At 65.8% G+C, this 51,348-nt stretch carries 51 protein-coding genes; 29 read left to right on the forward strand and 22 right to left on the reverse strand.

Going from position 1 to position 51,348, the window contains the following annotated elements; translation table 11 throughout:
- Nucleotides 1-42: 42 nt before the first annotated feature.
- The 4 genes from ACYPYD_RS08535 to accD all read right to left on the reverse strand — a co-directional run bounded on the left by ACYPYD_RS08535 (nucleotide 43) and on the right by accD (nucleotide 3,823).
- Entirely contained in the window at nucleotides 43-990 is a 948-nt protein-coding gene (locus ACYPYD_RS08535; RefSeq protein WP_211149935.1) for an acetyl-CoA carboxylase carboxyltransferase subunit alpha, read from the reverse strand.
- 148 nt (nucleotides 991-1,138) lie between these two features.
- A complete protein-coding gene (gene accC, locus ACYPYD_RS08540; protein ID WP_036522501.1) occupies nucleotides 1,139-2,491 on the reverse strand; it encodes an acetyl-CoA carboxylase biotin carboxylase subunit in 1,353 nt (450 codons plus the stop codon).
- Nucleotides 2,492-2,504: 13 nt separating this feature from the next.
- Entirely contained in the window at nucleotides 2,505-2,978 is a 474-nt protein-coding gene (gene accB, locus ACYPYD_RS08545) for an acetyl-CoA carboxylase biotin carboxyl carrier protein (RefSeq protein ID WP_459662812.1), read from the reverse strand.
- A complete protein-coding gene (gene accD / locus ACYPYD_RS08550; RefSeq protein WP_008832222.1) occupies nucleotides 2,975-3,823 on the reverse strand; it encodes an acetyl-CoA carboxylase, carboxyltransferase subunit beta in 849 nt (282 codons plus the stop codon). The genes accB and accD overlap by 4 nt, the downstream gene beginning before the upstream one ends.
- Nucleotides 3,824-4,289: 466 nt before the next feature.
- Between accD and fdhD the strand changes: the two genes are divergently transcribed.
- The 4 genes from fdhD (at nucleotide 4,290) to ACYPYD_RS08570 (ending at nucleotide 7,514) form a co-directional block, all read left to right on the forward strand.
- Nucleotides 4,290-5,111 (forward strand): formate dehydrogenase accessory sulfurtransferase FdhD, encoded by an 822-nt coding sequence (gene fdhD, locus ACYPYD_RS08555; RefSeq protein ID WP_459662813.1) that lies wholly within the window; start codon nucleotides 4,290-4,292, stop codon nucleotides 5,109-5,111.
- Nucleotides 5,112-5,186: 75 nt separating this feature from the next.
- Entirely contained in the window at nucleotides 5,187-6,395 is a 1,209-nt protein-coding gene (locus ACYPYD_RS08560) for a toxic anion resistance protein (RefSeq protein WP_459662814.1), read from the forward strand.
- 6 nt (nucleotides 6,396-6,401) lie between these two features.
- On the forward strand, nucleotides 6,402-7,112 hold the full coding sequence (locus ACYPYD_RS08565; RefSeq protein WP_008832219.1) for a hypothetical protein: 711 nt from the start codon (nucleotides 6,402-6,404) through the stop codon (nucleotides 7,110-7,112).
- Between the two features lie 48 nt (nucleotides 7,113-7,160).
- Nucleotides 7,161-7,514 (forward strand): EthD domain-containing protein, encoded by a 354-nt coding sequence (locus tag ACYPYD_RS08570; RefSeq protein WP_008832218.1) that lies wholly within the window; start codon nucleotides 7,161-7,163, stop codon nucleotides 7,512-7,514.
- Between the two features lie 177 nt (nucleotides 7,515-7,691).
- On the opposite strand, the gene ACYPYD_RS08575 is transcribed toward ACYPYD_RS08570, so the two are convergent.
- Together ACYPYD_RS08575 and ACYPYD_RS08580 are read right to left on the reverse strand one after the other, a co-directional pair.
- Nucleotides 7,692-8,501 carry an SDR family NAD(P)-dependent oxidoreductase gene (locus ACYPYD_RS08575; protein WP_459662815.1) on the reverse strand — a complete coding sequence of 270 codons (810 nt, stop codon included), beginning with the start codon at nucleotides 8,499-8,501 and terminating at the stop codon, nucleotides 7,692-7,694.
- 120 nt (nucleotides 8,502-8,621) lie between these two features.
- On the reverse strand, nucleotides 8,622-9,092 hold the full coding sequence (locus ACYPYD_RS08580) for an Lrp/AsnC family transcriptional regulator (protein WP_008829557.1): 471 nt from the start codon (nucleotides 9,090-9,092) through the stop codon (nucleotides 8,622-8,624).
- A 99-nt stretch (nucleotides 9,093-9,191) separates the two neighbouring features.
- Between ACYPYD_RS08580 and putA the strand changes: the two genes are divergently transcribed.
- Together putA and ACYPYD_RS08590 are read left to right on the forward strand one after the other, a co-directional pair.
- The gene (gene putA / locus ACYPYD_RS08585) at nucleotides 9,192-12,803 is read left to right on the forward strand and encodes a trifunctional transcriptional regulator/proline dehydrogenase/L-glutamate gamma-semialdehyde dehydrogenase (RefSeq protein ID WP_459662816.1); all 3,612 of its coding nucleotides are present in this window, start codon (nucleotides 9,192-9,194) and stop codon (nucleotides 12,801-12,803) included.
- A 177-nt stretch (nucleotides 12,804-12,980) separates the two neighbouring features.
- Complete coding sequence (locus tag ACYPYD_RS08590; protein ID WP_036522510.1) at nucleotides 12,981-13,517, forward strand: dihydrofolate reductase family protein; 537 nt, start codon at nucleotides 12,981-12,983, stop codon at nucleotides 13,515-13,517.
- Nucleotides 13,518-13,520: 3 nt separating this feature from the next.
- Here ACYPYD_RS08590 and ACYPYD_RS08595 read toward each other — a convergent pair whose 3' ends face one another.
- The gene (locus ACYPYD_RS08595) at nucleotides 13,521-14,723 is read right to left on the reverse strand and encodes an MFS transporter (protein WP_459662817.1); all 1,203 of its coding nucleotides are present in this window, start codon (nucleotides 14,721-14,723) and stop codon (nucleotides 13,521-13,523) included.
- A 177-nt stretch (nucleotides 14,724-14,900) separates the two neighbouring features.
- On the opposite strand from ACYPYD_RS08595, the gene ACYPYD_RS08600 reads away from it, so the two are divergent.
- Nucleotides 14,901-15,242, forward strand: a complete 342-nt coding sequence (locus tag ACYPYD_RS08600; RefSeq protein ID WP_271181771.1) for a hypothetical protein — start codon at nucleotides 14,901-14,903, stop codon at nucleotides 15,240-15,242.
- Nucleotides 15,243-15,413: 171 nt separating this feature from the next.
- On the opposite strand, the gene ACYPYD_RS08605 is transcribed toward ACYPYD_RS08600, so the two are convergent.
- From ACYPYD_RS08605 to cobA, 5 genes are read right to left on the reverse strand one after another with little or no spacing between them, the layout of a single operon-like run.
- The gene (locus tag ACYPYD_RS08605) at nucleotides 15,414-16,232 is read right to left on the reverse strand and encodes a phosphoadenylyl-sulfate reductase (protein WP_459662818.1); all 819 of its coding nucleotides are present in this window, start codon (nucleotides 16,230-16,232) and stop codon (nucleotides 15,414-15,416) included.
- Between the two features lie 28 nt (nucleotides 16,233-16,260).
- Nucleotides 16,261-16,695, reverse strand: a complete 435-nt coding sequence (locus ACYPYD_RS08610; RefSeq protein WP_008829551.1) for a DUF934 domain-containing protein — start codon at nucleotides 16,693-16,695, stop codon at nucleotides 16,261-16,263.
- Nucleotides 16,688-18,322, reverse strand: coding sequence for a nitrite/sulfite reductase (locus ACYPYD_RS08615; protein ID WP_459662819.1), 1,635 nt, complete (start codon nucleotides 18,320-18,322; stop codon nucleotides 16,688-16,690). The genes ACYPYD_RS08610 and ACYPYD_RS08615 overlap by 8 nt, the downstream gene beginning before the upstream one ends.
- The gene (locus ACYPYD_RS08620) at nucleotides 18,322-18,618 is read right to left on the reverse strand and encodes a DUF2849 domain-containing protein (RefSeq protein ID WP_008829549.1); all 297 of its coding nucleotides are present in this window, start codon (nucleotides 18,616-18,618) and stop codon (nucleotides 18,322-18,324) included. Before ACYPYD_RS08620 ends, ACYPYD_RS08615 begins: the two co-directional genes overlap by 1 nt.
- Nucleotides 18,615-19,403 carry a uroporphyrinogen-III C-methyltransferase gene (gene cobA, locus ACYPYD_RS08625; protein ID WP_459662820.1) on the reverse strand — a complete coding sequence of 263 codons (789 nt, stop codon included), beginning with the start codon at nucleotides 19,401-19,403 and terminating at the stop codon, nucleotides 18,615-18,617. Before cobA ends, ACYPYD_RS08620 begins: the two co-directional genes overlap by 4 nt.
- 207 nt (nucleotides 19,404-19,610) lie before the next feature.
- Between cobA and ACYPYD_RS08630 the strand changes: the two genes are divergently transcribed.
- Both ACYPYD_RS08630 and ACYPYD_RS08635 read left to right on the forward strand, forming a co-directional pair.
- Entirely contained in the window at nucleotides 19,611-20,288 is a 678-nt protein-coding gene (locus ACYPYD_RS08630; protein ID WP_008829547.1) for a helix-turn-helix domain-containing protein, read from the forward strand.
- Nucleotides 20,289-20,611: 323 nt separating this feature from the next.
- Nucleotides 20,612-21,520, forward strand: coding sequence for a GGDEF domain-containing protein (locus ACYPYD_RS08635; RefSeq protein WP_231958113.1), 909 nt, complete (start codon nucleotides 20,612-20,614; stop codon nucleotides 21,518-21,520).
- Nucleotides 21,521-21,586: 66 nt separating this feature from the next.
- On the opposite strand, the gene ACYPYD_RS08640 is transcribed toward ACYPYD_RS08635, so the two are convergent.
- A complete protein-coding gene (locus tag ACYPYD_RS08640; RefSeq protein WP_459662821.1) occupies nucleotides 21,587-22,708 on the reverse strand; it encodes an acyl-CoA dehydrogenase family protein in 1,122 nt (373 codons plus the stop codon).
- 166 nt (nucleotides 22,709-22,874) lie between these two features.
- Here ACYPYD_RS08640 and ACYPYD_RS08645 point away from each other — a divergent pair, with 166 nt between their 5' ends.
- On the forward strand, nucleotides 22,875-23,648 hold the full coding sequence (locus ACYPYD_RS08645) for a helix-turn-helix transcriptional regulator (protein WP_008829544.1): 774 nt from the start codon (nucleotides 22,875-22,877) through the stop codon (nucleotides 23,646-23,648).
- A 305-nt stretch (nucleotides 23,649-23,953) separates the two neighbouring features.
- On the opposite strand, the gene ACYPYD_RS08650 is transcribed toward ACYPYD_RS08645, so the two are convergent.
- A complete protein-coding gene (locus ACYPYD_RS08650) occupies nucleotides 23,954-25,582 on the reverse strand; it encodes a GMC family oxidoreductase (protein WP_036522517.1) in 1,629 nt (542 codons plus the stop codon).
- Nucleotides 25,583-25,766: 184 nt separating this feature from the next.
- Here ACYPYD_RS08650 and ACYPYD_RS08655 point away from each other — a divergent pair, with 184 nt between their 5' ends.
- The 12 genes from ACYPYD_RS08655 (at nucleotide 25,767) to ACYPYD_RS08710 (ending at nucleotide 37,841) form a co-directional block, all read left to right on the forward strand.
- Nucleotides 25,767-26,162 (forward strand): Zn-ribbon domain-containing OB-fold protein, encoded by a 396-nt coding sequence (locus tag ACYPYD_RS08655; protein ID WP_459662833.1) that lies wholly within the window; start codon nucleotides 25,767-25,769, stop codon nucleotides 26,160-26,162.
- A complete protein-coding gene (locus ACYPYD_RS08660) occupies nucleotides 26,159-27,322 on the forward strand; it encodes a thiolase family protein (RefSeq protein ID WP_459662822.1) in 1,164 nt (387 codons plus the stop codon). The genes ACYPYD_RS08655 and ACYPYD_RS08660 overlap by 4 nt, the downstream gene beginning before the upstream one ends.
- Entirely contained in the window at nucleotides 27,322-28,530 is a 1,209-nt protein-coding gene (locus tag ACYPYD_RS08665) for an acyl-CoA dehydrogenase family protein (protein WP_459662823.1), read from the forward strand. Before ACYPYD_RS08660 ends, ACYPYD_RS08665 begins: the two co-directional genes overlap by 1 nt.
- 163 nt (nucleotides 28,531-28,693) lie before the next feature.
- On the forward strand, nucleotides 28,694-29,683 hold the full coding sequence (locus tag ACYPYD_RS08670; protein ID WP_069707440.1) for a thiamine pyrophosphate-dependent dehydrogenase E1 component subunit alpha: 990 nt from the start codon (nucleotides 28,694-28,696) through the stop codon (nucleotides 29,681-29,683).
- A gap of 17 nt (nucleotides 29,684-29,700) precedes the next feature.
- Nucleotides 29,701-30,714, forward strand: a complete 1,014-nt coding sequence (locus tag ACYPYD_RS08675; RefSeq protein WP_008829538.1) for an alpha-ketoacid dehydrogenase subunit beta — start codon at nucleotides 29,701-29,703, stop codon at nucleotides 30,712-30,714.
- A 13-nt stretch (nucleotides 30,715-30,727) separates the two neighbouring features.
- The gene (locus ACYPYD_RS08680; protein WP_459662824.1) at nucleotides 30,728-32,185 is read left to right on the forward strand and encodes a 2-oxo acid dehydrogenase subunit E2; all 1,458 of its coding nucleotides are present in this window, start codon (nucleotides 30,728-30,730) and stop codon (nucleotides 32,183-32,185) included.
- A 120-nt stretch (nucleotides 32,186-32,305) separates the two neighbouring features.
- Nucleotides 32,306-32,866, forward strand: coding sequence for a VOC family protein (locus tag ACYPYD_RS08685; RefSeq protein WP_008829536.1), 561 nt, complete (start codon nucleotides 32,306-32,308; stop codon nucleotides 32,864-32,866).
- Nucleotides 32,866-34,080 (forward strand): acyl-CoA dehydrogenase family protein, encoded by a 1,215-nt coding sequence (locus ACYPYD_RS08690; protein WP_459662825.1) that lies wholly within the window; start codon nucleotides 32,866-32,868, stop codon nucleotides 34,078-34,080. Before ACYPYD_RS08685 ends, ACYPYD_RS08690 begins: the two co-directional genes overlap by 1 nt.
- Nucleotides 34,077-35,138, forward strand: a complete 1,062-nt coding sequence (locus ACYPYD_RS08695; RefSeq protein ID WP_459662826.1) for a phosphotransferase — start codon at nucleotides 34,077-34,079, stop codon at nucleotides 35,136-35,138. Before ACYPYD_RS08690 ends, ACYPYD_RS08695 begins: the two co-directional genes overlap by 4 nt.
- A gap of 315 nt (nucleotides 35,139-35,453) precedes the next feature.
- Nucleotides 35,454-35,798 carry a DNA-directed RNA polymerase subunit omega gene (rpoZ, locus tag ACYPYD_RS08700; protein ID WP_008829533.1) on the forward strand — a complete coding sequence of 115 codons (345 nt, stop codon included), beginning with the start codon at nucleotides 35,454-35,456 and terminating at the stop codon, nucleotides 35,796-35,798.
- Nucleotides 35,799-35,895: 97 nt separating this feature from the next.
- On the forward strand, nucleotides 35,896-36,708 hold the full coding sequence (locus tag ACYPYD_RS08705) for a ParA family protein (RefSeq protein WP_248005806.1): 813 nt from the start codon (nucleotides 35,896-35,898) through the stop codon (nucleotides 36,706-36,708).
- A 71-nt stretch (nucleotides 36,709-36,779) separates the two neighbouring features.
- The gene (locus ACYPYD_RS08710) at nucleotides 36,780-37,841 is read left to right on the forward strand and encodes a DUF3667 domain-containing protein (RefSeq protein WP_459662827.1); all 1,062 of its coding nucleotides are present in this window, start codon (nucleotides 36,780-36,782) and stop codon (nucleotides 37,839-37,841) included.
- 18 nt (nucleotides 37,842-37,859) lie between these two features.
- Here the strand turns inward: ACYPYD_RS08710 and ACYPYD_RS08715 are convergent, their stop codons facing one another.
- The 6 genes from ACYPYD_RS08715 to ACYPYD_RS08740 form a co-directional block, all read right to left on the reverse strand.
- Nucleotides 37,860-38,081 carry a hypothetical protein gene (locus ACYPYD_RS08715; protein WP_231958117.1) on the reverse strand — a complete coding sequence of 74 codons (222 nt, stop codon included), beginning with the start codon at nucleotides 38,079-38,081 and terminating at the stop codon, nucleotides 37,860-37,862.
- A 156-nt stretch (nucleotides 38,082-38,237) separates the two neighbouring features.
- Nucleotides 38,238-40,166 (reverse strand): ATP-dependent zinc metalloprotease FtsH, encoded by a 1,929-nt coding sequence (ftsH, locus tag ACYPYD_RS08720; protein ID WP_008829529.1) that lies wholly within the window; start codon nucleotides 40,164-40,166, stop codon nucleotides 38,238-38,240.
- Between the two features lie 122 nt (nucleotides 40,167-40,288).
- Entirely contained in the window at nucleotides 40,289-41,335 is a 1,047-nt protein-coding gene (locus ACYPYD_RS08725) for a sensor histidine kinase (RefSeq protein WP_008829528.1), read from the reverse strand.
- Between the two features lie 147 nt (nucleotides 41,336-41,482).
- Nucleotides 41,483-42,016, reverse strand: coding sequence for a hydantoinase/oxoprolinase family protein (locus ACYPYD_RS08730; RefSeq protein ID WP_459662828.1), 534 nt, complete (start codon nucleotides 42,014-42,016; stop codon nucleotides 41,483-41,485).
- 86 nt (nucleotides 42,017-42,102) lie between these two features.
- Nucleotides 42,103-42,348 (reverse strand): hydantoinase B/oxoprolinase family protein, encoded by a 246-nt coding sequence (locus ACYPYD_RS08735; RefSeq protein ID WP_231958118.1) that lies wholly within the window; start codon nucleotides 42,346-42,348, stop codon nucleotides 42,103-42,105.
- Nucleotides 42,349-42,490: 142 nt separating this feature from the next.
- Entirely contained in the window at nucleotides 42,491-42,631 is a 141-nt protein-coding gene (locus ACYPYD_RS08740; protein WP_236727264.1) for a hypothetical protein, read from the reverse strand.
- Nucleotides 42,632-42,879: 248 nt separating this feature from the next.
- Between ACYPYD_RS08740 and ACYPYD_RS08745 the strand changes: the two genes are divergently transcribed.
- From ACYPYD_RS08745 to ACYPYD_RS08755, 3 genes are all read left to right on the forward strand, one after another.
- Entirely contained in the window at nucleotides 42,880-44,061 is a 1,182-nt protein-coding gene (locus ACYPYD_RS08745) for an aminotransferase (RefSeq protein ID WP_459662829.1), read from the forward strand.
- Nucleotides 44,043-44,564 carry a GNAT family N-acetyltransferase gene (locus ACYPYD_RS08750; protein ID WP_459662830.1) on the forward strand — a complete coding sequence of 174 codons (522 nt, stop codon included), beginning with the start codon at nucleotides 44,043-44,045 and terminating at the stop codon, nucleotides 44,562-44,564. The genes ACYPYD_RS08745 and ACYPYD_RS08750 overlap by 19 nt, the downstream gene beginning before the upstream one ends.
- A gap of 99 nt (nucleotides 44,565-44,663) precedes the next feature.
- Nucleotides 44,664-46,169: an NCS1 family nucleobase:cation symporter-1 gene (locus ACYPYD_RS08755; RefSeq protein WP_459662831.1), complete on the forward strand. Its 1,506-nt coding sequence runs from the start codon at nucleotides 44,664-44,666 to the stop codon at nucleotides 46,167-46,169.
- A 4-nt stretch (nucleotides 46,170-46,173) separates the two neighbouring features.
- Here the strand turns inward: ACYPYD_RS08755 and ACYPYD_RS08760 are convergent, their stop codons facing one another.
- Both ACYPYD_RS08760 and ACYPYD_RS08765 read right to left on the reverse strand, forming a co-directional pair.
- Complete coding sequence (locus tag ACYPYD_RS08760) at nucleotides 46,174-46,914, reverse strand: SDR family NAD(P)-dependent oxidoreductase (protein ID WP_459662832.1); 741 nt, start codon at nucleotides 46,912-46,914, stop codon at nucleotides 46,174-46,176.
- Nucleotides 46,915-47,063: 149 nt separating this feature from the next.
- The gene (locus ACYPYD_RS08765) at nucleotides 47,064-48,578 is read right to left on the reverse strand and encodes a replicative DNA helicase (protein ID WP_008832094.1); all 1,515 of its coding nucleotides are present in this window, start codon (nucleotides 48,576-48,578) and stop codon (nucleotides 47,064-47,066) included.
- Nucleotides 48,579-48,823: 245 nt separating this feature from the next.
- Between ACYPYD_RS08765 and ACYPYD_RS08770 the strand changes: the two genes are divergently transcribed.
- From ACYPYD_RS08770 to ACYPYD_RS08785, 4 genes are all read left to right on the forward strand, one after another.
- Nucleotides 48,824-49,306: a UPF0262 family protein gene (locus ACYPYD_RS08770; RefSeq protein ID WP_008829108.1), complete on the forward strand. Its 483-nt coding sequence runs from the start codon at nucleotides 48,824-48,826 to the stop codon at nucleotides 49,304-49,306.
- A 7-nt stretch (nucleotides 49,307-49,313) separates the two neighbouring features.
- Nucleotides 49,314-50,030 carry a glycoside hydrolase family 25 protein gene (locus tag ACYPYD_RS08775; RefSeq protein ID WP_069707451.1) on the forward strand — a complete coding sequence of 239 codons (717 nt, stop codon included), beginning with the start codon at nucleotides 49,314-49,316 and terminating at the stop codon, nucleotides 50,028-50,030.
- Between the two features lie 8 nt (nucleotides 50,031-50,038).
- Nucleotides 50,039-50,470, forward strand: coding sequence for a cytidine deaminase (locus ACYPYD_RS08780; protein ID WP_069709103.1), 432 nt, complete (start codon nucleotides 50,039-50,041; stop codon nucleotides 50,468-50,470).
- Between the two features lie 137 nt (nucleotides 50,471-50,607).
- A complete protein-coding gene (locus ACYPYD_RS08785; protein WP_069707452.1) occupies nucleotides 50,608-51,219 on the forward strand; it encodes an RBBP9/YdeN family alpha/beta hydrolase in 612 nt (203 codons plus the stop codon).
- The last annotated feature ends 129 nt before the right edge of the window (nucleotides 51,220-51,348 follow it).

The following is a 51,348-nucleotide window of genomic DNA, read 5'->3' on the forward strand; positions in this document are numbered from 1 at the left end:
TCACGGCCAGCGGTCCCGGATCAAGTCCGGGACGACGGATGATCAGAGCGAACCGATCGCCAGGAAGCGGTCTTCGCGCTGGCGGACCAGTTCAGCGCTCGAACGGCGGCTCAGCGCATCGAGTTCGCGGCCCACGGCATCGGCCAGAGCGCGCGCGGTGGCGGCAGGGTCGCGGTGCGCGCCGCCGGTGGGTTCGGGGACGATGCCGTCGATGACTTTGAGACCCAGCAGGTCCTGCGCCGTCACCTTCATCGCGGTGGCCGCGTCGGCGGCCTTGTCGGGCGTGCGCCACAGGATCGAGGATGCGCCCTCGGGCGAGATCACCGAGTAGACCGAGTGCTCCAGCATCAGCACGGTGTTGGCGGCGGCGATCGCCACCGCGCCGCCCGAGCCGCCTTCGCCCACGATCACCGCCACCATCGGCACGCCGAGGGCAAGACAGGCTTCGGTCGAGCGGGCGATGGCTTCGGCCTGGCCGCGTTCTTCGGCCTCGACGCCGGGGAAGGCACCTGCGGTATCGACCAGCGTGACGACCGGCAGGCCGAACTTGCTGGCCATCTCCATCAGGCGGATCGCCTTGCGGTAGCCTTCGGGCTTGGCCATGCCGAAATTGTGCTTGATGCGGGTGGTCGTGTCGTGGCCCTTTTCGTGGCCGATGACCATGACCTTGCGGCCGTCCAGCGTGGCGAGGCCGCCGATGATCGCTGCGTCCTCACCGTAGAGGCGGTCACCGCCCAGCGCGACGAAATCGGTGAAGATCAGGCGCAGGTAATCGACGAAGTGCGGGCGCTGCGGGTGGCGCGCCACCTGCGTCTTCTGCCAGGGGGTTAGCTTGGCGTAGGTCGCCTCCAGCATGCCGGAGCTTTTCTTGGCGAGCTTGTCGATCTCGCTCTCGATGTCGAGGTCGCTGCCGTCGGCGGTGGCGCGCAGTTCGGCGATGCGCGCTTCCAGCTCGGCGATCGGCTTTTCAAAATCGAGGAACGAAATCATGTCAGTCTCTCAAATACGCTCGGCTTGGTCTTGAAGCCGGCCATTACCCTACATTCGTCATTGCGAGGGGCGATAGCCCCGCGGCAATCCAGAGCCGCCTAAGCTGCCCTGGATTGCTTCGCTTCGCTCGCAATGACGAGCGAAGGGTTCAGTCGGCGGCGCGCTTCGCCAGCCAGTCTTCCAGCCACTTGATCGTGTAGTCGCCCGAGTTGAACTCGGGGTCCTCAAGCAGGGCCTGATGCAAGGGGATCGAGGTCTTCACACCGTCGATCACCATCTCGCCCAGCGCGCGCTTCAGGCGCATGATCGCGCCGTTGCGGCTGCGGCCCGAGACGATCAGCTTGCCGATCATCGAATCGTAATACGGCGGGATGCGATACCCGGCATAAAGCCCGGAATCGACGCGCACGTTCATGCCGCCTGCCGCGTGGTAGCCCGTGACCTGACCCGGCGAGGGGGTGAAGTTCCACGGGTCTTCCGCGTTGATGCGGCATTCGATGGCGTGGCCCTTGAACTCGATCTCGTCCTGCTTGAACGACAGCGGCTGGCCGTCGGCGATGCGGATCTGTTCGCGCACCAGATCGACGCCGGTGATGGCCTCGGTCACCGGATGCTCCACCTGCAGGCGGGTGTTCATCTCGATGAAGTAGAACTCACCGTTTTCCCAGAGGAACTCGATCGTGCCCGCGCCGCGATAGGCCATGTCGGCCATCGCCTTCGAGACGATGCCGCCCATGCGGTCGCGCTCTTCCGGCGTGATGACGGGCGAGGGCGCTTCTTCCAGCACCTTCTGGTGGCGGCGCTGCAGCGAGCAGTCGCGCTCGCCGAGGTGCACCGCTTCGCCGTTGCCGTCGCCGAACACCTGGAATTCGATATGGCGGGGGTTGCCGAGGTACTTTTCCATGTAGACCGTGGCGTCGCCGAAGGCCGCCTTGGCCTCCGAACGGGCCTGGCCCATCTGGCTCTCAAGCTCGTCGGCCGAGTTCACGACCTTCATGCCGCGACCACCGCCGCCCGAAGCGGCCTTGATGATGACCGGGTAGCCGATCGTCTCGGCCAGCGCGCGCGCCTCGTCGAAGTCCTCGATCGCGCCGTCCGAACCGGGGACCAGCGGCAGGCCGAGGGCACCGGCGGTGCGCTTGGCCTCGACCTTGTCGCCCATGGTGCGGATGTGCTCGGGCTTGGGGCCGACCCACTTCAGGCCGTGCGCCTCGACGATTTCGGCGAAGCGGGCGTTCTCGGAGAGGAAGCCGTAGCCGGGATGCACCGCGTCGGCCTGCGTGATCTCGGCGGCCGAGATGATGGCGGCGACGTTGAGGTAGCTGTCCTTGGCGGCGGGCGGACCGATGCAGACCGCGTGGTCTGCCAGGCGCACGTGCATCGCGTCGGCGTCGGCGGTGGAGTGCACCGCGACGGTCTCGATGCCCATCTCGTGCGCGGCACGGTGGATGCGCAGCGCGATTTCGCCGCGGTTGGCAATCAGGAGGCGCTTGATGGCCATGTCAGTCCCGCTCTCAGCCGATCACGACGAGCGGCTGGTCGTATTCGACCGGCTGCTGGTTGTCGACGAGGATCGCAGTGACGGTGCCCGCCTTGGGCGCGACGATCTGGTTCATGACCTTCATGGCCTCGACGATGAGGAGCACGTCGCCCTGCTTCACGGTCTTGCCGACCGAGATGAAGTCGGGCGCGCCCGGCTCTGCGGCAAGGTAGACGGTGCCGACCATCGGCGACTTCACGGCATCGACCGGCGCGGCGGCAGCGACGGGCGCGGCCTCTGCGGCGGCGGCAACCGGCGCGGCGGCAGCGGCAGGCGCCGGAGCATAGCCCATCGGCTGGCCCATATGCGGGAGAGCGGCGGCCATCTGCTGGACCATCTGGCGCGAGACGCGGATCTTGCGATCGCCGTCCTCGACCTCGATCTCGGTCAGGCCGGTGTCGGCCAGCAGCTCTGCGAGCTCGCGTACCAGGGCGCTATCGATATTCACGCGACTTCCTTTCGTGCAAGATAACCGAGCAGCGTTGCCAGTGTGTCTTTCAGGTCCTTGCGGTGGACCACCATGTCGACCATGCCGTGGGCATGGAGGTACTCGGCGCGCTGGAAGCCGTCGGGGAGTTTTTCTCGGATCGTGTCCTGGATCACGCGCTGGCCGGCAAAGCCGATGAGCGCGCCGGGTTCGGCGATCTGCACATCGCCGAGCATGGCGTAGCTGGCGGTGACGCCGCCGGTGGTGGGATCGGTCAGGACGACGATATAGGGCAGGCCCGCTGCGGCAAGGCGGCGGGTGGCCACGGTGGTCTTGGGCATCTGCATGAGGGACAGGATGCCCTCCTGCATGCGCGCGCCGCCCGCAGCGGTGACGATGACGTAGGCGCAGTTCTCGGCGATCGCCTTCTCGGCACCGGCGACGAAGGCTTCGCCCACGGCCATGCCCATCGAGCCGCCCATGAATTTGAAGTCCTGCACGCCCAGCACGGCCTTGGCGCCGTTGACGGCACCGAAGGCGTTGGTCAGCGCATCGGGGTAGGGGTTGGCGGCGCGGGCGGCCTTGAGGCGGTCGGGATACTTCTTGGTATCGCGGAAATTCAGAGGGTTCTCGGGAACCTTGGGGGTCGGCAGGACGGTATAGCCGGTGTCCAGCAGCAGGTCGAAGCGGGCCTTGGCGCCGATGCGGCCATGGTGCTCGCACTTCGGGCAGACCGAAAGATTGGCCTCAAATTCCTTGATGAAGAGCATTTCGCCGCAGCTGGCGCACTTCATCCAGAGTTCGTCGGGCGTATCGCGCTTGGCGAGGCTCGATATGGAATTTCGGACTTTGTCGAGCCAACTCATTCGATTTCGTACCAATCCTGCGGAAAAAGGGCCTTCGAGACTGGCCTTCTTCCCCCCTGTGTTTCGGCGCGTCTCGTGCGCGTACGGCGGCGACCCGGGAAACGCGCCGGAGCCGTACGAGGCGCGCCCATTAGAGGAATCCGCGTGATGGTCGCAAGCCAATTCGCCCCAGCCTGTGGGCAACTGCGTGGCGCAGGCATCGCCGGGGCGTAACGGAGCGGCGATATGATGGGCTCGATTGGATACGAAAACCGGGAGTAATCGGCGCTGACTGCACGCATTCTATGCAATCGTATTCATACGCTTTCCCTAAGGGGAAAGGGCGGGTTTTCGTCGTCCCGGACTTGATCCGGGACCGGCGGCGGTCTTTAGAAGCGACATTGTGTGATGCGCCTCGCCGCCACGTGGGTCGTTCACGGCCAGCGGTCCCGGATCAAGTCCGGGATGACGAAGGGAATGCCTCCTCATGCACACTCCTGGCTCCACCTCCAGCGCCGTGCGCCGCAGCACTTATGGCAACGCGCCGGGTGACGCCTTCGACTTATCCATTCCCGTCGAGGCGCCCGTGGCGATCGAAACCAACGGTATTGCCTATGCGGTGATGATGGCGACCCCGCTGGCGCTGGAGGATTTCGTCACCGGCTTCCTGATGGCCGAGGGGCTGGCGCTGGCTGGCGAGGTCGGGGAAGTCGCCGTTCATGCGACCGACGATGCCGAATGGGGCAGCGGTTATGTCGCGCGGGTGAACCTGCCGCCCGAGCGGCTTGGGCCCATCCTCGAACGCGCGCGGCGGCGGGTGGGCGACAGTTCCTGCGGTATATGCGGGATCGAGGGGGTGGAAGCCGCACTGCGCCCGCTGCCGCCGCTGGCCCGGACTTCCGAAGCGAGCCCGCAGGCGATCCGGCGCGGTCTCGACGCCATGCGCGAGGGTCAGGTGCTGGGCAAGCGGACCCGCGCCACGCACGCCGCCGCGTTTTGCAGCGAGGCGGGCGAAGTGCTGGCGCTGCGCGAGGATGTCGGGCGGCACAATGCGCTGGACAAACTGGTGGGCGCGCTCGCCCGTGCCGCGATCGATCCGGCGCACGGATTCATCGTCATGACCTCGCGCTGTTCCTACGAACTGGTCGAGAAGACCGTGCGGGCCGGGTGTCCGCTGCTGGTGACGATCTCGGCGCCTACCGACCTCGCGGTACGCCGGGCGCAGGCGGCGGGGCTGCGGCTCGCGGTGGTGGCGCGCGAGGATTCCATGCTCATGGTCGATCCCGGTAAGCGGTTCGTCGAAGGCTGAACCCCGGTTATCCTTGCAGACAGGCCTGAGCGCACATAGGTTCGCGGACAACCGGGTTTTTCACGAGGACTACACATGGCTACGGCCACTGAAACAGCTGGCGAACTCAAGCTCACTCCCCCCGATCCGGTGCCGACCGTCGCGCCTGAGCGTGCGGCGGGTCTCGTCGCCATCGGGGACGAGGCGAAGTCCAAGCTGCAGGTGCGCGTTGACGAGTTCGTCGACGACCTCGTCTCGCAGGACGCCGCCTCGCCCGATTTCGGGCGCAAGGTGGACCAGATCACCAACATGGGGCGCAAGGAAATTTCCGACGCCTCCAGCCATTCCAACCGCTTCCTCGATCGCCCGGTGCGGGCGATGGACAAGGATGCGGGCGTGGGTGCCGATCTTGCCGAACTGCGCCGCACGGTCGAGGACCTCGACCCCAGCCGCAAGGGCAAGCTGCTGGAGCCGCGCAAGATCTTCGGGGTGATCCCCTTCGGCAACAAGCTGAAGAACTACTTCGACGGCTACCAGAGCGCGCAGGGTCATATCAGCGCCATCCTCGCTCGCCTGCAGGGCGGCAAGGACGAACTGCTGATGGATAACGCCGCCATCGACGTCGAGCGCCAGAACCTGTGGGCCGCCATGGGCAAGCTCGAACAGATGATCTACATGGCGCGCACGCTGGACCAGGCGCTGGAGGACAAGGCCAACGACCTCGACCACACCGACCCCGCCAAGGCGAAGGCGGTGCGCGAATCGGCGCTGTTCTACGTGCGCCAGCGTACGCAGGACCTGATGACGCAGATGGCCGTCTCGGTGCAGGGCTATCTGGCGCTGGATCTGGTGAAGAAGAACAACGTCGAACTGGTGAAGGGCGTGGACCGCGCTTCGACCACCACGGTCGGCGCGCTGCGCACGGCGGTGACGGTGGCGCAGGCGATGGCGAACCAGAAGCTGGTGCTCGACCAGATCACCGCGCTCAACACGACGACCGCGAACATCATCGACGGCACCGGCCAGATGCTCAAGGACAACACCGCGCGCATCCACGAGCAGGCGGCGAACTCGACGATTCCCCTGGAGACGCTGAGCCGCGCCTTCCAGAACATCTACGACACGATGGATTCGATCGACACCTTCAAGCTGAAGGCGCTCGATTCGATGAAGCAGACGGTGACCTCGCTGGAGGGCGAGATCAGCAAGTCGAAGGCCTACATCGCCCGCGCGCAAGGACAGTCCGAAGGTCTGGCGGCGGGCGACGACGGCGCCGCGAAGACTTTGCTGGAGGCTCTGGACTAACCGACGATGGCTCAGCTTCCAGCCAAGACCTCGCAGCGCGTATCGCAGGACATCGTGCGCGCCGCGCGGCGCCAGCGGGCCGCGCGCATCTACAACGCGCGCAAGGAGCAGTGGCGCTTTCGCATGCGCCGGTTGCGCCGGGCATTCCTGGCAATGGCGGGCATCTACATCGCCGGGCTGGTCGCGGCCCTGGTGCTGGGCGGGGTGTCGTTCACCGCCGGGCTGCTGACGTTCCTGCTGGGAGTGGCGGTCTTCGTGGTGCTGTCGATCTTCCCGGCCACCCCGCGCACCCATGTCGAGGATTTGAACGCCGCCAGCCTGCCGGAACTGGCGGGTTCCACCGAGCTATGGTTGGAAGGCAAGCGCAAGGCGCTGCCGAACGCCGCCGTCGATGCGGTGGACATGATCGGCGTGCGCCTCGAACAGCTGGCCCCGCAGCTGGCAATGCTCGACGAACGCGGTCCGGCGGCGCGCGAGGTTCGCAAGCTGCTGACCGAGCACTTGCCTGAGATGGTCAACAGCTACACCCGCATCCCCGCGCAGCTACGTGGGAAGACCGGCTCTGGCGGCACCTCTCCGTCCGAGCAGCTGGTCGACGGCTTATGCGTGATCGCCGACCAGATCGAGGCGATGAGCGAGGATTTGTCCCGCAATGACGTCGACGCGCTGGCCACGCGCGGACGGTTCCTCGAAGTGAAGTACCTCGATAAGGAGTGATCGTGGGGGCGGCGCGCGTCCGATAAAGGGCCGTGCTATGGGACCCGGATGCACAAGATCCTGCTGTTCATGAAGCGTCGGCCGGACATTTCGGTCGAGGCATTCCGCGATTATTACGAGACGCGCCATGCGCCGCTGGCCGCGAAATATTCGCGCGGGGTGACACGCTATATCCGCCGTTACGTCGATCCGCAGCCGCATCCGGAAACCGGCGCGTTCATCGATGGCCCGGACGTGATCACCGAACTGTGGTTCGCGGATGAGGCCATCTACCGCGCGACGCTGGCCTACATCACCACCAGCCTGATGCCGGACGATATCGTCGAGGACGAGAAGAACCTGTTCGACCGCGCCTCCTTCCGCATCGCCACGGTCGTGGAGCGGGAGACGGATTTCGGGTGAAGGGCTAGGCCCACCCCGTTGCGACTAGGCAGCAAGCTGCCAAGTCTCACTCCCCTCCCGCTCGCGGGAGGGGCTGGGGGTGGGCTCTACCACCGCAACCCTTCCTCCTTCGGTTTCCACGTCCCGTCGGTCCTTGAGGTACGCGACGGTCATGGCAATGTCGCTCCGAGCCTCCCGTCACTGCGCGTTGCCCCTGGTATTGAGCAGGCCGATGATCCCCCCATCCACGCGAATGTCCACGCCGCTGACGTAGGACGCGGCGGGCGAGCACAGGAATTCCGCGACAGAGGCGATTTCGTCGCCCTGACCCATGCGCTGCTGCGGGACCATGCCGATCATGGCGCGGAGCTGTTCGTTCGCCTCCGCCTCGGCATTGCCCATGGGGGTCGCGATGAAGCCGGGTGCGATCGAGGCGATGCGCAGGCCCTTCGCGCCGAAGGCGGGGGCGTCGCGCTCGACGATGCCGATCACCGCGCGCTTGGAGATCGCATAGGCCATGCCCGGATGGTCCATGTAACCGGCGATGCCGCTGCCCTCGCCGGTGGTCACGAACGCGCGGATCGCGTCCAGCAGCGCCGGATCGCCCAGCATGTAGGCGGAGACCGAGGAGATCAGCACCGCGCAGCCCCCCGCCTCGAAGTGCGGCAGCAGCCCCGCAACCAGTCGCTCGGTGGCGTCGTAGTTGACCGCGAAGATGCGCGGCCCGTCGCTCATCGTCGGCGAGAGCCCGGCGGTGTGGACCAGCGCCGAGATCGGGGCGCCGCCCAGCGCGGCGACGATCCGCGCGGGAAAGTCCCCGGCGGCGATGTCGGCGGCGAGAATGTCCACTTTCCCGGCGGCGGGGCGCAGTTCCTCGGCCAGCGCCTCCAGCCTCACAGGGTCGAGGTCGCACAGCAGGAGCGGGCGGCCCTGCGCGGCGAAGCGCTGCGCCGCGGGACGGCCCATGCCGCCTGCGGCTCCGGTGATGACGACGGTTCCGGTGGTCATGCTCTCTCCTCGGCGGGGTCTGTTTGCGCAAGGTGCTAGCCCGGCGGCCGGGCGCGCGACAGGGCGGCGTTGCAGGTCATCGCCAAGGCGTTCCATCCGGCGTTCACACCGCCATAACGATCAGCTGCTGGCATCCTTCACCGTCTCCATCGCCACGAACGTGGACGTGCTGGCGACGTGCGGCAGGCTGGAGATCTTTTCCCCCAGCACCACCCGGTAGCGGCGGATGTCGGCCGTGCGCACCTTGAGCAGGTAGTCGAAGCTGCTGGCGATCATGTGGCATTCCTCCACTTCGGGAATGCGGCGCACGGCGCGGTTGAACTCGGTCAGCGCGCTTTCGCGGGTGTCGGACAGCTTCACTTCGGCGAAGGCGACGTGATCAAGCCCGAGGCTGGCGGGATCGACCACCGCGCGAAACCCCCGGATCACGCCGCTTTCCGTCAGCCGCCGCAAGCGTACCTGGCACGGAGTTTTCGACATGCCGACCGCCTTGGCAAGGTCGGTCACGGTGATCCGGCCATCGGAGCGCAGGACCGCGATGATCTTGCGGTCCAGTTCGTCCAGTTCGACCGGTTGAGCGCTCTTTGCCATGCGATATGCCTTCGATGTGGATTCAAAAAAGTCGAACCGGATATTTCCGTGCCGTTGAAAAGGCAGAACGACAAGCGCGAATCGGTTAGCATCGCTTGCATGACCACGCCCGCCCTCTCGCCTTTTGGCCAGTTCGCTCCTGCTGTCCGCCCGATGACCCCGCTGCGCCGCGCCATCGCCGATGCGCGCCGTCGGGATGAGGCCGAGTGCCTTGCCCCGCTGCTGGGCGCCGCGACGCTGGATGCGGACCTGAAGGCCAAGGTGCGCGAGACGGCCACCGCGCTCGTCACCACGCTGCGGGCCAATCACAAGGGCACCGGGGTCGAGGGACTGGTGCAGGAATATGCGCTCTCCAGCCAGGAGGGCGTGGCGCTGATGTGCCTTGCCGAAGCGCTGCTGCGCATTCCCGACCACGCCACCCGCGACGCTCTGATCCGCGACAAGATCGCCGACGGCGACTGGAGCGGGCACCTCGGCGGCGGCAAGTCGCTGTTCGTCAACGCGGCCACATGGGGACTGGTGGTGACCGGCAAGCTGGTCGGCTCGGTGGACGACAAGGGCCTCGGCGCGGCGCTGACCCGCCTCGTCGCGCGCGCGGGCGAGCCGGTGATCCGGCGCGGCGTGGACCTTGCCATGCGCATGATGGGCGAGCAGTTCGTCACCGGCGAAACGATCGACGAAGCGGTCAAGCGCGCGAAGGAACTGGAAGCGAAGGGCTTCCGCTACAGCTACGACATGCTGGGCGAGGCGGCCACGACCGCCGCCGATGCACGTCGCTACTATGCCGACTACGAGAACGCGATCCACGCCATCGGCAAGGCGTCTGCGGGCAAGGGCATCTACGAGGGCCCCGGCATCTCGATCAAGCTCTCGGCGCTGCATCCGCGCTATGCCCGCGCGCAGGCGGCACGCGTGATGGGCGAACTGCTGCCCGACGTGAAGGCGCTGGCGCTGATGGCCAAGAGCTACGACATCGGCTTCAACATCGATGCCGAGGAAGCCGACCGCCTCGAACTCTCGCTCGACCTGCTGGAAAGCCTTGCGCTCGATCCGGAACTGGCGGGCTGGGACGGCCTCGGCTTCGTGATCCAGGCTTATGGCAAGCGCTGCCCCTTCGTGATCGACTGGATCGTCGATCTTGCCCGCCGCGCCGGTCGCCGGATCATGGTGCGGCTGGTCAAGGGCGCCTACTGGGACGCCGAGATTAAGCGCGCGCAAGTGGACGGCCTTGCCGACTTCCCGGTCTATACCCGCAAGGTCCATACCGACGTGTCCTACGTCGCCTGTGCCCGCAAGCTGCTCGCCGCGCCCGACGCGGTGTTCCCGCAGTTTGCAACGCACAACGCGCAGTCGCTGGCGACGATCTATCGGCTCGCAGGCCCGGACTTCGCTGTCGGCCAGTACGAATTCCAGTGCCTCCACGGCATGGGCGAGCCGCTCTATTCGCAGGTCGTCGGGGCCGACAAGCTGGACCGCCCCTGTCGCATCTACGCGCCGGTCGGCACGCATGAGACGCTGCTCGCCTACCTTGTGCGGCGCCTGCTGGAGAACGGCGCGAACTCCTCGTTCGTCAACCGCATCGCCGATCCTGCGGTGCCGGTGGAATCGATGGTCGCGGATCCGGTGGAAGTGGTGCGCGCCATGTCTCGCCCCGGTGCGCGCCATGATCTGATTGCCGCGCCTTGCGGCCTCTATCCGGACCGCCGCAACTCCGACGGCATCGACCTGACCGATGAGATCGCCCTCGAAGCTCTGGCGACGGCGCTGGCAGCTTCGGCAACGGCGCAATGGACCGCAGCACCGGAAGGCGCGAAGGGAGAGGGCCGTCCGGTCCGCAACCCGGCCGACCATCGCGACGTGGTCGGCACCGTGATCGAACTCGCAGCCAGCGAGGCGGCCGCTGCGGTCGCCCGCGCTGCCGCCTCGAACTGGAGCATGGTCCCGGTCGATCAGCGCGCCGCCATGCTCGAACGCGCGGCAGATGCGATGCAGGATCGCATGCCCGTGCTCATGGGGCTGGCCATGCGCGAGGCGGGAAAATCCGCACCCAATGCGATTGCCGAAGTGCGCGAGGCGATCGACTTCCTGCGGTACTACGCCAAAGCGGCCAGGGATACCTTAGGTGCCGTTAAGGCACCTTTGGGTGCCGCCGTGTGCATCTCGCCGTGGAACTTTCCGCTGGCCATTTTCACCGGCCAGATCGCGGCGGCGCTGGTCGCGGGCAACCCGGTCCTCGCCAAGCCGGCCGAGGAAACCCCGCTGATCGCCGCGGAATCCGTACGCATCCTCCACGAAGCGGGCGTCCCCGCCGACGCGCTGCAGTTCATGCCGGGCGGCGGAGATCTCGGCGCCGCGCTGGTCGCCGCACCCGGGACGGTGGCGGTGATGTTCACCGGCTCCACCGAAGTCGCGCGCCTGATCCAGCGCCAGTTGGCGAGCCGACTTTCGCCGGAAAACCGCCCAATTCCGCTGATTGCCGAGACCGGCGGCCAGAACGCGATGATCGTCGACAGCTCCGCGCTGGCCGAGCAGGTGGTGGCCGACGTCATCGCCTCGGCCTTCGACAGCGCGGGCCAGCGCTGCTCCGCACTGCGGGTGCTGTGTCTGCAGGAAGACGTTGCCGACCGGACACTGACGATGCTGCGGGGCGCGCTGGCCGAACTGAAGGTGGGCAACCCGGACCGCCTCGCCATCGACATCGGCCCGGTCATCACCGCCGAGGCCCAGGCCAACATCGAACATCACGTGGAAAAGATGCGCGCCAAGGGCTGCCGCGTCGAACAGGTTGCATTGGGTAAGGGCGCGGAAAACGGCACTTTCGTGGCCCCCACGATCATCGAGATCACCGGGATCGACCAGCTTGAGCGCGAGGTTTTCGGCCCGGTCCTGCACGTCGTGCGCTTCCGTCGCGACGACCTCGGCAAGCTGCTCGAAAGCATCAACGCGACCGGCTACGGCCTGACCTTCGGCCTCCATACTCGCCTCGACGAGACGGTGGCGCGCGTGACCGGCGCGATCCGCGCGGGCAACCTCTACGTCAACCGCAACACCATCGGCGCCATCGTCGGCGTGCAGCCCTTCGGCGGGTGCGGTCTCTCCGGCACCGGGCCGAAGGCGGGCGGGCCGCTCTACCTGGGCAGGCTCACCCAGCAGGCTCCGCAGGTCCTGACGCCACCCGAAGAAGCGCCCATGTTGCTGACGGTCTTTGCAGACTGGCTGGACAAGCATGGCGAGCCCTCTGCCGCCGGTCGCGCGCGTGACCTCGGCCGCTCTTCGGCGCTGGGCTTCGAGGCCGTGCTTCCCGGCCCGGTCGGCGAGCGCAACCTCTATGCCCTCCACCCGCGCGGCCGCATTCTCCTGCGACCGGCCACCCGTGAAGGTCTGCTGGGCCAGATGGCGGCGGTTCTGGCGACAGGCAACACTGCGACGGTGGAAGGCATGGACTTGCCTGAAGGTCTGCCCGCGAAGATCGCCGCGCGCTTCCATGCCAATCCGGGCGAGTTCTTCGCTGCGTGCCTCGTCGAAGGGGACGTTCAGGCGGTGCGCGGGGCGTGCGACTCGGCGGCGAAACTGCCGGGGCCGATCGTGCCGGTCCACGTCTGGACCGGGCATGACACTGGACCAAACGGGGCGTGGCTGCTGGAGGAAGTATCCACTTCCATCAACACCACGGCTGCCGGAGGCAACGCCAGCCTCATGATGATTGGCTGATTCGGTCGGCAAACTATTGTGAAAACACGTAATGCCCCGCCGCATTTCGGCGGTGGGGCTCGTGCTGTCGTAAACGGGCAACAATCCGCCGGAATCCGCGAAACCTGTACCAAAGACTGAGATTAGTCTCGTGCGACCACACCGCGTTGGATTACAATGCAGGCGGGAGTAGGACATATGGGCAGACTGATCGTCGATGCCGCCTCGAGCCTTGATGGCTTCTGGGCTGATGCTCGCGGACGGAGCGTGTTTTGCACCTCCGAACTGCATGGTTCTGGCTTGTCCGGCAAACTGGACAAAGTCTGCGGCGCGGTGGTCATGAGCCGCCGGTCCTTCGAACTGTCCGAGGATACCGGATGGATCGCGGATGCCTATTCAGGAAAAACCCCAGTCTTCGTCGTGACCGATGCGCCTCTGGCAATTCCGCTGCTCGGGGAGTTCCACTTCGTCCCCACTTATGCCGAGGCTTTCGTCGCCGCGCAGGATGCAGCCGGGGACAGCGCGGTTCTTGTCGTTGGAGAGGCCGGTGCGGTCAATGCCGCTCTACGTTCCGGCCATGCAGATGAAATCTGGCTGCGGATGATGTCGCGCACGCTGGGTAACGGCGCCGCGCTGTTCGAGGACGACATCCCGGTCGAAAACTACTTCGTGTCCGAACTCGATACCACGGCGGATGCCGTCCACATGCATCTCGAGCGCAAGCTGGAGGCCTGACCTTTAAGCGGGGCAGGGCTGCAGCGTCTCGCGCTTGTGCAGCGAGATGGTGACCAGGAATACCGCAAGACCGCCCAGCGCCAGACAGGCGCCGATCCAGCCGGTCGAGGTCAGCCCAAGACCGGCCGAGATGGCCATGCCGCCCAGCCACGGGCCAATGGCGTTAGCCGTATTGAAAGCGCTGTGGTGCGCGGCGGCCGCTAGCGCCTGCGCATCGCCCGCCACGTCCATCAGGCGCGTCTGCAGGATCGTGCCGAGCCCGCCGCTGAAGCCGATCAGCAGCACTACGATGCACAGGGTCCAGATATTGCCCGCCATCAGCGAGAACAGTGCAAGCGACACAGCGCTGAACAGCAGGGCGCAGATGGCAGCCTTGGTCTGCGCCCGGTCGGCGACCCAGGCCCAGAACAGGTTGCCCACCGTCATGCCGACGCCGAAGATCGCCAGTACGGCGGGGACGAGCTTTTCCGAAACGTGCGTGACCTCGATCATGGTCGAGGCAACATACGTGTAGACGCAAAACAGACCGCCGAAGCCGATCGCGCCGGTGAGCAGGGTCAGCAGCACTTGCGGACGGCGAAGCGCGCCGAGTTCGCGCAAGGGGCTCGCGCTCTCGTCGGCGGGCTGGTGCGGGGCGTAGAGTGCGACGAGCGCCATCGTCAGGATCGCGAGGCCGGAAACGACCGCGAAGCCGCTGCGCCAGCCGATCGCCTGCCCCAGCCAGTTGGCTGCAGGCACGCCGATGATGGTCGCCACCGTCAGGCCGGACATGACCATGGCCACCGATTGCGCGCGCTTGTTCGCGGGCACCATCGACGCGGCGACGAGGGCGGCAATGCCAAAGTACGCGCCATGCGGAAGGCCGCTGACGAAACGGCACAGCAGCAGCAAGTCATACGTCTTGGCCATGGCGGAGATGCCATTGCCGATGGCGAACAGCGCCATCAGGCCGATCAGCAGGCGGCGGCGCTCGATCTTGGCGGCGAGCACGGCGATGACCGGTGCGCCGACGACTACGCCCAGCGCATAAGCACTGATCGCGTGACCGGCCTGTGGCTCGGTCAGGCCGAGATCGCGGGCGAAAAAGGGTACGAGGCTCATCGCCGCGAACTCGGTGGTGCCGATGGCGAATGCACCCATCGCAAGCGCAAGGATGACGAGCGCGGGGTGGGTCGCGCGGGTGGAGGCGGAAGGGGGCTGAGTCATGTTGCGTTGCAACATAGAAACAAAGGCGCGGTCAGGCTAGCTACCTGGCGGTGCAAATTCCGCAACATCGCGGTGAATAAGCTGCATCGCAGGTTGCAGGGGCCGCATTCGGACGTTTGCCGGGACCGCTCCGGCACTGTAGTGGCCTTCGCGATTTCAGGCAATTCAGGTAGAGCCATGGCCCGCAAATACTCCAAGCACGGACCCTACGAAGACCTGCATCGGGAGGAGGAGGAAGCTCCGGCCGAGGCCGTGCCGTGCTGGCTTTGCGGCCGCCCCACGGGCGAGACCATCGTGTGGCATCACCCGGTGCCCAAGAGCCGGGGCGGGCGCGACGTCGTGCCGATGCATCCGATCTGCCAGCAGACGGTGATCGCGAACTTCACGAACTCCGAACTCCAACGTTTCGGTACGGACGTGGACGCGCTGTTGATTTACCCGAATATCCGCAAGTTCGTGGATTGGGTGGCCAAGAAGGATCCCGATTTCAACGCGGCGATTACGAAGAAGCAGCGGTGAGACGGCTGGTGGGGCGTTGCCCACCCCGCTGCGACTAAGGCCTTCGGCCCAAGTCTCGCTGCCCCTCCCGCAAGCGGGAGGGGAAAGGCGCGTCAGCCCTCCCGTGTGCGGGAGGGCTGGGAGGCTTGAACTAGCCGGCCGGGGTGGGCTTCGACGCCAACCCCGGCCGCCTCAGAACACCGGATCGAAGCCCGGGGGCAGTTCGCTGGCCGGGCCGCTCTTGTCCTCGCTGCCGGGGACGTGGATGCCGCATTCGGTCTTGTCCCATCCCTTCCAGCGACCCGAGCGCGGGTCTTCGCCCGGCGCGACCTTGCTGGTGCAGGGCATGCAGCCGATCGAGGGATAGCCTTCGGCCACCAGCGGGTGCGCGGGCAGTTCATGCTCGGCGATGTAGGCGGCCAGACGCTCGGCCGACCAGTCGATCAGCGGGTTGATCTTCAGGCGCCCTTGCGCATCGGTCGTGTCGATCTCGAAGCGCGGCAGGTGCGAGCGGGTCGAGTTCTGGAACGACTTGCGGCCGGTGAACGAGGCGTCGTAATGCGCCAGCGCCTTGGCCAGCGGCTTGACCTTGCGGATCTCGCAGCAGCCGTCGGGGTCGAACGACCAGCGCAGGCCGTTCTCGTCCTTCTTCGCCAGCTCGGCCTCGTCAGGCGTCAGGTTGATGAGGTTCGTCAGGCCGAGGCGCGCGATCAGGGTATCGCGGTAGGCCAGCGTTTCCGGGAAATGCTTGCCCGTCTCCAGGAACAGCACCGGCACGCTGGGGTCCACGCTCGCGACGAGGTGGAGCAGCACTGCGCTTTCCGCGCCGAAGCTGGAAACGATCGCCACGTCGCCCGCCATTCGCTCTTTGAGCAGCGTTTCGAGCATCTCGCTCGTGTCGCTGCCGCGGAACAGGCGGTTGAGACGCACCGCGTCAGCCTCGGTGAACCGGGCGGACGTATCGATGCGGTCCCTGATACGGTCTTCGTTTTCAGCTTCGGTACGGAACATAGGGATATCCCTTCTGGCCCTTCGGGGCTTACGCCGGGTGGCGCTTGGCCCAGATGGCCTGCCTGCCGTCGATCGCGGTGGCCTGGTATACGTTGTCCCACCGCTCGAAGGCGTTCTTCGCATCGGTGGTATTGAGCGCCTTGTCGGGCGCGAAGGCATCGAAGCCGCAGCGGCGCATGTGGTGCAGCATGTCGATCACAAGATCGCCCACGCCGCGCAGCTCGCCGGCATAACCGGCTTCACGCAGGATGCGGGCGGCGGAGTAGCCGCGCCCGTCGGTCCACGCCGGGAAGTTGACTTCCACCAGCGCGATCCGGTCGAGGTAGGGCAGCAGCGCGCGGGCGTCCTCGCCCGGCTCGATGCGCACGGCGGTGGCGTTCGACTGTTCGGAGAACGCATCCACGGTGACGGCAGGGTCGTTGACGGCTTCGTCGTCACGGAAGCGGAACTGGACGTCAACCATAGATGGCCTCCTTGAACGGGTCCATGCCGATACGGCGATAGGTGTCGAGGAAGCGCTCCTCGCCCTGCTTGTTGGCGAGATAGACTTCGGTGGCCTTTTCGATCGCGTCGACCACGCCGTCCTCGGTGAAGCCGGGGCCGATGATCTTGGCGAGCGAGGTGTCCGCGCCCTCGCTGCCGCCGAACAGGAGCTGGTAGTTTTCCAGACCCTTCTTGTCGACGCCGAGGATGCCGATGTGGCCCGCGTGGTGGTGGCCACAGGCATTGATGCAGCCGGAAATCTTGAGCTTCAGCTCCCCGATCTCGGCCTGCTTCTGCGCCGAACCGAAGCGTTCGGAGATCTTCTGTGCGACCGGGATCGAGCGGGCGTTGGCGAGGCTGCAATAGTCGAGGCCGGGGCAGGCGATGATGTCGCCCACGGTGTCGAGGTTGGCAGTGGCGAGGCCCGCTTCGTCGAGCGCCTGCCAGACAGCGTAGAGGTCCGCCTTCTTCACGTGCGGAAGCACGATGTTCTGGGCGTGGGTGACGCGCAGTTCATCGAACGAATACTCGGTGCCCAGCTTCGCCATCAGGCGGATCTGGTCGGCCGAGGCATCGCCGGGGATACCGCCGACAGGCTTGAGGCTGATCGTCGCGATGACGTAGCCCGGAACCTTGTGCGCGGTGGTGTTGCGCTCCACCCAGAGGCGGAAGTCGGGATCGGAGAGGTCCAGATCGTTGGACAGGCCGGTCTCGAAGGCGGGGTCGACGAAGTGTGCCTTGATCCGCTCCAGTTCGGCGAGCGGCGGCTCGATCGGCTGGGTCAGCAGGTGCGCGAACTCCTCCTCGACCTGGCGGACATATTCGTCGCGGCCCAGTTCGTGGACGAGGATCTTGATGCGCGCCTTGTACTTGTTGTCGCGGCGACCGTAGCGGTTGTAGACGCGCAGGCACGCTTCGGAGAAAGTGATGAGCTGGTCCAGCGGCACGAATTCGCGGATCAGCGGCGCGATCATCGGAGTGCGGCCCATGCCGCCACCGGCATAGAACTGCGCGCCGATCTCTCCGGCGTCATTACGCACCATCTTGATGCCGATGTCGTGCAGGCGCATCGCCGCGCGGTCGGTCTCGGAGGCGATCACGCAGATCTTGAACTTGCGCGGCAGTACCAGGAATTCCGGGTGGAAGCTGGACCACTGGCGCAGCAGTTCCGCATAAGGACGCGGATCGATGATCTCGTCGGCGGCGGCACCGGCGAACTGGTCCGAGCTGATGTTGCGGATGCAGTTGCCGCTGGTCTGGATCGCGTGCATTTCCACCTTCGCCAGCTCGGCGAGGATGTCGGGCGTCTCTTCCAGCTTGATCCAGTTGTACTGGATGTTCTGGCGGGTGGTGAAGTGGCCGTAGCCGCGGTCGTACTTGTCCGCGATGTCACCCAGAAGGTGCATCTGAGCGCCGCTCAGCGTACCGTAGGGCACCGCGACGCGCAGCATGTAGGCGTGGAGCTGAAGGTACAGGCCGTTCTGCAGGCGCAGCGGCTTGAACTGGTCCTCGGTCAGTTCCCCAGAGACGCGGCGGCGCACCTGGTCGCGGAATTCCTCGACCCGCACATCGACCATCTGCTGGTCGAATTCGTCGTACTTGTACATCAGATCACCCAGTTCAAAGCGGCGGGGTCGGACGGCTTCAGCGTCAGGTCGAGGCGTACGGTCGGCCCAAAGGCGCGGATGCGCTCCTTGATGTGCGCGGGGCGCACGCCTTCATCGGTCTTCTCGCCATCGACGACATAGGCCGCGAAGACGTTCTGCACGCCTTCTTCCCGTGCGATGATCGCAGCCCCGTTGTCGCCGACATCGGCGCTGTCGTTCACGTCGAGCGACCAGCCGAAGCCGGTCCACCACACGACGGCGCCGCTTTTCAGGTCGTTGCCCGTCAGGATCTTCACTGCATTGCCTCCAGCGCCAGGGCGCGAATGGTGTTGTCCGCCGAGTCATGGTCGGCGGCGACCGAGCCGATAACGATAAGCGCGGGGCTTTGCACCTTCTGACTTTCGACAAGATGCGCAAGACCTGCCAGCGGAGAGCGCAGGACACGCATATCGGAGCGGGTGGCCTTCTCGATAATTGCCACGGGCACGTCGGGCGCGAGGCCATCGGCGATCAGCTTTTCGGAGATCTGCGCGGCCGTGGCGATGCCCATGAAGATCACCAGCGTGCGGCCCTTGCCGGCAAGGCCGGACCAGTCCTGCTCGGACAGGCCCTTGCACTGGCCCGCCACGAAGCTGACGATCGAGGCATGGTCGCGGTGGGTCAGCGGGATCTGCGCCGCCGCCGAAGCGCCCAGCGCCGAGGAGATGCCGGGCACGACCTCGACCGGGACGCCCGCCGCGTGGCAGGCCTCGGCCTCTTCGCCGCCGCGTCCGAACACGAAGGGATCGCCGCCTTTGAGGCGCACGACGTCGTTCCCCGCCAGCGCCTCGCGCACCAGCAGGGCGTTGATATCCTCCTGCTTCATGGTGTGACGCGAGCGGGCCTTGGCGACCGAGACCAGCTTTGCTGTGGGCCGCGCCATCGCCAGGATCGCGGGATCGACGAGACCGTCGTGGACCACCAGCGATGCGCTCATCAGCAGGCGCGCGGCACGCAGGGTCAGCAGGTCCGGATCGCCGGGGCCTGCACCCACAAGGTACACCTTGCCCACGCGGGGCATCTTGGAGGGATTCGCGGTCATGGTATGGCGCAAATGGGCGCGATGATCGCCGGATGCCAGCCATAATGGCTTTGAGGGGGCTAAGGGGAGCTTTACGCTGGCCGGATTGCCGCGTTTCCAAGGGAGTTCACAGAAAATTACGCATGACTTCGGTGCTTCATTAGTCCCGGCTCTAACCGAATCTTAACCTAACTTGTGGACGTTCGCCTCACACATGGAGGTGGACTGATGCCCATTGCGGCCCATTTTGAAGCGCCTGAAGCAAGCGGCCGCCCTCGTGCGGAGCGTCGCCGCCTCTTGCTGGAGACGCAAGGGGCGCTGGAGTCCGGCGAGCACACGCAGGTCGTGCTCCACAACTTCTCGGAAACCGGTGTCCTGCTGGAAAGCAAGCTCGACCTCGAGATCGGCGAGATCATCGAACTCGACCTGCCCGAGGCGTCTCACGCCCGTGCGCGTGTCATCTGGGCGAGCGGCAAGCTCTACGGCTGCGCCTTCGATTCGCCGATCCCCAGCGCCACCTTGCGCGCGGCGCAGCTTCGCAGCGCCGTGCAGACCGAACTTGGGCTCGGGGCCGCGCCGGCGCCGATAGGGCCGGGGGCGATCGGGGGTGAAAGCCTTGGCGAGCGGTTGCATCGCCTGCGCAAGCTGCGCGGGCTGACGCAAGGCGAACTTGCCAACCGCCTCGGTGTCAGCAAGCCAACTGTGTGGGCTTGGGAGCAGGGCCGCGCCCGTCCGATCGAGGAGCGGCTGGACGCCATCGCCGAGGCGCTCGGCGTCGAGGCGGCGGAACTGCGGCCGAGTCGAACGGTGCCCGGGTTGACCGATCTCATCTCCCGTTGCCGGGAGCAGATCGCAGCGGCCGTGGAAACGACGCCCGACAAGGTACGTATCATGATCGAGCTTTGACGCGGCCATCGTCTCGTCTGAAAAATCGATCCGCAGCGACATGTGCAATATTGGTGCATTGATGCAACCAATTCGCGATCATGGAACTTTGTATTCTCTGTTGCTGTTTTAGATGGTAAACGTTGATTTAATAAATACTCAGAATTAATTGAGTTAGTTAACAAAACTAAATTGTATTGATGGTTAATAAAATATCTATGGTTAATGATGTTAATTTTATCTGCGTAGTGTTTTACTCAAATCTCCATGGTCGGATTCGAAGCGGTCTCACGGGCCGCTGAGGGACAGGCCAAGGCAGGCACCGGGACGCAGTCGGCATGGGCATGAACTTCACATTCCAAGAAAGCTCGGTCCTCTACGGGATGCTTGCCGAGAGTTCGACTGACGTGATCCTCAAGACCGATCCCAAGGGCTTCATCGTCCATGCGACGTCCGGCATCGCCGAACTGGGGCACCGCGATCCCGCGCGCATCGATGGGGGAGGGCTGGTCGGCCCTCATCTCCTCGACCTTGTCGCGCCGGAGGCGAAGCAGCAGATTTCCAAGGCCCATGCCCGCGCGATGGCAGGCGAGGATTTGGACTGGATAGAGTTTCCCGCGCTGACTCGTGACGATCGCAAGCGCTGGTTCGAACTTCGCCTTCGCGCACTGCTGCGTCACGATGGCGCGCCGTACGGCGTGCTTGGCGTCATGCGCAACGTCGATGAACTGCGCTCACTCAGCGAACGGCTGTTCACGGCGACTTATACCGATCCACTGACCGGTCTCACCAACCGCACGGCGTTCATCTCGATGCTGGAACACATGCTCGATGCCCGTATGGAGGGTTGCCTTGCGCTGTTCAGCATCGATTTCTTCCGCACGATCAACATGCAGTACGGCCAGAGCGTGGGTGACGAGGTCCTGACCGTCTTCGCCGATCTGCTGCGCGAACTGCTGCGGACCGAGGACATCATTTCCCGGATCGGTTCGGAGCGCTTCGCCGTGATCCTGCCGCGCGTCACGGCGGCCGAGGCGGAAGGCATCTGCCGCCGCGTGGTGACAACGCTGGCCGAACTCAAGCAGGCGATCGGCGACGGCAGCTTCGCGATGACTGCCAGCGCCAGCGTCGCCCGCGTCGGAACCAGCCTCGATTCTACGCTCGAACGGGCCGAGATGGCGCTGTTCGTCGCCAGGGCGAAGGGCCGCAACCGGCTGGAAATGGAAAAGCCCGTCCGCCTCGCAGTGGGATGAAGGCATGAACAAAGAAGGGGCGACGCCGTTGTCGGTGCCGCCCCTTTCGTCAGGTTGTGGTTACGGTCAGTTCAGCAGCCCGGCATAGCGGTCGAGCGCGGCCAGCGGCCCTTCCGGCCAGCGCGACAGCACCAGCAGGCGCTTGTGCCCGCCGCCGATGGCTAGTTCGTCGGTCACGCCCATGCCGCCGTGGAACTGGATCATCTCGTGCCCCAGTGTCACCGAGGCGTCGGCGATGTACGCCCGCGCGCCGTGAACGGCATTCGCGAACTCGTCACTGCCCCAGGATACGAGTGCGAGGTTGAGGAGTGCGCGGCTCTGTTCGATCGCGGCATACTGGGCGACCATGCGGTGCTGGATCGCCTGGAAAGAGCCCAGTGCGGCGCCGAACTGGTCGCGCGTGCGCAGGTAGTCGATGGTTTCCGCGAAGATTCGCTCCATGATCCCAAGTGCTTCGGCGCTGCGGGCGAGGGCGGCGAGGTCGCTGGTGGCGGCGATGGCGGCAAGCCCGTCGTCGCTCAGCTTGTGGTCGGAGGGCACGATGACGTCGCTCAGTTCCAGCGACGAAGCCACGCTGCCGTCCGCCATGTGCCAGTCGTGGGCGGAGACGCCGGGGCTTTCCGCAGGCACCAGGAACAGCGAGATTCCCGATGCATCGCCCGGTTCGCTCGAAATCCGGGCCGAGACGATATAACCGTCGGCCCCGCCTCCGGCGACGCAGTAGGGCTTGGCGCCCGTCAGCTTCCACCCGTCGCCCTCGGCGACCGCCGTGGTTTCCACCCAACTCAGGCCATCGCGCGCGCGCGCTTCGGCATGGCCCAGCGCGAGGCGCCTGCTGCCGCTCAGCAATCCGTCGAGCCATTCGCCCTGAAGCGATTGCGGGGCGGTCGCGGCGAATAGGCGTCCCGCCATTACCACCGATTCGGCGAGGGGTTCGACCACCAGGCCGCGCCCAAGCGCCTCGAAGACCGTCGCAATGCCCGTGGCGTCCAGGCCAAGCCCACCCATTTCCTCGGGGAAGGGCGCCGCGATCAGCCCGAGTTCGCCGAGCAGTTCCCAATTGGTGTTGGAAAAACCGTTAGGCTGGGCCAGGAAGGCGCGGCGGCTGTCATGATCGTAATGGTCGGTAACGAAGCGCTCGGTCAGGGCCTTGAGCATTTCCTCGTCTTCGCTGAGGTCGAAATTCACAGTCCACTCCCGCAGGGATGTTCCCGCTTGAGCTGCGGTTCTATCATCAGGTGGGCTCCGGTTACCGCTGGGCAAAAGGCTAGTCATAAAAACGCGGTAATTCCACGCTTCAAGCGATTGTGCCCCCGGATTCAGCGGGCTAAGAATGAGCCTCGAGAGGACATCAATGCAACTTCTGTCACAGGAAAACATCGACGCCGTCCGCGTGACGTCGCCGGAAGGCATCCGCCCCGCCGCCGAGGCCCTGCATCGCATCGCCATGGAATGCGGCATGCGGGCCGCGCCCGCGCACGACATTGCCGACAAGCGTACGCCGGTCGATGCCGATGGCAACCTGCTCGCCACCGAAGTCTTCGGTTGGGAGGACGGTGACCGCGTCTGGTGGCGCAATTCGCGCATTGCCCTCGACAGCCCGCTGACCACCGCGTGCCGGTTCGAAAGCCAGCCGTTCTGGGCCAATGCGGAAGGTTTCCGCACGCTGGAGCGCAACGCCTACCTGTCCTCCATCGACATCGCCAATTTCGAAACCCGCTCGCTGACCCGCGCGGCGATCGGCGTGCCGGTCCACCTGCCGTTCGGCCAGATAGGGGCCGTAAGCTTCAACCCGCTCGATCGCGACAAGACCGATCTTTCGGAAGACTTCGCGCGCTATTCGGACGCGCTGGGTCTTTATGCGCGCACGTTCATCGCGACGTATGTGCAGGTCATGGGCTCGACGCAGGCGCTGCCGCCCGAATCCCGCCTCTCCAAGCGCGAGGTCGAGTGCCTGCGCTGGGCGGCGATCGGCAAGACGGATCTGGAAATCAGCATGATCATGTCGCGCAGCCGTGCGACGGTACGCTTCCACATCCATAACGCGGCGACCAAGCTGAACGCGGTCAACCGTAGCCAGACTGTCTTCAAGGCGGCTCAGCTAGGCTATATCTCGCTCCAGAACTGACGTAAATTTTGAAATAACAGTGGCTTGCAAGTGCCGGCGAAGCATCGCCGGCACGCTTTGCGTTACCCTCTTTCCCAAGCCGATTTTCTTGTTACACTCTGCTTACAACATAAAGAGAGGGATGCCGATGGAACGCAAGATGCATACTGCATTGCTGTTCAAGCTACTGGTCATTTTTGCCGCCTTCGCGGCGCTTTTCGCGCCCTTGCGCTCCTGGATACTGAATTCGGTAGGCTTCTAGGCCGCAAGGGATCGGGCGACGCATCGCTTTGTGCGATGGTCGCCGCCTTTGACCTTCCGACGGGTCAGCGATCCTCCAGCATCAACTTCGCCCCGCGCAGGCCGACAGCCATGGCGGGGGCGTTCGTATTGCCGGTGACGTGCCATGGCATCACCGAGCAATCCGCTACCCGCACGCCCTGAACGCCGTTCACCCTGAGGCGGGGGTCGACGACGGCTTCGGCATCGCCGCCCATCCGGCACGAGCGGATCGCATGGAGGCCGCAGCTAGACAGGCGGCGGAACATGGCGAGGATGTCCTCGTCGCTCTCAACCTGTGCGCCGGGGACAAGTTCTTCACCGACCATATTCGCCAGAGGCCCGGCGTGGGCGTAGTTCCGCATGGCCCGGACGAGGGCGATCGCGGACTGGCGATCATGCTCGGTTGTCAGGAAGTTGTGCAGGATTTCAGGTGCATCGCCGGAGCCAGGGCCGGTTGCACGCACGCTGCTCTCGCTCGTGAGGCGCAGGAGCTGGCCGTAGATGGTGACGCCGGGCTTGGGGTCGATCTTGTCGAGCGGCACGGGGTCCTTGTCGTCGCCGACCTTGAAGGTGTAACCGCCGAGATAGAACTGCGCATCGGTGCGCCCATCCGGATGAGCAACATTGCAGAAAGCGCCGACCTCGAAAGGCCCAGTCGCGAGCACGCCGTCGCCGCGCAGCAGGTAACGCAGCATGGCGAAGGCCGCGCCGATGCCGAAGAAGCTCTTGTTGGTGCCCTTGCCATGGTCTAGCCGGAAGGGGATCGAGAGCGAGAGGTGCTCGATCATCTTCTCGCCGACATCGGGTGAGTGTGCCACCAGCGGAATGCCCGCCGCAGCAAGCCTTGCAGCATCGCCGATGCCGGAGCGCTGTAGCAGCAGGGGGCTTTCCATGGCGCCCGCGCTGACGACGATCTCTCCGGCGCAGTCGAATCGCTGCGGCTTGCCGTTCACCGTGGCATCGAGGCCCACCGCGCGGGTGCCGTCGAAGACGATGCGGTCGGCCATCGCGCCGGTGACGACGGTGACGTTGGGCCGCTTGCGAGCCGCCGCCAGGTAAGTCCGCGCCGAGGAATCGCGCTTACCGTTGCGGATGTTGTGGCTGTAGTAGCCGACGCGCGGGCCGGGGGTGCCGTTGAGATCGTCCACCCGGCGCAGGCCCTGCGATTCGCCCGCCTCGATCATGCGTTCGGCCAGCGGATACGTGTAGCAGGCCGGGTCCACCCGGACGAGGCCGCCGCTGCCGCGCATGGGGCCGGGGCCTGCCTTGTGGTCTTCCAGTTCCTTGAACGCCTCGGTCATGCTGGCGCCGTTCCAGCCGGTGGCACCTGCCTCGCGCTCCCAGGCGTCATAGTCGGCGGGCTCGCCCCGGCTCCAGATCATGCCGTTGATGGACGACGAGCCGCCAAGGCCCTTGCCGCGAATCCAGACTTCGCCCGCGCCTTTGTCATTGGCGCCGGGATCGCGGGGCTGGGCGACGTGGTAGGCCCACATGTGCTCGGGCTTCTTGACCAGCTTGGCGACGCCCTTGGGCAGCGTGACCCAGAAGCTGTCGTTTTCGCCGCCCGCCTCCAGCACCAGCACTTGCGAGCGGCCGTCGGCGCTTAGCCGCTCCGCCATGACGCAGCCCGCGCTGCCTGCGCCGACGATGATGTAGTCCCATTGCTTGGCCATAGTCCGTCTCTCCCGGCGCAGGGTTGTCCCAGTCGCCCTCGAAGTCGCACGAACTAGCGCAATGGCTATCCTATCGTTTTGGTGAGTCACAATGCTGCGCAGGACCCGCTTAAATCGAATCCATGGCCGGGCCTGACCAACGGGCTGGATGAGCCAAGGATTGGGCCAGAGGATTAGGAGTATGATGACACCGATAGCCGATGGCCTGTTCACCGAAGAGACGCCCCCGCGTCTGATCGGCGGCAAGGACCGGGAAACCGGCCGGATCGTCTTCCCGTGCCCCGCGTCGCCGACTTTCGAGGCGGTGCCGTTGTCGAGCGAAGGCACCTTGTGGTCCTACACCGTCCAGCGCTTCCGCCCGAAGACCCCGCCTTACGCCGGGCCCGAAGCGTTCGCGCCCTGGGTCGTGGCTTATGTCGAACTGCCCGGGCAGGTGATCGTCGAGGCGCGGCTGAACGATGTCGCGTTCGAGGACGTGAAGGTTGGCATGCCGGTGCGCTTCGCGCCGTCGCCGCTGAACCCGGACCTCTTGGACAGCCCCTATATCCCCGCCTACGTACCCGCAGGAGGCGCAGCATGAGCGGCGACGTGTGCATCGTCGGCATCGGCATTCACCGCTTCGGGCGGACCGATGGCCTGTCCGGCGTCGATCAGGGCGTCTATGCCGTGCGCGAGGCGCTGGCCGATGCGGGCGTGGAGTGGCCGCAGGTTCAGTTCGCCTATGGCAGCTCGGATGCGGCGGGCAATCCGGACACGATGGTCGATCGCCTCGGCCTGACCGGGGTTCAGTTCATCAACGTGCGCAATGGCTGCGCGGCGGGCGGTTCGGCGCTGTTCTCGGCGCAGATGGCGATCAAGTCGGGCGAGTTCGACCTTGGCCTCGCGGTCGGCTTCGACAAGCACCCGCGCGGCGCCTTCAACGCGCTGCCGAGCGAATACAACCTGCCGGAATGGTATGGCGAAGTCGGCCAGATGGTCACCACGCAGTTCTTCGCCGCCAAGATCATGCGCTACATGAGCCTGTTCGGCATCTCGCAGAAGACGCTGGGCATGGTGTCGGAAAAGGCGTTTCGCAACGCTGTCCACGCGCCGCATGCCTGGCGTCGCCAGCCGGTGTCGCTGGAGGAAATCCTCGAAGCGCCGCTGGTGAGCGATCCCTATACCAAGTACATGTTCTGCTCTCCGGCAGAGGGCGGCGTGGCGCTGATCCTCGCCAGCGAGAAGAAGGCGCGCGAGTTGGGTAAGCCGCTGATCCGGCTCAAGGCTGCGACCATGCGCACCCGTCCGCCGAGCAGTTTCGAAGTCTTCGCGCCGAGCGTGGACGTGGTCGAGGATGACAGCAGCCCGCGCGGCACCGCCTCGCGCATCGCTTCGGCCGACGCCTATCGCCTCGCCGGGATCGGCCCGGGCGACATCGACGTCGCCCAGCTTCAGGACACCGAAGCGGGCGCCGAACTCATGCACATGGCCGAGAACGGCTTCTGCGCCGATGGCGAGCAGGAGCAGTGGCTGGCCGAGGGGCGCACCGAGATTGGCGGCGCGCTGCCCGTCAACACGGACGGTGGCTGCCTCGCCTGCGGCGAGCCGATCGGCGCATCGGGTCTGCGCCAGGTCTACGAAAACGTCGTGCAACTGCGGGGAGACGGCGGCGGCCGTCAGGTCCCGAATGCGCCCAAGACGGCATACAGCCATGTCTACGGCGCTCCGGGCGTCTCTGCAGTCACCATTCTGGAACGCTGATGGATATCGAACTTTCCCCTCAAGACGCTGCCTTCCGCGATGACGTCCGCGCCTTTCTGCGCGACAATCTGCCTGCCGAGGTAAAGGCTGGAGCGGCGGCGACGCCCTCGGTCTTCGTAGAGCCGGAGATCGGGCAGGCGTGGAACGCGGTGCTGAACAAGCAGGGCTGGCTGGGCTACCAGTGGCCCGCCGAACACGGCGGCACCGGCTGGACCCCGCTGCAGCGCTACCTGTTCGAGAAGGAATGCGCCGCTGCCGGCGCGCCGAACCTGACGGTGCTCGGCCTCAAGCTGCTCGCCCCGGTGATCTACAACTTCGGTACCGATGCCCAGAAGGCGCAGGTTCTGCCGCGCATCCTTTCGGGCGAGGACTACTGGTGTCAGGGCTTCTCCGAACCGGGCGCGGGTTCCGACCTCGCCAGCCTCAAGACCCGTGCCATTCGTGAGGGCGACCACTACCGCGTCAACGGATCGAAGATCTGGACCACCCACGCGCATCACGCCAACCGCATGTTCACGCTGGTACGCACCAATACTGAGGTGAAGAAGCAGGCAGGCATCTCGTTCCTGCTGATCGATCTCGACACGCCCGGCGTCTCGGTGCGCCCGATCCTGACCAATGCGGGCGACCACGAGGTCAATCAGGTCTTCCTTGAAGACGTCATGGTCCCGGCCGAAAACCTCGTCGGCGGCGAGGGCGATGGCTGGACGATCGCGAAGTTTCTGCTTGAAAATGAACGCGGTGGTTCTTGCCACGCGCCCAAGCTCGGCTACGATCTCGACCAGATCGAAGCCGCCGCGAAGGACGAGAGCGATGGGAAGGGCGGTATCCTCGCCGACCAGACCGACTGGCGCCGCCGCGTGGCCAAGGCCCGTCTCTCGGTCAACGCGCTGGAGATGATCGAACTGAAGATCATCTCGGAGATCGCCAAGGGCCGCAAGGCCGGGCCGCAGACCTCGCTGACCAAGCTGCTGGCGTCCAACCTGCGGCAGGAGATCGATCTTCTGGCTGTGGACCTCTACGGCCCCGCCGGCCTCCAGCTGGAAACCGCGCGCCCGCTCTATGGCGACAACGCGCCGGCCGCCGTCCATTCGAAGGCCGCGCAGGTCGCCTCGGCGCGCTATCTCAACAGCCGCGCGTGGACCATCTTCGGCGGCACCAACGAAGTGCAGAGCACCATCATCGCCAAGTCGGTGCTGGGGCTGTGACTTCGCAGCTTGCAGCTAACCTCGCGTGGGAATCCATGCTTCGACAAGCTCAGCATGAGCGGGGTGGGACGGGCAATCCGTTCTCCTTCCCGCTCAGGCTGAGCCTGTCGAAGCCCCCGCGTTCCCACTCAGAAATTCACACCATCAACGAGAGGAATCCCTGATGCAGCTGAACCGCGAGGCGCTGACGCGCGCCTATCGGCAGATGAAGCTGATCCGCGAATTCGAGGAACGGCTCCACGAGGAGATCCAGACCGGCGAGATCGCGGGCTTCACCCACCTCTACTGTGGCCAGGAAGCCGTCGCCGTCGGCGTGTGCGAGCACCTGACCGAGCGTGACAAGATCGTCTCGACCCACCGCGGCCATGGCCACTGTCTGGCCAAGGGTTGCGACCTTGACGGCATGATGAAGGAAATCTGGGGCAGCCAGGAAGGCCTTTGCAACGGCAAGGGCGGATCGATGCACATCGCCGACATCAACAAGGGCATGCTGGGCGCCAACGGCATCGTCGGTGCGGGCGCGCCGATCGCGGTGGGCGCGGCGATCTCCAACAAGATCGATGGTCCGGACGAAAACGGCAAGCTGGCCGTCTCGATCGCCTTCTCGGGCGACGGCGCCTGCAACCAGGGCACCACGTTCGAGGCGATGAACCTTGCGGTCGTGACCAACGCACCCGCGATCTTCGTCTTCGAGAACAACCACTATTCCGAGCACACCGGCGTCGATTACGCGGTGGGCACCACGAGGGACATCGCCAGCCGCGCCGAAGCGTTCGGCATGAAGGTGTGGCGCGGCGACGGCACCGATTTCTTCGCCGTCTACGACACCTTCCGCGAAGTGCTGGAATATGTCCGCACCCCCGGTAATGGCCCGGCCGCCGTGGAATTCGATACCGAGCGTTTCTTCGGCCACTTCGAAGGCGATCCGCAGCGCTATCGCGGCGACGGCGAACTCGATCGCCTGCGTGCCGAGCGTGATTGCCTCAAGATCTTCCGCGCCAGCGTCACCGGCGCCAAGCTGCTGGAAGACGTGGATCTCGACACGATCGACACCGAATCCCTCAAGGCCATCGAGGATGCCGTCCAGGCTTCGCGCGCCGCACCGCGCCCGCAGCCCGAGAACGTCCTCGAAAACGTCTACATCAGCTACTGACGGCAGGAGCGAGACCCATGGCAAAAATGATGTATCGCGATGCCATCCGCAACACGATCTTCCAGGAAATGCAGCGTGACGAGCGTGTCGTCGTGCTGGGCGAGGACGTCGTCGGCGGCAACGGCACGGCCGGCGGCCCCGAAGCGATCGGCGGCATCTGGTCCACCTCGACCGGCTTCTACGAGGCGTTCGGCCCCAACCGCGTGATCGACACCCCGATCAGCGAAAGCGCCATCATGGGCGCGGCGGGCGGTCTGGCCCTCGCGGGCAAGCGTCCGGTGGCGGAGATCATGTTCGCCGACTTCATCGGCGTGTGCATGGACCAACTCTGGAACCAGATCGCCAAGTTCCGCTACATGTTCGGCGGCAAGTCGGTCTGCCCGGCGGTGATCCGCATGCCGGTGGGCGCGGGCTACAACGCCGCCGCGCAGCACAGCCAGATGATCTCGCAGTTCGTCACCAACATGCCCGGCATCAAGGTGGTCATGCCCACCACCCCGGAAGATGCCTGCGGCCTGCTACGCCAGGCGATCCGCGATGACGATCCGGTGGTCTTCCTCGAACACAAGTTCCTCTACGCGATGAGCGGCGAAGTGAACGAGGATCCGGATTTCTGCATCCCCTTCGGCCACGCCCGCCTTGCCCGCGCCGGTCAGGACGTGACCATCGTCGCCAGCGGCATGATGGTGCGCTACGCCGAGACGGCAGCGGACGATCTGGCGCAGGACGGCATCGGCTGCGACGTGATCGACCTTCGCACCACCTCTCCGCTGGACGAGGAAGCGATCCTCGACTCGGTCGAAGTGACCGGCCGCCTGGTCGTGGTGGACGAGGCCCCGCCGCGCTGCTCGCTGGCCACCGACATCTCCGCGCTCGTCGCCCAGAAGGCTTTCGCCAGCCTCAAGGCGCCAATCGAGATGGTGACCCCGCCGCACACGCCGGTCCCGTTCGCCCGCGAATTGGAAAGCGCCTACCTGCCGAGCCCGGCCAAGGTCGCCGCTGCCGTGCGCAAGACGCTCGAATACCGTTGAGGGGAGCGCTGACATGAGTCGCATCCGCGCATTCACGATGCCCAAGTGGGGCATCGAAATGACCGAGGGCACGATCGCCGAATGGATGGTAAAGGAGGGTGAAACCTTCAAGCGCGGCCAGACGCTGTGCCTGATCGAAACCGCCAAGATCACCAACGAGGTCGAGGCCGAATACGAAGCCACCGTGCGCCGCATCATCGTGGGCGGCGGTGCGGGCGAGGAACCCGTCGGCGCGCTGCTGGCGGTGTTCGACGAGGGTTCGCACTCGGACGCCGAGATCGACGCCTTCGTGGCCGATTTCCAGCCTGCTGAAGGCGGCATCGCCCAAGGTGCAGGTAAGGGGGGCGCCGAGAAGACCAAGGCCCAGGAGCCCGCTCCGGCTGCCGCTGCTGCGCCGGCTCCCGAAAAGCAGCGCATCAAGATCGACACAAACCGCCCGATCAGCCCCGAGGCCCTGCGCCTCGCGGAAGAAGAGGGCGTCGATATCGCCGGTATCGAGGGTTCGGGCCGTGGCGGTCGCATCACCCATCAGGACGTGGTGAAGGCGCTTCGCGGCGAGGGGGCTCCCTCGCTCAAGGGCACGGTTCCCGTCGAGGCGGACGACCTCACGGTCCTCGCCTCGCCGCTCGCCCGCCGTATCGCCGCGCTGCACGGCCTCTCGCTGCAGGGCCTGACCGGCACCGGACCGCGCGGCCGTATCTCCAAGGCCGATGTGCTGGCGCTCGTGCCTGCGCCGAAGGCCTCGGCCAGCGGCTTCGGCACGCCCGAATTCGTGGCTGGTGAGAACCGTCCCGAAGTCGTGCAGTTCGATCGCGTCCGCAAGGTCGTCGCGCAGCGGCTCACCCAGGCGAAGCAGGAGCTTCCGCACTTCTATCTGCGCATGTCGGCAAGTGCCGATGCGCTGATTGCGATGCGCAAGACCGCGAATGTCGTGCTGGGCAGCAAGGCTTCGGTGAACGACTGGATCGTCAAGGCCTCGGCCATGGCGCTGGCGAAGCACCCGGACGTCAACGTGCAGGTCCACGGTCAGGAAATCCATCGCTTCCCGCACGCCGACGTTTCGATCGCGGTCGCCAGCCCCAAGGGCCTCGTCACCCCGGTGGTGCGTCAGGCCAACCTGATGCGGATCGACCAGATCGCGGTGGAAACCCGCCGCCTGATCGACAAGGCGCAGGCCGGCAAGCTCAGCATGGACGATATGGACGGCGGCACCTTCTCCGTCTCCAACCTCGGCATGTTCGGGATCGAGAACTTCGACGCGATCATCAACCCGCCGCAAGGCGCGATCCTCGCCGTCGGCGCGGCGCTGCGCCAGCCGGTGGAGACGGATGACGGCGATGTGACCTTCGAAACGCGCATTTCCTTCACTCTCTCGGTCGACCACCGGGCCATCGACGGCGCTGCGGGCGCGCAGTTCCTGCAGACGCTCAAGGGTCTGATCGAGGCGCCCGAGGGCCTGTTCGGCGCGTGATTGCACACTTCCCCGTCATTCCCGCGAAGGCGGGAACCCATCTCCTGAGGGTGCAGGTTGCACCGTCATCAGTTGGGTCCCCGCCTTCGCGGGGATGACGAAGTTTTGAAGGGACAGAAAATGACCGGAGAGGCCACCCAAACCGTCGTGAAGCCCGGCCCGCTCAAGCGGCTGGGCGACGTGATCCAACTCGCCTATTTCCCGACCGATTTCGATGCGACCATGAAATACTGGATCGAAACGGTCGGCGTCGGCCCGTTCTTCGTCCTCAACGACGTGCGGCTCGACGACATGAAGTACAAGGGCCAGCCCACCGACGCCACGTTCACCATGGCCATCGGCTACTGGGGGGACATCCAGATCGAGCTTATCAAGACCGATTCCGATGCCCCCTCGCTCTATTCGGGCGAGTATGCGGTGCGCGATAGCCTGCACCACGTCTGCGTCTTCGTTGAATCGATCGCCGAAGCCCGCAAGGCCTGCGCCGAAGCCGGCGCCGAGGTGATCGTGGAGGGCAAGGTCGGCGCCGATGGCGAGGTGATCTATGTCGATCCCGGTCAGGGCCCCGGCCACGTAATCGAATACCTTCAGCCGCTCACCGGCACCGAAGGTCTGTTTCAGATGATGAAGGATGCCGCCCGCGACTGGGATGGCTCCGATCCGATCCGGGTGCTGCAATAATGAGCGAGATTTCCCAATACGCCCTCGACATGGCCGACAAGGTCGAGGCTTTCGTCCGTGAAAAGGTCGTGCCTTACGAGAAGGACCCGCGCCGCGATCACCACGGCGCGCCGACCGACGAACTGCTGATGGAACTGCGCGGCCTGGCCCGCGAGGTCGGCGTGCTCACGCCGCACATCCGCGCGGATGGCTCGCACCTGACGCAGCGCGAGACGGCGGTTGTGCTCATCAAGTCGGGCCTGTCGCCGCTGGGCCCGCTGGCCTGCAACACCATGGCGCCCGACGAGGGCAACATGTACCTCATCGGCCACGTCGGCTCGCCCGAACTGAAGGAGCGTTTCCTCAAGCCGCTGGTCGAGGGCAAGGGCCGCTCCGCCTTCTTCATGACCGAGCCGGCCGAATGGGGCGGCGCCGGTTCCGATCCGTCGATGATGAAGACCACCTGCCACAAGGATGGCAACCACTGGGTCATCAACGGCCGCAAGACCTTCATCACCGGCGCGCAGGGCGCGATGGTGGGCATCGTCATGGCGGCTTCGGCGGAGGAAGACACCAAAGGCGGCGCCTGCATGTTCCTGGTGGACCTGCCCGACGATGCCATCCGCATCGACGAGGTGCCGAACACCATCGACAGCTCGATGCCGGGTGGCCACGCCACCCTGACGATCGACAACCTGCGCGTGCCGGCCGAACACATGCTGGGCGACCCGGGCGAGGGCTTCAAGTATGCCCAGATCCGCCTGTCCCCGGCGCGCCTCTCGCATTGCATGCGCTGGCTGGGCTGCTGCATCCGCGCGCACGAGATCGCCAGCGACTATGCCTGCCGCCGCATGGCGTTCGGCAAGCAGTTGATCGAGCACGAAGGCGTCGGCTTCATGCTGGCGGAGAACGAAATCCTCATCAAGCAGTCCGAACTGATGATCGACTGGTGCGCCTCGGTGCTCGACACCGGCTCGCTCGGCACGGTGGAAAGCTCGATGGCGAAGGTCTCGGTGTCCGAAGCGCTGATGAAGATCGCCGACAACTGCGTGCAGGTGATGGGCGGCACGGGCGTTACCGAACGCACCATCGTCGAGCAGGTGTTCCGCGAAGTTCGCGCGTTCCGCATCTATGACGGCCCGACCGAAGTCCACAAGTGGAGCCTCGCCAAGAAGATCCGTCGCGACTGGCGCAAGGCGCAGGAAGCGGCTGCAAAGGAAGCCGAACCCGCATGAGCGACGTCGCTGAAGCCAACTCGGGCACCACCGCCGTGCGCGAGGGCTATGCCTTCGACGAGGCGGCGTTGACCGCCTGGCTGGAAGCCAATGTCGAGGGCTTCGCCGGTCCGCTGAGCGTCGAGCAGTTCAAGGGCGGGCAGTCCAACCCCACCTACAAGCTGGTGACGCCTTCGCGCAGCTACGTCCTGCGGCGCAAGCCGCCGGGCCAGTTGCTCAAGGGCGCTCATGCGGTGGAGCGCGAGGCCAAGGTGCTTTCCGCGCTCCATGGCGCGGGCTTCCCGGTGGCGAAGGTCTATGGCCTTTGCGAAGATGATGGCGTCATCGGCACCTGGTTCTACGTGATGGAAATGGTGGAAGGCCGCATCTTCTGGGATGCGACCGTCCCCGGCGTCTCCAACGAGGAACGCGCGGCGCTGTTCGACGCGATGAACGCCACGATGGCGCAGCTGCATTCCTGCGATCCCGAAGCCATTGGCCTTGGTGATTATGGCAGGCCGGGCAATTACTTCGCCCGTCAGGTCGGCCGCTGGTCGAAGCAGTATTTCGAGGACGAGGCTGCGGGCCGCAATCCGGACATGGACGCGGTGATCGCCTGGCTCGAAGCGAACATGCCTGCGGACGACGGCGCCTCCAGCGTGATCCACGGCGATTTCCGCATCGACAACATGATCTTCCACCCCACCGAGCCGCGCGTGCTGGCGGTGCTGGACTGGGAGTTGTCGACGCTCGGCCATCCGCTGGCGGACTTCGCCTACAACGCGATGATGTACCACATGCCGCCGCACATCGTCGCGGGGCTGGGCGGCGCGGACATCGCCGCGCTGGGTATCCCGAGCGAGGAAGACTACGTCGCCGCCTATTGCCGCCGCACCGGGCGCGAGGGGCTGCCGGACTATCGCTATTACATGGCGTTCAACTTCTTCCGCCTTGCCGCGATCTTCCACGGCATCAAGGGCCGCGTGATCCGGGGCACCGCCTCCAACGCCCAGGCGAAGGAGCGGGCCGAGGCCTTCCCCGAACTGGCACGGTTGGCGCTGGGGTTCACGCGGGGCTGAAGCGGCAAAGGGCGATGCACGTCCTTCGTAACTCACTCCATCACCCTGAACTCGTTTCAGGGTCCATCTGGCCGGAAGCCGCGTGCGATAATGCAGTGAACCGTACGGGCCGATGGCGAGACCACGCTTTAGCCAAAGCTGTCCGATGGACCCTGAAACGGGTTCAGGGTGATGGGGAGTTTATGGCGAAGTCAGGTATGATCTGGCCTGTCAGTGCCCAGACGAGTGACACGTCGCCCATTTCCTTGACTTTCCCTGCCCCCGGCCCTAACTGCCAGCCTTTCCGATCCCCCAGATTCTTTACCGGGAGTGCCCATGGCGCGCGTTACTGTCGAAGATTGCGTCGACAAGATCCCCAACCGCTTCGACCTCGTCCTTCTCGCCGCGCAGCGTGCGCGTGAGATTTCGGGCGGCGCCGAACTGACCATCGATCGCGACCGCGACAAGAACCCCGTCGTCGCCCTGCGCGAAATCGCCGAGGAAACCGTGGTTCCCAAGAACCTCAAGGAAACGCTGGTCACTTCGATGCAGCGCGTCCTGCCCGATGACGACGACGAGATGGATGACGTCGGCTCGCTCAGCCAGTCGGCCGAGGCGCTGCGTATTACCGCGTCGGCTCCGACCCGCAACACGTCGCTGGGCGGCGATTACGACGGCTGATCGTAACCATTGACTGCCGCCCGTACTTGACTGTGAGGGGGCGGCAGGCAACGATGCGGGCGTGTCCGCGAAATCGAAATTGCCACGTATCATCGGATTGACCGGGGGACCGCCCAGGAGGGCTGGTCCCCTTCGCGCGTCCGAGGCTCGCTCGAATGCGGTCGGCGAGCGCAAGAGCGCCACGATCGCCATCTACAGCGTCAAGGGCGGGGTCGGGAAAACGACTTTCTCCGCCAACCTCGCGTGGTGTTCGGCGGTGCAGAGCGGACACGGGACCTTGCTGTGGGATCTCGATGCCGCAGGCGGATCGGCGTTTCTCTACGGCCTTGAGCCGCAGGATACGCGGCTGGCCGAAGAGGTGTTCGCACGCGAACGCCCCGCCACGCGGCTGATCCAGCATACGGCTTTCGAGGGGCTGGACGTGCTCCCGGCGGATGAATCGATCCGTGCGCTCGACGCGCAACTGGTGAAGATCGGCAAGCGCAAACGGCTGGCGAAGCTGACCGAGGAGCTTTCGGCCGACTATCCGCGGATCATCCTCGATTGCCCGCCGGTGATGAACGAGCTTTCGGCGCAAGTCGTGCGTGCAGCGGACCTCGTTATCGTGCCGCTGCCGCCGTCGCCGCTCTCTTCGCGCGCCTTCGATCTGGTGGTTCGGGAGATTGCCGGGAATACTAAGCGGCACCCACCGATCCTGCCGGTTCTGTCGATGCTCGACATGCGCCGCGCCTTGCACAGACAGGCGTATGAGACGAGCCCGAACTGGCCCGCCATCCCTTACGCCAGCGCTGTCGAACAATGCGCCGTCCACCGCCAGCCGGTAGGCGCACTGGCGCCGCAAAGCGCGGCCACGCAGGCTTTTTCCCGTCTCTGGGCAGCGATCGAGAAGAAACTGGACCAGCGCGGCTGAGGGGGCCTCACGTCTGCATTGCGCGAATTCCGATCGCGGCTTAGGTTTTGCGCCGTCAAACGGGGGCGAACATGAACGGGATCAGCGAAGCACTGGCGGAGCTTGGGCAGGGCACCGCCCTCGCATCGGCGGTGGAGCCGGAGGCTGTGCAGGGCCAGGGCGAAAGGCATGACGGCCACACGCACGAAGCGGATTGCCTGAATTGCCGGACCCATCTGGTCGGTTCGCATTGCCATGCCTGTGGTCAGGCGGCGCACGTCCATCGTACGCTGGGCGCGTTCTTCCACGATCTGCTGCACGGGGTTTTCCATTTCGAGGGGAAAATCTGGCGCACTCTGCCGCTCCTGGCCTGGCGGCCGGGACGGCTGACCCGCGAATATATCGAGGGGCGCCGCGCCAGCTATGTGTCACCGATCGCGCTGTTCCTGTTTTGCGTCTTCCTCATGTTCGCGGTCTTCCACGCGACCGAAGGGCATGAGGAGCCCGTAGCGCAGACCGCCGATTCCCAGGGTGTCGGAGACAGCATCAAGCGGCTCGAAGGCGAGATCGCCGGTGTCGAGGGCAAGAAAAAGGCCGCCGCCGCGAAAGGTCAACCGACGGCGCAATTCGAATACCAGTTGAAGGGGCAGCGCACGGCGCTCGACACCTTGCGTGATATCGAGGCGGAGGGCGTGGACCGGAAGGTGGATCCGACCCGCAAGGTCAGCGACATCCCCGCGCTCGACAAGGCGATCAAGAAGTTCCGCTCCAATCCTGATCTGGCGAGCTACAAGCTCCAGACTTACGCCTACAAATACAGCTGGGCGCTGATCCCGATCTCGGTGCCGTTCCTGTGGCTGCTGTTTCCGTTCAGCCGACGCTTCCACCTTTACGATCACACGGTCTTCGTGACGTATTCGCTGTGTTTCATGACGCTGCTGGCGATCGTCGGCATGATTGCCGGGGCGATAGGCGTGGGCGGTCTGGTCGCGGTGCTGGTCCTGACTCCGCCGCTGCATATGTATCGGCAGTTGCGCGGGGCCTATGCCGTCGGCCGGGTCGGTGCCTTGTGGCGTACGGCGGTACTGCTCATCTTCGCCGCCATGGCGCTCGGGGTGTTCTTTACCCTGCTGATGGCACAGACGAGCATGTAGGCCACGACAGGCCGGGCCTCAGTCGATGATCTTGACCGCAAGGCACGGTTGGAATCTGCCGGCTTCGGGCTCTTCGCGATGCCACACGTCGATGACTTCGTAGTAGTGGAAGTATCCGTCCGCATCCCTGGCGATGGATTCGCCGACGCGGGGCAGGAAATCGAACCCTCCGGTGAAGAGCAATTGGTCGCCTTCGCCGTCATATATCTCGACCTGGGCCATCGCTCCCTCGCGGTTCATGATTATCCGGCGTTACAATACCGCACTTGCGGCGGAGTGGGAACCTGATCGAACCGGAACACACCTTCATCCGGCCGCGACAAAGGAAAGGGGCGTCAGACTCGCATCTGACGCCCCTCCTGCATTCTCCTTTGGGGAGAACCCTATCTTTTCCGCTCAGGCGCCCTGCGGCGCCGTCCCGGTGAATCGGCGGCCGGCCTTGGGGATGGCAGAGCCCGAGAGCGGACGCGCCGCCGAGGGGCCGCGCGGCTCCGAGGGGCGGTCGATCTGGCCGCCTTCGAGAAGCTGCTTGATCTCGTCGCCGGAGAGCGTTTCGTATTCCAGCATGGCCTGGGCCAAGGTTTCCAGCGCCACGTTCTGATCCTTGAGGATCTGCGTCGCACGGGCATGGGCATTATCGACCAGAGCGCGGATTTCGCTGTCGATCAGCTGGTTGGTCTCGCTGGAGCCCATGGTGCGCTGGGTGCCGCCCATTCCGAGGTAGCCTTCCTGGCTGTCCTCGTACTGGATCGGCCCGAGCTTGTCCGACATGCCCCATTTGGTGACCATCGAGCGCGCCAGACTAGTGGCATACTGGATGTCCGAGGAGGCGCCCGATGAGACCTTGTCGTAGCCGAAGATCAGTTCCTCCGCCACGCGGCCGCCCATCGCCACCGACAGGTTCGCGAGCATCTTGTCGCGGTGGTACGAGTAGCTGTCCCGCTCCGGCAAGCGCATGACCATGCCCAGCGCGCGGCCGCGTGGGATGATCGTCGCCTTGTGGATCGGGTCCGAAGCCGCTTCGTTCAGCGAGACGATGGCATGGCCTGCCTCATGGTAGGCGGTCATCTTCTTCTCGTCCTCGGTCATGACCATGGAGCGGCGTTCCGCGCCCATCATGACCTTGTCCTTGGCGTCCTCGAACTCCTGCATGGCGACGAGGCGCTTGTTGCGGCGCGCGGCGAGCAGGGCAGCCTCGTTGACGAGGTTGGCGAGGTCAGCGCCGGAGAAGCCCGGAGTGCCGCGCGCGATCACGCGCGGGTTCACGTCGGGGGCGAGCGGCACCTTCTTCATGTGCACGGCGAGGATTTTCTCGCGGCCCTCGATGTCGGGCACAGGAACCACGACCTGGCGGTCGAAGCGGCCCGGGCGCAGCAGCGCGGGGTCGAGCACGTCGGGGCGGTTGGTCGCCGCGATGATGATGATGCCTTCGTTCGCCTCGAAGCCGTCCATCTCCACCAGCAGCTGGTTCAGCGTCTGCTCGCGCTCGTCGTTCGAGTTGCCGAGGCCGTGGCCACGGTGGCGGCCGACAGCGTCGATTTCGTCGATGAAGACGATACAGGGCGCGTTCTTCTTCGCCTGTTCGAACATGTCGCGCACGCGGCTGGCGCCGACGCCGACGAACATCTCAACGAAGTCGGAGCCCGAGATCGTGAAGAACGGCACGCCCGCCTCACCGGCGATGGCGCGGGCGAGCAGGGTCTTGCCGGTGCCGGGCGAACCGACCAGCAGCGCACCCTTGGGAATCTGGCCGCCGAGCTTGGAGAAGCGGGTGGGATCGCGCAGGAACTCGACGATCTCCTCCAGTTCCTCACGCGCTTCGTCGATGCCGGCGACGTCGTCGAAGGTAACGCGGCCGGAGCGTTCGGTCAGCATCTTGGCCTTGGACTTGCCGAAGCCCATCGCGCCCGACCCGCCGCCCTTCTGGACCTGGCGCAGCGCGAAGAAGGCGATACCGACGATCAGCAGGAACGGCAGGGTCTGCGCGAGAATGTAGAGCAGCAGGCTGCCCTGTTCGGCTTCCTTGCCCGAATACTTGACGTCGTTGCGCTGGAGCAGGTCGGTCAGGGTCTGGTCGTTGGGAACGGGGACGGTCGAGAAACTGTCTCCATTCTTGAGCTTTCCGTCGATCCGGTCTTCGGAAATCTCGACCGAGGCGACGCTGCCTTCGGCGACCTTGCTGCGGAAGTCGGAGTAGGGAATCGCCGGGCCGGTGGTGGCGCGCGATCCGAACATCGAGACCACCATAAGGAGCGCGAGGAAGATGCCGCCCCATACGAGCAGGCTCTTGACCCATGGGTTGCCGTTGGGCTGGTCGTCGTTCATTTTGCGGGAATCCGTCCTTTCGCGCTCCAATGTAGGCGCATGGCGCTGAATCACAAGTTAGCGCGGGCAGGAGTAGCGTCGTTTCGGCGCGATATCCGCGGCGATGAGCGTCCGGCGGTGTCTCAGGTGTTCACCGCGAGGCGGGAAAGCGGCAGTTCCAGCGTCATACGGGTGCCGCGCTCCCCGTTCTCCAGAGCAATCTGCCCTTCCAACTGCTGACTGAGAATGCGGGATATGCGTAAGCCGATCGACTGTGCCGAGACGGGGTCGAAACCCGGCGGCAAGCCGCATCCGTCATCCTCGACCCGCAGCAGCACATCGTCCTGGCGGCGCTCCAGGCGCACGGTGATGACGCCGCATGCGTCATCGGGAAAGCCGTGTTCGAGGGCATTGGCGATAGCCTCCGTCACGATCAGCGCGACCGGTACGGCGCTGTCGGGGCGCAGGGTGACGCCTTCCTGCGCTTCGACCTCGCAGGTGATCCCGGTCCGTGCACTCGACGCCATGGTCTTGGCGCACACTTCGCCGAGGAAGCGGTCGAGCGGGACGAGGCGGCCGTCATGATGGTAGAGCTGGCGCTGGATATTGCCGATGACCTGAAGCCGTGCAGCCGCATCCGACAGTGCGCGGCGCGCGATAGGCTCGGTAAGGGTGCGCATCTGCAGGGACAGCACGGCCCCCACCATCTGCAGGTTGTTGCCGACGCGGTGCTGCATCTCCTGGAACAGCAGTTCGGCGCGCTCGGCCAGCTGGCGGCGTTCCTCGGCGAGGGCGCGCACTTCCTCGCGGGCGCAGTGGAGGCGGTGGTTGGCAGCCTGCATGAAGTGGACGAGGGCGATATCGACCACCACGACGCCGGTGTAGAACAGCATCGCGGTCAATGTGCCGTGGTCAAAGGCGAAGGCCATCCGCGGCGGGATGAAGACGTACCAGGCGAACAGCCCGCACAGGATCGCGGCAAGGACGCCCGGGCGCGGTCCGAACAGGAACGAGCTGAGGATGACGGCCGGAAAGAAGGTCAGGAACGGGTAGCCCGGCGGGAATGCGGCATCGAGCACCCAGCGCAGCCAGAAGGCGAACAAGCAGAGCGCAGCGGTGGTGACGTAACGTACCAGAGGCCGGTCGGGAAGGAAGGGCAGGCGTTCGGTGAATCGGCTCGGACTGTTCAACGCGGACCTCAATCACCTTTGCGCGATCCATTCGCATGACTGGTATCGCATGGGTGAGACGCGCGAAAGGGAGGGCAGTTCCGATGTTGGGGAAAGGCGTCAGCGGCGGACGAGCTGGTAGTCGCCTGCGTCGTCGATCTGCGCCGCTCAACCGGGATAGACGACGATCGTGGTCTCCTCGATGATGGCAGGCCCGGCGATCGCCATGCCGGGCAGGAGATCGCGTCCGAAGTGGATCGGCATTTGCGCAACGCCCCGGCCGAGGTTGGCGCGGCGATGGCGGGAAGTGCGAGGGGCCACACCGCCGCGCGAACGGGTGGCTGCCGCCCGCAAAGCCTTCCACGGTAGACAGGATGCCCGGCATGACGAGGGCATCGGTGACGGTCGGCTCCGTGCCGCCGCGCCCGTAGCAGATGGTCCGGACTCCGAGCCGGCCGAGCGCGGGCCGACCTGCAGCGTGCCGGAGTTGACGTGGCAGATCGAGCCGCCGCCTGCACCCAGCGTCTCCACTTTCACCATGGGCACGCCGATCAGGTAGCGGTGGTGCATGCCCGTCAGCACCCTGCCGTACTTGGCGCGCGCCGCTTCGAGGTTGACGTATTCGTCGAGGACGTCCTTCTTCACGGCCTTGGGATCGCGCTGCAGCGCCGGGCCGAAGCCGCCGCCGCACAGGCCGCTCATGGGGTGCTCGACCGAGACCATCCCCGCCATTGCCGAAGTGTGCCTGAGCAACTGCTTGACGTTGAGCGACCCCGGCGTCCGGCCATTTAGCCACTTCCTCGCGCACGCGCCGCTCGGTCTGGGCGATGGACTGGTTGATCGCCGCGCGGGCGACCTGTGACCCCCCACCGGGCCACGAGCGCGTTAAGCATCCCCACCGCGTGCCGGACCCCGCGGATCATCGCCGCGAGGTCTCCGGCCAAGCTCGGGAAGCGGTTGTTGCGTACCACGGTATCGAACACGTCGCGGCGCAGGCTGCCCCGGTGGACCAGTTTGAGGCAGGGATAGATCACGCCTTCACGAACAGGTCGGCGGCGTCGAGCGAGAACCCGCCGGGGTTCTTGTCGCCGGCATCACCCTGGTGCGCTTGCGGGGTCTGGATGCAGACGAGTTCGCCGTTCCCGTCGTAGACCGGTCCATAGACGCATTAGTCCGTCAGGTGGCCACCGCCATGGTCGGGGTCGTTGGCGAGGAACACGTCGCCCGCCCCCAGTCGTAGCGCTCCCGGTTCATCAGGACCCAGCGCGTCTCCATCTGGTTCACGAAAGTGAGGTGCGGCGTGCCTACGGCCCCCATCGCGAGTTGGCCTTGCGCATCGACGATCGCGGCATTGCGCTCGTTCGACTGGTGATGATCGGCGAGCTTGCCGCCCGGCCAGCCTGCGGTTCAGCTCATAGGACATGCCTGCCTCTTCCTCCTCCCTGACGGGCCCGGGATACGTGCGGGCGCGATTGTCTTCTCGACAAAGCGCGCCGGGCGGCGTGCATTTTACGAAAGGCGGCGCTATCGGCCGGGCCTGCCAGTGTATCGGAGCCTATCCCGCGATGAAGACGAGACCCCGCATCCATCCCGTCTACGCCGAAATGGGCACGACGGTGTTCGAGCGAATGTCCGCGCTCGCCCGCGAGACCGGCGCGATCAATCTCGGGCAGGGCTTCCCCGATGGCCCACCACCTGCGCCCCTGCTGGAAGCGGCGGCGCGGGCGCTACATGAACAGTCGAACCAGTACCCGCCGGGTGTCGGGCTTCCCGCGCTGCGCGAGGCCGTCTGCGCCCACTATGCGCGCACGCAGGGGCTGGCACTCGCGCCCTCGGAGGTCGTCGTCACGTCCGGCGCCACCGAGGCCATCGCCGCCGCAGTGCTGGCGCTGGTGTCGGAGGGCGACGAGGTGATCCTGTTTCAGCCTGCTTACGACGCCTATGCGCCGATGGTGCGGCGGGCTGGAGGCGTACCCGTCTCGGTCCTGCTGCAACCGCCGCATTTCCGTTACGATGCGGCGGCGCTGGAGGTGGCGGTGACGCCCCGGACGCGCGCGATCATGCTCAACGATCCGCTCAATCCCGCTGGCACCGTGGCGAGCGTCGATGAGCTTGCGATGATCGCGCGGTTCTGCACCAGGCACGATCTTGTCGCGATCTGCGACGAGGTGTGGGAGCAGGTGCGCTTCGACGGCGCGGCGCATCGCTCGCTGATGGCCTGCGAAGGCATGGCGGAGCGGGTCGTGAAGATCGGCTCGGCGGGTAAGATCTTCGGCCTTACCGGCTGGAAGATCGGCTGGATGGCCGCGAAGGGAGACCTCGGTTCTGCGCTCGCGCGGGTGCACCAGTTCCTCACGTTCACGACGGCGGTTCCACTGCAATGGGCCGTCGCCGAAGGACTGGAGCGGGCGGACATTCTCGATGGATTGCACGCCGACTGGGCGGCTTCCCGTGCCCGGCTCAAGGCGGGGTTGGAGGCGGCGGGGCTAACCGTCCTGCCTAACGCGGCGACGTGGTTCCTGTGCATCGACCTCGCCGCATCCGGCATCGCTCTGACCGACCGCGAATTCAGCGAGCGGGCGCTGCGCGAGGCGGGCGTGGCTACGGTTCCGGTCAGCGCCTTGTATGAGAGCGGCCAGAACGGGCAAGGCGCGCCGAGCCATATCGTGCGCCTGTGCTTCACCAAGCCCGACGACGTGCTCGACGAGGCGCTGGAGCGGATCTCCGCATGGGTGCGCGGCCTGTGAGCGTCCTGCGCTGGCGTCCGATGCGCGCCGAAGACATCGACGGCGTCGTGGACGTGGCGCGCACGGCGTTCCCCGACCATTTCGAGGCGCGGGCGTGTTTCGCCGAGCGGTTCGCGCTGTTCGCGCCGGGCTGCTTCGTGCTGGCGGATCCGGTGACGGCAGGCGTGAAAGGTTACCTCGTCGCTTATCCGTGGCCGCTTGGGGCCATCCCTCCACTCGACAGTCTGCTCGGCACGTTGCCGGACGAGCGCGAGGCGTTCTACCTTCATGATCTTGCCCTGCATCCGGACGCGCGCGGACTGGGACATGCAGGTCCCGCAGTACGGCGGCTTTTCGCGGACCTGCGCGCGCTTGGCGGGCAGGAGGTTGCGCTGGTTTCGGTCAACGACACCCTGGCGTTCTGGCGGGGTCAGGGCTTTGCGGCGGTCGCTGCGGACGAAGCCCTGCGACGCAAGCTCGCCAGCTACGGGCCGGACGCGCGGTACATGCGCCGCGCGATCTGAAAGCCCGTCTCCGTCTGCCGGAGAGCGATGAAATCAGGGGCTTGACGCCATGCTGCGCTGCGGCATTCTTCGTCCTTTCCAGACACCGGTGGGGGCCAGATGGATCACGCACAGACGCAGGCAGCCGGGGGCACGGGACGAGATGATACCCTCTGGAACGCGGACCTTGCGCCCACTGACGCAACGCAGCGAAACTGGCGCTGGTGGCACTTCGCGGCGCTGTGGGTGGGCATGGTGGTCGCCGTTCCGACGTGGATGCTTGCCGCCGGTCTGATCGAGCAGGGCATGTCGGCGACGCAGGCGGCGCTGACGGTGGTGCTGGGCAATGTCGTGATCCTCGTGCCGATGCTGCTGATCGGGCATTCCGGAACGCGCTACGGCGTGCCTTTCGCGGTACTGGTGCGGGCCTCCTTCGGCACCGTGGGCGCGCGGTTGCCTGCGCTCGCCCGCGCGCTTGTCGCTTGTGGATGGTACGGTATCCAGACGTGGATCGGCGGAGAGGCCCTGCTGACCCTGCTCGGCATTTTCCTCGGGGCGGACCTTCGAGGCCCGCCGCTGCCGTTCTTCGGGATCGGGCTGGGCCAGCTGCTGGCCTTCATGGCGTTCTGGCTGGTGCAACTGCTGTTCGTGCGCAAGGGCCTGCTGACGATCCGGCGGCTGGAGACCTGGACCGCGCCGCTCAAGATCGTGGCGTGCGTGGCGCTGCTGTGGTGGGCGATCGATGCGGCCGGCGGGATCGGCCCGATCTTCTCGGCGCCGTCCGCCTTCGGGCCGGGCGGAGCGAAGGAAGGGCAGTTCTGGGCGGTCTGGCTTCCGTCGATGACCGCCATGGTCGGGTTCTGGGGCACGCTGGCGCTCAACATTCCGGACTTCACTCGCTTTGCGAAGACCCAGCGAGACCAGATGATCGGCCAGACGCTCGGCCTGCCGCCGACGATGGGACTGATCGCGCTGATCAGTGTGATGACCACTTCGGCGACCGTGGTGATCTACGGTCATGCGATCTGGGACCCGGTAGCGCTGGCGGGCACGCTGTCGGGGCCGTTCGTGCTGCTGGGGCTGATCGTGATCGCGGTCGATACGGTGTCGTGCAACATCGCGGCGAACCTGGTGTGCTCGGCCTATGACTTCGCCTCGCTGAGCCCTTCGCGCATTTCCTACCGCACCGGCGCGTTGATCACGGCGGTGATCGGCCTCGTCATCATGCCGTGGAAGCTGATGGCCAGTACCGATGGCTACATCTTCACGTGGCTGACCGGCTACGGCGCGCTGCTCGGGCCGATCACCGGCATCCTGATCGCCGACTACTGGCTGGTGCGCGAGACGAAGCTGGACGTCGAGGGCCTCTACAGCGAGACCGGCCCTTACGTGTACGGCAATGGCTGGAACCCGCGCGCGCTGATCGCGCTGGCGCTGGGTATCGCGCCGAATGTGCCGGGCTTCCTCAAGGTTTCGGCGCCGGGCCTGTTCGGCGGATTCGGAGAGGTGTGGTCGGTGATCTACACTTACGCATGGTTCGTTGGCGTGGGCGTGGCGCTGGCGTCCTATGCGCTGATGATGCGCGGACGCGGCGCGCCTTTGATGCTGGAGCCGCAGACGGCCTGATATTTCAGGCGTTCAGGCCGCCGTTTACGCTCAGAACCTGCCCGGTGATCCGCCGCGCCCCGTCACCGCACAGGAACAGCGCCAGGGGAGCGATGTCCTCGGCGGTGGGGAGGCCGAGGCCCGCCCGCTGCGCTGCGCTGGCCATGCGTTCGGAACCCATGCGCTGCGCGCTCTCGCTGCCTTCGACATAGCTCGGCGAGATGACGTGAGCGCGGATACCGTCGCGCGCGGCCTCGACGGCGAAGTTGCGGATGAAACCTATGGTCCCGGCCCGTGCTGCGCCGATCAGCGTCTGGCGCGGCGCCGCATAGATACCCGCATCCGAAACGAAGGCGATCAGCGTTCCGCCCTGCTGCGCCAGAAGTTCGTAGGCGGCATGGGCCAGCCGCTCGATCCAGCCGACCGAGACCTTGAGGAAATCGCCGAATACTCCCGGCGAAGTGCCGGGAAACAGGCCGGTTATGCCCTGGGGGCCGGTCGCGGTGCAGTCGATCACCGCGTCGATGCGGCCGTATTGCTCGGCCACTTCGGCAACGAGGACTTCGGCGGCGTCCTCCGCCCATATGTCGGCAACGAAGCCGTCTATCGTACCGAAGTCGGAGAGATCGACCACCATGTCCTGCAGCTTCTCGGGACTGCGGCCGTGAAGCGCGACTTTCCAGCCCTGATCCAGAGCCAGGCGGGCAATGGCGCTGCCGATGGAGCCGGAGCCACCGGCGATGAGGAGAACGCGGGTCTCGGTCATGCGCTCTCGTTCTGACATCCTCCCCGTTGCATCGCAATGGGGAGGGGGACCGCCGCGAAGCGGGGGTGGAGGGGGAAAGCACTACCCCCTCCGTCGGCGCTTCGCGCTGCCACCTCCCCATCGCCGCGCGACAGGGAGGATTTGCGCGGTCAGTCGCTTTCGAATGCGGCGCGCATGTCGTCGGGGGCGAGGTCGGAGAACTTGGTGATGCGCGCCTCGAAGCGCAGGCGGACCTTGCCGGTGGCGCCGTGGCGCTGCTTGGCGATGATCAGTTCGGAGAGGCCGGTGACCTCCTCCATCTTGGCGCGCCAGGTCTCCCACTTGTCCTTGACATCGACGCCGTCGGTGTCGCTGGGGAACTTGGGCTCGGTTGCCTTCACGTAGTAGTCTTCGCGGTAGACGAACCAGACCATGTCGGCGTCCTGCTCGATCGAGCCCGATTCGCGAAGGTCGGACAGCATCGGGCGTTTGTCGTCGCGCTGTTCCACCGCACGGGAGAGCTGCGAGAGCGCGATCACCGGAACGCCCAGTTCCTTGGCCAGCGTCTTGAGGCCGCGCGAAATCTCGGAAATCTCGTTCACGCGGTTGTCGTTGGCGCGGCCCGACCCGGACAGCAGCTGCAGGTAGTCGATGATGACGAGGCCGATGTTGTGGCGGCGCTTGAGGCGGCGGGCGCGGGTGCGCAGGCCGGCGATCGTCAGGCCGGGGCTGTCGTCGATGTAGAGCGGCAGTTCGGCAAGGCGCTGGCTGGCGAAGGACAGCGACTGGAAGTCCTCACGGCTGATCTTGCCCATGCGCAGCGCTTCGGAGCTGATGTTGGACTGCTCGGCCAGAATACGTGTCGCTAGCTGGTCGGCGCTCATTTCGAGGCTGAAGAAAGCCACCGGCGCGCCCACCGACTTCTCGTGTGGCATGCCGTCGCGCACGGTGTCGTCGACGTAGCGCTGCGCGGTGTTGAAGGCGATATTGGTGACCAGCGAGGTCTTCCCCATGCCGGGACGCCCGGCAAGGATGATAAGGTCGGAATCGTGAAGGCCACCGATCTTCTGGTTGACCGAGGTGAGGCCGGTGGTCTTGCCCGAGATGTGGCCGCCCGAATTGAACGCCTTTTCGATCGCCTGGATCGCGACGCGGGTGGCGGAGCCGAAGCTCTTGGCCTCGTTCTGCGTCGCGGCGCCTTCGGCCACTTTGTAGAGCGCGGCTTCGGCGTGCTCGATCTGCTCCATCGGCTCGACCGATTCGGAGGTATCCATCGCGCTCTCGACCAGATTGCGGCCGACCGAGATCAGTTCGCGCAGCAGGGCAAGGTCGTAGATCTGCTCGGCCAGCTCACGCGGGGCGAGCAGGCCCTGGCCGTCTGCCGTAAGCCGGGCGAGATAGGCGACGCCGCCCAGCGCCTTCAGCGATTCGTCGGCCTCGAAATAGGGGCGCAGGGTGACCGGCGTGACCACCGCCTTGCGGTCTAGCAGCTGCAGGATGCGCTCGTAGAGGCGGCCGTGGACGGGCTCGAAGAAATGGAGCGGGGTGAGCGGGGTCTGCAGTTCCTCGATCACGCGGTTGTCGATGAGGACCGCGCCGAGGAACGCGGCTTCCGCCTCGACGTTCGCGGGCAGGGTTCGGACTTCCGCACCATCGGTACGGGCAAGGGCAACAGGCTGGACCATAAGCGCCGGACAATGCTCCGGCAGCGCTGCGCGAACAAGTCAGGCGGGGAGGGATATTAATCCACAAGCTGTGGATGTGTGTGGGCTGTGCGCGGCGCTGCCCACCCCGCTGCGACTAGGGCCTGCGGCCCAAGTCTCGCTCCCCTCCCGCAAGCGGGAGGGGTTGGGGGTGGGTTTTCCCCTTCGCACTCAATCCAAAGCCCACTTGCCCGCCCATGCCGCAACCGCGTAAAGGGCGTGCCGTAATGGCCGACCCGCGTATCTCCCACATCGAACTCGACGATGCGACCATCCTGTGGCGCAATGCCGATATCGAGCAGGAACGGCGCATCGCCATCTTCGATCTCATAGAAGACAATGTCTTCAAGCCCTTGCGCTCGTCAGAGGCGGGGCACGAGGGGCCGTATCGCCTGCGGCTTTCGGTACAGGACGGGCGCTTGTCGCTGGAAATCACCGCCGATAACGGAGCGGCGCTGGAGACGCTCGTGCTCGGCCTCGCCCGATTCCGGCGGCCGATCCGCGAGTATTTCGCGATCTGCGAGAGCTATTACCAGGCGATTCGCAAGGCGACCGCGCAGGAGATCGAAACCATCGACATGGCCCGCCGCGCGATCCACAACGAGGCATCGGAACTGCTGCTCGAACGCCTGCAGGGCAAGGTCGAGACCGACCACCCCACGGCACGGCGGCTGTTCACGCTGATCTGCGTCCTGCATATCCGCGGCTGAAGGGGACATCGTGGCACGCAAGACAAGGACCGCTTCGGGCGGCAGGGGGCTGTTGTGGCGCGCACTGGGCGCCCTCGCGCTCGTGGCGATCGTCGCCGGGGCATGGGGCTGGTGGCACTTGCGTCACTGGACGCCGGAGCGCGCCGTCTACCCGCTACAAGGCGTCGAGATCGGCGTCGATGACGGCGAGGTCAGTTGGAAGTCGCTAAAGGCCATCGGCGCCGACTTCGCCTATATCGACGCGAGCGCCAGCGCTTTCGCGCGCGATCCGGCCTTCGTGGACAACTTCGAGGCGGCCAAGGCGGCGGGCATGCAGGTGGGGGCGCTCCACCGCTACGATCCATGCCAGCCTGCGGGAACGCAAGCGGCGAACTTCGTCACCACCGTCCCGCGCGACGCCAAGTTGCTGCCGCCCGCCGTCGAACTCGACATGCTGGCCGACGACTGCCCGGTGAAAGTCTCCGACGCGCGGGTCGAGAGCGAGCTGATGACCTTCCTCAATCAGGTCGAAACTCACGCGGGCAAGCCGGTGATCCTCAAGGTCACGCCGGCCTTCCAATCGCGCTACACCATCGCCCACAAGCTCGACCGTAACCTGTGGCTGGTGCAGGATCGCTTCGAGCCGGGCTATGCGGGCCGGCCCTGGACGATGTGGACGGCGAACCATTCGCTCGCCAACGAGGTTGCGCAAGGGGGGCTGCGCTGGGTAGTCGTGCTGCCATGACTACCGACATGAACGACGACACCCGCGACACCCTTATGGCGGCCGCCCGCAAGGCCGCTGCCGGAGCTTATGCGCCTTATTCCAACTTTCATGTCGGGGCAGCGCTGCTGCTGGCCGACGGCACCTTGGTGACCGGCGCCAACGTGGAGAACGCGAGCTATGGCCTGTCGCTCTGCGCGGAGACGGTCGCGATCGCCGGGATTCTGGCGACGGGCGACCGGCCGCAGCTGCAGGCCCTGGCCGTCACCGGCGGCGCGCCAGGCGCGGCCGGGCAGGGGCCTCAGGTGACGCCGTGCGGGCGCTGCCGCCAGATCATCAACGAGATCGCGCAGCTTGGCGGCACTGACCCCGTGGTCTGGTGCGACGGCGCCGAAGGCGTGCTGGAAACCCGGCTCTCCGAACTGCTGCCTTACGCCTTCGGACCTGCGAACCTGGGCTGAACACCCGGTCCCACACGGCGACGGGCAGGCACCATCCGTCGCATGTCCTATTGTCTACCTTTCAAGTTGAGATAGTCTCCAGGCCAGTCGGGACACATAGAGTCGACCGGCGGAAGCTCGATCAACTGGAGATTCCCATGGCAACGCTTCGCAATTTACCTGAACGCGAGACGCCGCTCATCCTGCTGGTGCCCGGCACGCCGCTTACCCCCAAACACTGGATGAGCCGCTGGGCACAGTGGAGCGAGCACTGCCGCGTGGTGGAACTCGGCCTTTGGGATGAGCCGCACCGCAATACCTGGGTGAACAAGCTGAACCTCGCGATCCGCCGTGCCGATCGGCCGGTGGTGATCGTGACCGACGACATCGCCGCGCTGGCACTTGCCTGGTGGGTGGAGTTCGAGGTGGCCGGGGCAGAAAGCCCCGTAATCGGCGCGCTGATCGTCGATGCGCCCAACGTGGACCTTCCGGGCGCCGACCCGCGCCTGGCCGCCTTCGGTGCCTGCCCGCGCCAGCCGCTGCCGTTCACCTCGTTCCTCGTCGCCGATCTCGACGGTTCTGCACAGCGCTCGATGCTGCGGCTGGCAAATGACTGGGGGGCTTGCCCGATCGCCGACGAGCCGCGCGGCGACTGGGGCGAGGGCTGGGTACTGCTCCAGTCCATCGTCGGTGCGCTGGGCGTGGAACTCGCCGAGCCGCACTGGGCAAGCGGCACGGTTCGCGAGGAGCGCCGGCGAACGGCGTTCTAGGATGTCTTCGTGCCGGACTTGCTCCGGGACTAGTGGCTGTCTTTAGGACCTGCCATCGGCGGGGGCTTCGACAAGCTCAGCCTGAGCGGCATCGAGATATTCTCTCAAATCCGCTCAGGCTGAGCTTGT

It is taken from the genome of Novosphingobium sp. 11B (assembly GCF_054589055.1).

Coding starts and splice junctions, on each gene's coding strand:
- ACYPYD_RS08535 (WP_211149935.1), bottom strand. CDS start 990: ATGATTTCGTTCCTCGATTTTGAAAAGCCGATCGCCGAGCTGGAAGCG.
- accC (WP_036522501.1), bottom strand. CDS start 2,491: ATGGCCATCAAGCGCCTCCTGATTGCCAACCGCGGCGAAATCGCGCTG.
- accD (WP_008832222.1), bottom strand. CDS start 3,823: ATGAGTTGGCTCGACAAAGTCCGAAATTCCATATCGAGCCTCGCCAAG.
- fdhD (WP_459662813.1), top strand. CDS start 4,290: ATGCACACTCCTGGCTCCACCTCCAGCGCCGTGCGCCGCAGCACTTAT.
- ACYPYD_RS08560 (WP_459662814.1), top strand. CDS start 5,187: ATGGCTACGGCCACTGAAACAGCTGGCGAACTCAAGCTCACTCCCCCC.
- ACYPYD_RS08565 (WP_008832219.1), top strand. CDS start 6,402: ATGGCTCAGCTTCCAGCCAAGACCTCGCAGCGCGTATCGCAGGACATC.
- ACYPYD_RS08570 (WP_008832218.1), top strand. CDS start 7,161: ATGCACAAGATCCTGCTGTTCATGAAGCGTCGGCCGGACATTTCGGTC.
- ACYPYD_RS08575 (WP_459662815.1), bottom strand. CDS start 8,501: ATGACCACCGGAACCGTCGTCATCACCGGAGCCGCAGGCGGCATGGGC.
- ACYPYD_RS08580 (WP_008829557.1), bottom strand. CDS start 9,092: ATGGCAAAGAGCGCTCAACCGGTCGAACTGGACGAACTGGACCGCAAG.
- putA (WP_459662816.1), top strand. CDS start 9,192: ATGACCACGCCCGCCCTCTCGCCTTTTGGCCAGTTCGCTCCTGCTGTC.
- ACYPYD_RS08590 (WP_036522510.1), top strand. CDS start 12,981: ATGGGCAGACTGATCGTCGATGCCGCCTCGAGCCTTGATGGCTTCTGG.
- ACYPYD_RS08595 (WP_459662817.1), bottom strand. CDS start 14,723: ATGACTCAGCCCCCTTCCGCCTCCACCCGCGCGACCCACCCCGCGCTC.
- ACYPYD_RS08600 (WP_271181771.1), top strand. CDS start 14,901: ATGGCCCGCAAATACTCCAAGCACGGACCCTACGAAGACCTGCATCGG.
- ACYPYD_RS08605 (WP_459662818.1), bottom strand. CDS start 16,232: ATGTTCCGTACCGAAGCTGAAAACGAAGACCGTATCAGGGACCGCATC.
- ACYPYD_RS08610 (WP_008829551.1), bottom strand. CDS start 16,695: ATGGTTGACGTCCAGTTCCGCTTCCGTGACGACGAAGCCGTCAACGAC.
- ACYPYD_RS08615 (WP_459662819.1), bottom strand. CDS start 18,322: ATGTACAAGTACGACGAATTCGACCAGCAGATGGTCGATGTGCGGGTC.
- cobA (WP_459662820.1), bottom strand. CDS start 19,403: ATGACCGCGAATCCCTCCAAGATGCCCCGCGTGGGCAAGGTGTACCTT.
- ACYPYD_RS08630 (WP_008829547.1), top strand. CDS start 19,611: ATGCCCATTGCGGCCCATTTTGAAGCGCCTGAAGCAAGCGGCCGCCCT.
- ACYPYD_RS08635 (WP_231958113.1), top strand. CDS start 20,612: ATGAACTTCACATTCCAAGAAAGCTCGGTCCTCTACGGGATGCTTGCC.
- ACYPYD_RS08645 (WP_008829544.1), top strand. CDS start 22,875: ATGCAACTTCTGTCACAGGAAAACATCGACGCCGTCCGCGTGACGTCG.
- ACYPYD_RS08650 (WP_036522517.1), bottom strand. CDS start 25,582: ATGGCCAAGCAATGGGACTACATCATCGTCGGCGCAGGCAGCGCGGGC.
- ACYPYD_RS08655 (WP_459662833.1), top strand. CDS start 25,767: ATGACACCGATAGCCGATGGCCTGTTCACCGAAGAGACGCCCCCGCGT.
- ACYPYD_RS08660 (WP_459662822.1), top strand. CDS start 26,159: ATGAGCGGCGACGTGTGCATCGTCGGCATCGGCATTCACCGCTTCGGG.
- ACYPYD_RS08665 (WP_459662823.1), top strand. CDS start 27,322: ATGGATATCGAACTTTCCCCTCAAGACGCTGCCTTCCGCGATGACGTC.
- ACYPYD_RS08670 (WP_069707440.1), top strand. CDS start 28,694: ATGCAGCTGAACCGCGAGGCGCTGACGCGCGCCTATCGGCAGATGAAG.
- ACYPYD_RS08675 (WP_008829538.1), top strand. CDS start 29,701: ATGGCAAAAATGATGTATCGCGATGCCATCCGCAACACGATCTTCCAG.
- ACYPYD_RS08680 (WP_459662824.1), top strand. CDS start 30,728: ATGAGTCGCATCCGCGCATTCACGATGCCCAAGTGGGGCATCGAAATG.
- ACYPYD_RS08685 (WP_008829536.1), top strand. CDS start 32,306: ATGACCGGAGAGGCCACCCAAACCGTCGTGAAGCCCGGCCCGCTCAAG.
- ACYPYD_RS08690 (WP_459662825.1), top strand. CDS start 32,866: ATGAGCGAGATTTCCCAATACGCCCTCGACATGGCCGACAAGGTCGAG.
- ACYPYD_RS08695 (WP_459662826.1), top strand. CDS start 34,077: ATGAGCGACGTCGCTGAAGCCAACTCGGGCACCACCGCCGTGCGCGAG.
- rpoZ (WP_008829533.1), top strand. CDS start 35,454: ATGGCGCGCGTTACTGTCGAAGATTGCGTCGACAAGATCCCCAACCGC.
- ACYPYD_RS08710 (WP_459662827.1), top strand. CDS start 36,780: ATGAACGGGATCAGCGAAGCACTGGCGGAGCTTGGGCAGGGCACCGCC.
- ACYPYD_RS08715 (WP_231958117.1), bottom strand. CDS start 38,081: ATGAACCGCGAGGGAGCGATGGCCCAGGTCGAGATATATGACGGCGAA.
- ftsH (WP_008829529.1), bottom strand. CDS start 40,166: ATGAACGACGACCAGCCCAACGGCAACCCATGGGTCAAGAGCCTGCTC.
- ACYPYD_RS08730 (WP_459662828.1), bottom strand. CDS start 42,016: ATGAGCGGCCTGTGCGGCGGCGGCTTCGGCCCGGCGCTGCAGCGCGAT.
- ACYPYD_RS08740 (WP_236727264.1), bottom strand. CDS start 42,631: ATGGGGGCCGTAGGCACGCCGCACCTCACTTTCGTGAACCAGATGGAG.
- ACYPYD_RS08745 (WP_459662829.1), top strand. CDS start 42,880: ATGAAGACGAGACCCCGCATCCATCCCGTCTACGCCGAAATGGGCACG.
- ACYPYD_RS08750 (WP_459662830.1), top strand. CDS start 44,043: ATGGGTGCGCGGCCTGTGAGCGTCCTGCGCTGGCGTCCGATGCGCGCC.
- ACYPYD_RS08755 (WP_459662831.1), top strand. CDS start 44,664: ATGGATCACGCACAGACGCAGGCAGCCGGGGGCACGGGACGAGATGAT.
- ACYPYD_RS08760 (WP_459662832.1), bottom strand. CDS start 46,914: ATGACCGAGACCCGCGTTCTCCTCATCGCCGGTGGCTCCGGCTCCATC.
- ACYPYD_RS08765 (WP_008832094.1), bottom strand. CDS start 48,578: ATGGTCCAGCCTGTTGCCCTTGCCCGTACCGATGGTGCGGAAGTCCGA.
- ACYPYD_RS08770 (WP_008829108.1), top strand. CDS start 48,824: ATGGCCGACCCGCGTATCTCCCACATCGAACTCGACGATGCGACCATC.
- ACYPYD_RS08780 (WP_069709103.1), top strand. CDS start 50,039: ATGAACGACGACACCCGCGACACCCTTATGGCGGCCGCCCGCAAGGCC.
- ACYPYD_RS08785 (WP_069707452.1), top strand. CDS start 50,608: ATGGCAACGCTTCGCAATTTACCTGAACGCGAGACGCCGCTCATCCTG.